Annotated in this window: 48 protein-coding genes (1 of these 48 only partly in view); 23 read left to right on the plus strand and 25 right to left on the minus strand. The window is 68.7% G+C overall.

The features are described 5' to 3' along the window. The 6 genes in view from JWQ81_RS01815 to JWQ81_RS01840 are tightly spaced (each overlapping or abutting the next) and all read right to left on the minus strand, a layout consistent with a single transcriptional unit that may run on beyond the window. Positions 1–202: the beginning of a polysaccharide pyruvyl transferase family protein gene (locus tag JWQ81_RS01815; RefSeq protein WP_297536972.1), read on the minus strand. Its footprint begins 863 nt before the window's first position; 202 of the gene's 1,065 nt are visible here — the first part of the coding sequence; it begins with the start codon at positions 200–202; its stop codon lies beyond the left edge, outside the window. Further along, the gene (locus JWQ81_RS01820) at positions 199–1,911 is read right to left on the minus strand and encodes a hypothetical protein (RefSeq protein ID WP_297536973.1); all 1,713 of its coding nucleotides are present in this window, start codon (positions 1,909–1,911) and stop codon (positions 199–201) included. Before JWQ81_RS01820 ends, JWQ81_RS01815 begins: the two co-directional genes overlap by 4 nt. Then, positions 1,908–3,167, minus strand: a complete 1,260-nt coding sequence (locus JWQ81_RS01825; protein WP_297536974.1) for a hypothetical protein — start codon at positions 3,165–3,167, stop codon at positions 1,908–1,910. The genes JWQ81_RS01820 and JWQ81_RS01825 overlap by 4 nt, the downstream gene beginning before the upstream one ends. Further along, positions 3,164–3,517, minus strand: a complete 354-nt coding sequence (locus JWQ81_RS01830; RefSeq protein WP_297536975.1) for a hypothetical protein — start codon at positions 3,515–3,517, stop codon at positions 3,164–3,166. The genes JWQ81_RS01825 and JWQ81_RS01830 overlap by 4 nt, the downstream gene beginning before the upstream one ends. Next, positions 3,514–5,532: a glycosyltransferase gene (locus tag JWQ81_RS01835; protein ID WP_297536976.1), complete on the minus strand. Its 2,019-nt coding sequence runs from the start codon at positions 5,530–5,532 to the stop codon at positions 3,514–3,516. The genes JWQ81_RS01830 and JWQ81_RS01835 overlap by 4 nt, the downstream gene beginning before the upstream one ends. Beyond that, the gene (locus JWQ81_RS01840) at positions 5,529–6,308 is read right to left on the minus strand and encodes a glycosyltransferase family 2 protein (protein WP_297536977.1); all 780 of its coding nucleotides are present in this window, start codon (positions 6,306–6,308) and stop codon (positions 5,529–5,531) included. Before JWQ81_RS01840 ends, JWQ81_RS01835 begins: the two co-directional genes overlap by 4 nt. A gap of 15 nt (positions 6,309–6,323) precedes the next feature. On the opposite strand from JWQ81_RS01840, the gene JWQ81_RS01845 reads away from it, so the two are divergent. Together JWQ81_RS01845 and JWQ81_RS01850 are read left to right on the plus strand one after the other, a co-directional pair. Beyond that, a complete protein-coding gene (locus JWQ81_RS01845; RefSeq protein ID WP_297536978.1) occupies positions 6,324–6,746 on the plus strand; it encodes a hypothetical protein in 423 nt (140 codons plus the stop codon). Between the two features lie 718 nt (positions 6,747–7,464). Continuing rightward, entirely contained in the window at positions 7,465–8,310 is an 846-nt protein-coding gene (locus tag JWQ81_RS01850) for an LLM class F420-dependent oxidoreductase (RefSeq protein ID WP_297536979.1), read from the plus strand. Here the strand turns inward: JWQ81_RS01850 and JWQ81_RS01855 are convergent. Beyond that, positions 8,303–9,049 carry a TetR/AcrR family transcriptional regulator gene (locus tag JWQ81_RS01855; RefSeq protein ID WP_297536980.1) on the minus strand — a complete coding sequence of 249 codons (747 nt, stop codon included), beginning with the start codon at positions 9,047–9,049 and terminating at the stop codon, positions 8,303–8,305. The two genes, JWQ81_RS01850 and JWQ81_RS01855, sit on opposite strands and share 8 nt — an antisense overlap. A 49-nt stretch (positions 9,050–9,098) precedes the next feature. Here JWQ81_RS01855 and JWQ81_RS01860 point away from each other — a divergent pair, with 49 nt between their 5' ends. Together JWQ81_RS01860 and JWQ81_RS01865 are read left to right on the plus strand one after the other, a co-directional pair. After that, entirely contained in the window at positions 9,099–12,161 is a 3,063-nt protein-coding gene (locus JWQ81_RS01860) for an AAA family ATPase (RefSeq protein WP_297536981.1), read from the plus strand. 85 nt (positions 12,162–12,246) lie between these two features. Then, positions 12,247–13,641 (plus strand): FAD-binding oxidoreductase, encoded by a 1,395-nt coding sequence (locus JWQ81_RS01865; RefSeq protein ID WP_297536982.1) that lies wholly within the window; start codon positions 12,247–12,249, stop codon positions 13,639–13,641. A 199-nt stretch (positions 13,642–13,840) separates the two neighbouring features. On the opposite strand, the gene JWQ81_RS01870 is transcribed toward JWQ81_RS01865, so the two are convergent. Both JWQ81_RS01870 and JWQ81_RS01875 read right to left on the minus strand, forming a co-directional pair. Continuing rightward, entirely contained in the window at positions 13,841–14,233 is a 393-nt protein-coding gene (locus tag JWQ81_RS01870; protein ID WP_297536983.1) for a hypothetical protein, read from the minus strand. Then, positions 14,230–14,385 carry a hypothetical protein gene (locus JWQ81_RS01875; protein WP_297536984.1) on the minus strand — a complete coding sequence of 52 codons (156 nt, stop codon included), beginning with the start codon at positions 14,383–14,385 and terminating at the stop codon, positions 14,230–14,232. Before JWQ81_RS01875 ends, JWQ81_RS01870 begins: the two co-directional genes overlap by 4 nt. A 365-nt stretch (positions 14,386–14,750) precedes the next feature. Here JWQ81_RS01875 and JWQ81_RS01880 point away from each other — a divergent pair, with 365 nt between their 5' ends. The 5 genes from JWQ81_RS01880 to JWQ81_RS01900 are packed head-to-tail and all read left to right on the plus strand — an operon-like array spanning position 14,751 to position 19,087. Further along, complete coding sequence (locus tag JWQ81_RS01880; protein WP_297536985.1) at positions 14,751–16,922, plus strand: ATP-binding protein; 2,172 nt, start codon at positions 14,751–14,753, stop codon at positions 16,920–16,922. Continuing rightward, positions 16,919–17,353 carry a roadblock/LC7 domain-containing protein gene (locus JWQ81_RS01885; protein WP_297536986.1) on the plus strand — a complete coding sequence of 145 codons (435 nt, stop codon included), beginning with the start codon at positions 16,919–16,921 and terminating at the stop codon, positions 17,351–17,353. The genes JWQ81_RS01880 and JWQ81_RS01885 overlap by 4 nt, the downstream gene beginning before the upstream one ends. Then, positions 17,350–17,727, plus strand: coding sequence for a DUF742 domain-containing protein (locus JWQ81_RS01890; RefSeq protein ID WP_297536987.1), 378 nt, complete (start codon positions 17,350–17,352; stop codon positions 17,725–17,727). The genes JWQ81_RS01885 and JWQ81_RS01890 overlap by 4 nt, the downstream gene beginning before the upstream one ends. Beyond that, the gene (locus JWQ81_RS01895; RefSeq protein WP_297536988.1) at positions 17,708–18,295 is read left to right on the plus strand and encodes an ATP/GTP-binding protein; all 588 of its coding nucleotides are present in this window, start codon (positions 17,708–17,710) and stop codon (positions 18,293–18,295) included. Before JWQ81_RS01890 ends, JWQ81_RS01895 begins: the two co-directional genes overlap by 20 nt. 18 nt (positions 18,296–18,313) lie before the next feature. Then, the gene (locus tag JWQ81_RS01900) at positions 18,314–19,087 is read left to right on the plus strand and encodes an MHYT domain-containing protein (RefSeq protein WP_297537023.1); all 774 of its coding nucleotides are present in this window, start codon (positions 18,314–18,316) and stop codon (positions 19,085–19,087) included. A 28-nt stretch (positions 19,088–19,115) separates the two neighbouring features. Here the strand turns inward: JWQ81_RS01900 and JWQ81_RS01905 are convergent, their stop codons facing one another. The 4 genes from JWQ81_RS01905 to JWQ81_RS01920 form a co-directional block, all read right to left on the minus strand. Then, a complete protein-coding gene (locus tag JWQ81_RS01905; protein ID WP_297536989.1) occupies positions 19,116–20,093 on the minus strand; it encodes a hypothetical protein in 978 nt (325 codons plus the stop codon). A gap of 553 nt (positions 20,094–20,646) precedes the next feature. Next, entirely contained in the window at positions 20,647–23,400 is a 2,754-nt protein-coding gene (locus JWQ81_RS01910; RefSeq protein WP_297536990.1) for an alkaline phosphatase family protein, read from the minus strand. A 4-nt stretch (positions 23,401–23,404) separates the two neighbouring features. Then, entirely contained in the window at positions 23,405–24,763 is a 1,359-nt protein-coding gene (locus JWQ81_RS01915; protein WP_297536991.1) for an ABC transporter permease, read from the minus strand. Next, positions 24,760–25,725 (minus strand): ABC transporter ATP-binding protein, encoded by a 966-nt coding sequence (locus tag JWQ81_RS01920; RefSeq protein WP_297536992.1) that lies wholly within the window; start codon positions 25,723–25,725, stop codon positions 24,760–24,762. The genes JWQ81_RS01915 and JWQ81_RS01920 overlap by 4 nt, the downstream gene beginning before the upstream one ends. 389 nt (positions 25,726–26,114) lie before the next feature. Here JWQ81_RS01920 and JWQ81_RS01925 point away from each other — a divergent pair, with 389 nt between their 5' ends. Then, positions 26,115–26,933 carry a ZIP family metal transporter gene (locus tag JWQ81_RS01925; protein ID WP_297536993.1) on the plus strand — a complete coding sequence of 273 codons (819 nt, stop codon included), beginning with the start codon at positions 26,115–26,117 and terminating at the stop codon, positions 26,931–26,933. A gap of 200 nt (positions 26,934–27,133) precedes the next feature. On the opposite strand, the gene JWQ81_RS01930 is transcribed toward JWQ81_RS01925, so the two are convergent. Genes JWQ81_RS01930 through JWQ81_RS01950 form a run of 5 tightly spaced genes read right to left on the minus strand, consistent with a single transcriptional unit; the run spans position 27,134 to position 31,278 of the window. Further along, on the minus strand, positions 27,134–27,886 hold the full coding sequence (locus tag JWQ81_RS01930; protein WP_297536994.1) for a GntR family transcriptional regulator: 753 nt from the start codon (positions 27,884–27,886) through the stop codon (positions 27,134–27,136). Between the two features lie 5 nt (positions 27,887–27,891). Next, positions 27,892–28,704: an ABC transporter ATP-binding protein gene (locus JWQ81_RS01935; protein WP_297536995.1), complete on the minus strand. Its 813-nt coding sequence runs from the start codon at positions 28,702–28,704 to the stop codon at positions 27,892–27,894. Between the two features lie 5 nt (positions 28,705–28,709). After that, positions 28,710–29,495: an ABC transporter permease gene (locus JWQ81_RS01940; protein WP_297536996.1), complete on the minus strand. Its 786-nt coding sequence runs from the start codon at positions 29,493–29,495 to the stop codon at positions 28,710–28,712. Further along, positions 29,492–30,289: an ABC transporter permease gene (locus JWQ81_RS01945; RefSeq protein ID WP_297536997.1), complete on the minus strand. Its 798-nt coding sequence runs from the start codon at positions 30,287–30,289 to the stop codon at positions 29,492–29,494. Before JWQ81_RS01945 ends, JWQ81_RS01940 begins: the two co-directional genes overlap by 4 nt. Further along, positions 30,286–31,278 (minus strand): ABC transporter substrate-binding protein, encoded by a 993-nt coding sequence (locus JWQ81_RS01950; RefSeq protein WP_297536998.1) that lies wholly within the window; start codon positions 31,276–31,278, stop codon positions 30,286–30,288. Before JWQ81_RS01950 ends, JWQ81_RS01945 begins: the two co-directional genes overlap by 4 nt. Before the next feature lie 141 nt (positions 31,279–31,419). On the opposite strand from JWQ81_RS01950, the gene JWQ81_RS01955 reads away from it, so the two are divergent. The 5 genes from JWQ81_RS01955 to JWQ81_RS01975 are packed head-to-tail and all read left to right on the plus strand — an operon-like array spanning position 31,420 to position 35,970. Continuing rightward, positions 31,420–32,124, plus strand: coding sequence for a 4-carboxy-4-hydroxy-2-oxoadipate aldolase/oxaloacetate decarboxylase (locus JWQ81_RS01955; protein ID WP_297536999.1), 705 nt, complete (start codon positions 31,420–31,422; stop codon positions 32,122–32,124). Next, on the plus strand, positions 32,121–33,188 hold the full coding sequence (locus tag JWQ81_RS01960; protein ID WP_297537000.1) for a 4-oxalomesaconate tautomerase: 1,068 nt from the start codon (positions 32,121–32,123) through the stop codon (positions 33,186–33,188). The genes JWQ81_RS01955 and JWQ81_RS01960 overlap by 4 nt, the downstream gene beginning before the upstream one ends. Then, positions 33,185–34,153, plus strand: coding sequence for a VOC family protein (locus JWQ81_RS01965; protein WP_297537001.1), 969 nt, complete (start codon positions 33,185–33,187; stop codon positions 34,151–34,153). The genes JWQ81_RS01960 and JWQ81_RS01965 overlap by 4 nt, the downstream gene beginning before the upstream one ends. Before the next feature lie 15 nt (positions 34,154–34,168). After that, positions 34,169–34,954 (plus strand): NAD(P)-dependent oxidoreductase, encoded by a 786-nt coding sequence (locus tag JWQ81_RS01970; protein ID WP_297537002.1) that lies wholly within the window; start codon positions 34,169–34,171, stop codon positions 34,952–34,954. After that, positions 34,951–35,970 (plus strand): amidohydrolase family protein, encoded by a 1,020-nt coding sequence (locus tag JWQ81_RS01975; RefSeq protein ID WP_297537003.1) that lies wholly within the window; start codon positions 34,951–34,953, stop codon positions 35,968–35,970. Before JWQ81_RS01970 ends, JWQ81_RS01975 begins: the two co-directional genes overlap by 4 nt. 12 nt (positions 35,971–35,982) lie before the next feature. Here the strand turns inward: JWQ81_RS01975 and JWQ81_RS01980 are convergent, their stop codons facing one another. Next, on the minus strand, positions 35,983–36,798 hold the full coding sequence (locus tag JWQ81_RS01980) for an SGNH/GDSL hydrolase family protein (protein ID WP_297537004.1): 816 nt from the start codon (positions 36,796–36,798) through the stop codon (positions 35,983–35,985). A gap of 370 nt (positions 36,799–37,168) precedes the next feature. On the opposite strand from JWQ81_RS01980, the gene JWQ81_RS01985 reads away from it, so the two are divergent. The 4 genes from JWQ81_RS01985 (at position 37,169) to JWQ81_RS02000 (ending at position 43,869) form a co-directional block, all read left to right on the plus strand. Then, positions 37,169–41,569 carry a glycoside hydrolase family 3 C-terminal domain-containing protein gene (locus JWQ81_RS01985; RefSeq protein WP_297537005.1) on the plus strand — a complete coding sequence of 1,467 codons (4,401 nt, stop codon included), beginning with the start codon at positions 37,169–37,171 and terminating at the stop codon, positions 41,567–41,569. 340 nt (positions 41,570–41,909) lie between these two features. Then, positions 41,910–43,040, plus strand: a complete 1,131-nt coding sequence (locus tag JWQ81_RS01990) for a C1 family peptidase (RefSeq protein ID WP_297537006.1) — start codon at positions 41,910–41,912, stop codon at positions 43,038–43,040. A gap of 10 nt (positions 43,041–43,050) precedes the next feature. Further along, a complete protein-coding gene (locus JWQ81_RS01995) occupies positions 43,051–43,473 on the plus strand; it encodes a hypothetical protein (RefSeq protein ID WP_297537007.1) in 423 nt (140 codons plus the stop codon). A 21-nt stretch (positions 43,474–43,494) separates the two neighbouring features. Further along, positions 43,495–43,869, plus strand: coding sequence for a protease inhibitor I42 family protein (locus tag JWQ81_RS02000; protein ID WP_297537008.1), 375 nt, complete (start codon positions 43,495–43,497; stop codon positions 43,867–43,869). 45 nt (positions 43,870–43,914) lie between these two features. On the opposite strand, the gene JWQ81_RS02005 is transcribed toward JWQ81_RS02000, so the two are convergent. Both JWQ81_RS02005 and JWQ81_RS02010 read right to left on the minus strand, forming a co-directional pair. Further along, positions 43,915–44,238, minus strand: coding sequence for an STAS domain-containing protein (locus JWQ81_RS02005; RefSeq protein WP_297537009.1), 324 nt, complete (start codon positions 44,236–44,238; stop codon positions 43,915–43,917). Between the two features lie 226 nt (positions 44,239–44,464). Next, entirely contained in the window at positions 44,465–45,421 is a 957-nt protein-coding gene (locus JWQ81_RS02010; RefSeq protein WP_297537010.1) for a hypothetical protein, read from the minus strand. A gap of 89 nt (positions 45,422–45,510) precedes the next feature. Here JWQ81_RS02010 and JWQ81_RS02015 point away from each other — a divergent pair, with 89 nt between their 5' ends. Beyond that, the gene (locus JWQ81_RS02015; RefSeq protein ID WP_297537011.1) at positions 45,511–46,008 is read left to right on the plus strand and encodes a MarR family transcriptional regulator; all 498 of its coding nucleotides are present in this window, start codon (positions 45,511–45,513) and stop codon (positions 46,006–46,008) included. Positions 46,009–46,021: 13 nt separating this feature from the next. On the opposite strand, the gene JWQ81_RS02020 is transcribed toward JWQ81_RS02015, so the two are convergent. Further along, complete coding sequence (locus JWQ81_RS02020; protein ID WP_297537012.1) at positions 46,022–46,213, minus strand: DUF1059 domain-containing protein; 192 nt, start codon at positions 46,211–46,213, stop codon at positions 46,022–46,024. A gap of 113 nt (positions 46,214–46,326) precedes the next feature. On the opposite strand from JWQ81_RS02020, the gene JWQ81_RS02025 reads away from it, so the two are divergent. Continuing rightward, the gene (locus JWQ81_RS02025; protein ID WP_297537013.1) at positions 46,327–47,031 is read left to right on the plus strand and encodes a LuxR C-terminal-related transcriptional regulator; all 705 of its coding nucleotides are present in this window, start codon (positions 46,327–46,329) and stop codon (positions 47,029–47,031) included. Between the two features lie 22 nt (positions 47,032–47,053). On the opposite strand, the gene JWQ81_RS02030 is transcribed toward JWQ81_RS02025, so the two are convergent. Beyond that, a complete protein-coding gene (locus JWQ81_RS02030) occupies positions 47,054–49,873 on the minus strand; it encodes a glycoside hydrolase family 2 TIM barrel-domain containing protein (protein WP_297537014.1) in 2,820 nt (939 codons plus the stop codon). A gap of 266 nt (positions 49,874–50,139) precedes the next feature. On the opposite strand from JWQ81_RS02030, the gene JWQ81_RS02035 reads away from it, so the two are divergent. Together JWQ81_RS02035 and JWQ81_RS02040 are read left to right on the plus strand one after the other, a co-directional pair. Then, positions 50,140–50,880 carry a hypothetical protein gene (locus JWQ81_RS02035; protein ID WP_297537015.1) on the plus strand — a complete coding sequence of 247 codons (741 nt, stop codon included), beginning with the start codon at positions 50,140–50,142 and terminating at the stop codon, positions 50,878–50,880. A 29-nt stretch (positions 50,881–50,909) separates the two neighbouring features. After that, positions 50,910–51,044: a solute carrier family 23 protein gene (locus tag JWQ81_RS02040; RefSeq protein ID WP_297537016.1), complete on the plus strand. Its 135-nt coding sequence runs from the start codon at positions 50,910–50,912 to the stop codon at positions 51,042–51,044. Between the two features lie 179 nt (positions 51,045–51,223). On the opposite strand, the gene JWQ81_RS02045 is transcribed toward JWQ81_RS02040, so the two are convergent. Together JWQ81_RS02045 and JWQ81_RS02050 are read right to left on the minus strand one after the other, a co-directional pair. After that, the gene (locus tag JWQ81_RS02045) at positions 51,224–51,787 is read right to left on the minus strand and encodes a dihydrofolate reductase family protein (RefSeq protein ID WP_297537017.1); all 564 of its coding nucleotides are present in this window, start codon (positions 51,785–51,787) and stop codon (positions 51,224–51,226) included. Between the two features lie 202 nt (positions 51,788–51,989). Next, on the minus strand, positions 51,990–52,301 hold a 312-nt coding region (locus tag JWQ81_RS02050; protein ID WP_297537018.1), incomplete at its 5' end, for a hypothetical protein.

The raw sequence follows: 52,301 nt of genomic DNA on the forward strand, positions 1-52,301 counted from the left end.
CGCCGACGAGCACCGCCCGGTCGCCGGCACCGCGGAAGCCGCCCCCGAGGACTCGCCGGGCGAACTGCTTCGGGTCGTGCGGAACGTGCCACGGCTCGACGGCGGGCAGCCGCGGGAGCAGCGCGTCGGCGATGGCGTCGTCACCGAGGTTTCCGTGGCCGGTCCAGCCGACGTAGACCAGGCGGGCGCGCGAATCGTTCATCGTGAACCTCCGGGTTGATGGACGAGCAGGACCGAGTCGCCGGCTCGCAGCTGCTCGCGGTACGCGCCGGACGAGACGAGCTCGGCACGCACGGATTCGGTCCACCCGGCGGGCAGTCCGAGCAGGGTCACGCCGTAGTCGTCCTGAGCCCGGGTGATCACCACGAAATCAGGGCCGACCCGGCTGATGCAGGGGCCGGCCGCCGGGCCGGGAATGCAGGTCCGCTCGAGCGAACCTTGTTTGACTTCACCGACTTCAGCCCAGTTCAGCGGCGCATACGCGGTCAGCGAGGCGATCCGCTGGCCGGGCCGGGCAATCCGGTAGGCCTCGGCGACGACCGTTTCGTCGGACTTCCGGAAGGCGACGTAACCGTCGTTGCCGCCGCGCGCACCGACCAGGAGCACGGCTGCCGCGGCGAGGACAGCAACCACCGCGACTGGGATGACACGGCGGCCGCGCGTCGAACGCAGCCACCGGTCGAGAGCGGCGCCGGCGAGCGTGCACAGCAGTGGAAGCGAGTACAGGTACGACCGCAGCAGCATCTCCCCGCCGTAGGACTGCAGGGCGACGAGTCCGGCGGGCACCACCGCCACCACGGCGAGCACGACCGGGCGGCGGCCCTGCGGCGTCCGTAGGCCCCACCAACCGGCGGTGGCGAGCACACCGACGAGCGCGGTCAGCCCGAACCGGAATCCGAGCACCGTCAGCCGTCCCGGGTCGCCCGCCACACGCTCCTGCACGTTCTGCTGCACGGAGCCGGACAGGTCGCCGATCCCACCGGTCAGTACCTGCAGGTGGCCGACCCAGTAGTCGCTGGCGCCGACCACCAGCCAGGTCAGTGGCGCGAGGATCGCGACGGCGAGCAGCCACGGCACCTTCAACCGCCGCGTCACGGTCAGCACCGCGAGGATCGCGGCGAACGCGAACGGCGTCACCTGGTGCGCCGGTGCGAGGGCGAGGATCAGCACCACGAGCCCGAACGACGCGGCGACGCGGCGTTTCGGGTCCGCGTCGCCGCACAGCCAGCGGAACGTCACGGCCAGCGCGCCCAGGTACAGCAGGAAAACGAGGCCTTGCGGAGAGAAGTAATCCTGCTCGACCCAGTTGACGCAGAGGAACGTCCACACGGCCAGCCACGGCGCGCGGCCGCGGCCCAGCACCGCCGTGGCGACGGCGTGCACCCCGACAGCCGCGAGCCCGGTCAGCACCGGCGGCGCCCAGGCGAGCAGCGCGGTGGTGCTGCCGATCCCGGAGAGCTTGGTCAGCCACGCTGCCACGCCGAAGAAGGCAGGCCAGGAGAATCGCGCGTCGAAGTTGTGCAGCACCGTGCCGTGCTGGCCGATGTACTCGGTCCATCCGGCGTGCAGCCAGGCGACCGGAAGCCGCGCGACGGGCTCGGTCAGCGAGGGCAGGCCGTACGTGCCCAGCACGGCAAGCACGATGGCGGTGAACAGCAGCCAGGTGCGCGGCTGCGGCGACCGCACCTCCACTACGAACGCGACGGTCAGCACCACCAGCGCCACCAGGACCGCGGGTGGCAAGGCCCCGATGAGCCCGAACGACCCGAGCGCACTGGGGTCGATCGGCTTCAGGAACAGCACGTCCAGTACCACGGCCACCACGCACAGCGCCGGGGTCAGCCAGCCACGATGGCTCGTCACGGGCTCGCCCGTGGGCACTTCGGCGGACTTGGACATCACCAGGCTCATCGGCTCACCCCGCGGAAACGCCGGATGAGCGAGGGCAGCACGGTCGCGCCGACGAGGACCTGCGCCAGCAGGAAGCCGAACGCCGGGCCGGGGAGGTGCAGTTCCGCCGGCGTCACCAGGACGCCCGCCACGACCAGTGCGGTGCAGGAGAGCTGGACCCGTGCCGCGCGGATCCCGTCGCCGTCCATCAGCCGGACCGCCACGCCCAGCGCGACGACCGTCCTGGCCGCGACGCCGGCGAGGAGAATACGCAAAGCCGCTGTCCCTTCGGTTTCGTAGCCCGAGCCGAACAGCCCGAGCAGCAGCGGGGCGGCCACGATGCCGGCCACCGCACCCGTTCCCACGAGCAGGGCGAGGCGTTTGCCGACCGCTCGCAGGATCGCGGGCCGTGCCCCCGGGTCGCCCGAGCCACGCAGGACCATCGAGTTCACGAACCCGTTGATCGCGTAGTCGGTCGCGGTGAGTCCGTTCCACACCACGAAGAACACCGCGCCGCTGGCGGCGCCGAAGCGAGCGGTGACCACGAGCGGGACGACGTTGTAGAGCACCGTGGTCCCCAGCGAAGCCAGGTAGGTCGGCCCCAGGAACGACACGACCGTGCGCCGATCGGGCAGGGTCTCCGGGCTGGGCTCAGCCTGCTTCCGGCGGGTCAGGACGGCGATGAGTGAGCCGGCCATCGCCGCGCAGACGACGGTCGGGGCCACCCAGGAGGTCAGCACGCCCAACGCGCCCAGCGCAGCCCCGAGTATCGGCAGCACCGCGACCCGGGCGAGGCCGAACGCGCCGTTGAACAGCGGTACCAACCAGACCCGCCCAAGCCCGGCGAGTACGTAGTCCTGGAGCTGGAACAGTGCCCAGCACACGCTCGCCACCACGAAAAGGAGCGCCAGCGCCCCGGGTGCGGCCTGTTTGCCCACCGGCAGCAGCACGAACACGAGCCCGCCCACCGCGGCGGTCAGCCCCACGAGCAGGTAACCGCGGCCGACCAGCCAGCCGGTTCGCCCGCCCGCGCCGGGGAGCCAGCGCAGCATCCCGAGGCCCACGTTGAGCTGCGCGATGCCCGCGATGAGCACGAACCCGGAGACGAAGTTGGCGGCGTGGCCGACGGTGGCCTGCGGGAGGGTGCCCGCGGCCACCACCCAGCACACCAACCCGGCCACGCCGGTGATCGCCGCGCTGAGCGACAGGGCCGTCCCCGCGCTGAGCGCCCGGCGGTCACCGCCGGTCGCCGGGCGCTCGGTCGTCGAACTGCTCATGCCGGTGCTCCCGTCGCGCGCCGCGGGGTCACCAGGTGGACGACGAGCAGCACCGCGCACGCGCCGAGGGCACACACCGACGCGAGTGCCGGCCGCCACGCGGTCAGGAGCATCAGCTGCGCGCCGAGAAGGTCGATCGCGACACTGGCGGCGATGACCAGCGCCCAGGTGAGCGACGACGTCCCCGGCCGGAAGAAGGCCACCACGGACCAGCCGGGAGCGAAGAAGAGGAACAGCAGCGTGACCACGACGCGCGGTGGTCCCTGCAGGTCGAGCAAGGCAAGCGCCGCGGTCACCACCGTCACGGCCAGCAGGACGGCGGTGACGGTGGTGGAGATCCGGGCCGTCACCTGATTCGCTCCCGCAGCAGCGCGAGGGGGCCGGAGAGGGTGCCGCGTACCTGCTCGAAGACCAGCCGGCGGGGGAAGCCCGGGGATGCCTCGTCGTCGTTGCCGGCCGGACGGCGGCCGAGCAGTACCGGGAGCCCTCGCGGCAGCGCGGCCGCCAGCTCGCGGAGGCCACCGCGCCGCCCGGCGTGCACCAGGTACATCGCGGCCAGGCCGGTGCCGTAGCCGCGCAGCTGGCGCAGGAGCTGTGCCTCCGTCGCCCGGTGTTCGTGCCGCACCAGGGCGTGCGGGGTGTAGACGATCCGCCCGCCCGACCGCACGAGCCGCAGGTACAGGTCGAGGTCCTCGCCGGAGTGTGTGCGCCGCCCCGGGCCGAGCCGTTCGTCGAACCCGCCCAGCGCCAGGAACGCGTCGCGGTGCCACGCCATGTTGTTCCCCGAGCCGAAGCGGCCGGGGGAGAGCAGGTTCCGCGCGTCCTCGGTGAAGACCTGCCGCCGGTAGCCCTTGCCGAAACCGCCGAACGCCTCGAACCACACCTGCGCCGGAGTGTCCAGGCACAGCGGCGCGACGAGGCCGGTCACGCAGGAGGTGCCCGGCTGGGCGAGTTCGGCGACCAGCTCGGCCGGCCAGCCCGCGTCGACGACCGTGTCATCGTCGGTGAAGGCGAGCACGTCGCCGGTCGCCTCGTGAGCGCCGAGGTTGCGGGCCCGGCTGGCGCCGGGCACCGGTTCGTGCAGGCAGCGCACGCGGTCGTCGGACGCGGCCAGCGCGAGGAGTTCTTCCCTCGGCCCGTTGGGAATGTTGTCCACGACAAGCACTTCGAGATCGGGATAGCCGGTGGCCAGCACGCTTGCCACGCACCGGCGTACGTCCGAGGGCTTGCCCGCGGTGGCGACCACGACGCTCACGCGTGGCTGCACCGAAGGCCGAGGCGGCCGGTCCCGCGCCTGTGCCGGCAGCAACCCGGCGAGTTCGCCGACCTTCTCGCCGCGGCGAGCCCCGCCGAGCACGACGCCGCCGGACCGGACGAGCACCTCCGCGTCGCCGTCCCAGGTCGCCTCGCCGTTCGCGATGTCTATTGTGTACGCCGGAACCGGGTCGGCCGCCGGATCCGGCTTGCGGGCCAGGCCGCGCAGGTACCCGGCGCCGGCCGCCGCGGCCGACACGAACACGCCGCCGGCGCCCGCGGGATTGCCCGCGCGTAGTTCGCGCAGCACCGCCTTCGGCAGCACTGAACGCAGGTACGACCGCTCCGTCGAAAGCGCGTCCTGGGCGCCGACGAGTCGGGAGACGGCCGCTTTGGACAGTCCCTCGGCCCAGCTGCGCTGCCGGACGTAGCGCCGTCGAGTGCGGTCCTCCGACACGCGGTGGCGGACGGTCGCGGCCGGCTGGAGGAGCACCTTGGCGCCCGGAACCCGTTGCCGCAGCCGGATGCAGAGTTCGGTCTCCTCGCAGCCCAGCGGCAGCGTCGCGGTCCGGCCGACGCTCTCGGCGAACCCGCCGAGGCGCTCGAGGTGGTCACGACGGAAGGACATCGCGCAGCCCATGATATTCCGGACTTCGGCGAGTTCGACGGGCTGGCCGGTGTAGGCGCACCCGACGATCCAGTGCAGCTCCGCCGGCAGCCACGGCGGCGCCGAACCGTCCGGCCACGCCGGGACCGCCCGGCCGCCGACCGCGCCGACGTCCGGATCGTCATACGGGGCAAGCAGTTCCGCGAGCCACCACGGGTCGGCCGCCGCGTCGTCGTCGAGGAACGCGACGATGTCCCCTTTTGCTGCAAGGAAACCCGTGTTTCGGGCGCCCGAGAGGCCGACCGTGCGGTCGTTGCCGATCACCCGGACGGAGTCTCTCGTCAACGCTTCGGTGGCCCGTTGCAGCAGTGCGGGGTTGTGGTCGACCACGAGGATCAGCTCGCCTGGGACCACTGTCTGCGCGGCCACCGACGCGACCGAGGCAACGAGGTCGTTCCACCGATCTTCGGTGTAGCAGCAGATCACCACCGAAACCTCGGTCATGACTCCACCACAGGGTCCGCAGTGGACAGTGCACGCTCGTGCTGCCGTCGCCCGATGCGCCACGAACGGCTGTATTCCCACAGAATGACACGCAGCACGCGCATCCCGTCGCGGAAGGTGTCGAGGTTGCTCGTGCCGAACATGCGGTCCCGTTCGAAGCTGGGGACTTCGCTGATCTTCAGCCCGGCCAACGCGATGCGGCAGTTGATCAGCGTCTCGACCTCGAACCCGTCACCCCACTGCCGGCCCGAATCGGTACCCAGCTCGGTCGGCGGCAGTCCCAGCGCCGGGATGATGTCGGACCAGAACGCGTTGTAGCCGTAGCAGAGATCGGTGAACCTGGTGCGCAGCAGCAGGTTCGTGAACCCGTTCAGCGCCGCGTTGCCGGTCTTGCGGAGCAGGGTGATGTCATCACTGCCGCCGCCGGAGGTGAACCGGCTGCCCTTCGCGAAGTCCGCGCCGGCGACGAGGGTCTTGGCGAAGAGCGGGATCTCCTCGGGTGCCGCGGAACCGTCGGCGTCGAACATGACGACGACGTCGCCGGTCACTCTTGCGAACCCGCACGCGAGCGCGTTTCCCTTGCCACCGCGGGTTTGCGTGACGACCTCGATGTCCGGAAGGCACCGTTTCGCGACTTCGACCGAATCGTCCACCGAGTTGCCGTCCACCAGGATCACCTGGTGGACCTCCGGCAGGCTCGGCAGCACCACCTCGAGGTTCCTCGCCTCGTTGAGCACGGGTATGACCAGGGAAATGCGGGGATCGGGGCTGCGCATGGCCACCTTTCACAGGTGTCGGAACCGCGTCGCCGGTTCACGACGGCGGTACTGGCAACGGCGGTACTGGCAAAGGAATGGTCGAAACGGGCGGCGGTGCTGGTCGAAACCTCCGGCGAACACGACAAAACGCCTGGTGTGTACGGGTATGACCGGCTGTCAGGCGAACGCGTCGCCGGAGGAGTTCTGGGCCCGATCGGCTACACTGGCGGCCGGACCGAAGGAGCGCAGCAGCGCGGTAAGGGGCGGGCACGGCGAATGACCGACGAGCACATCTGCGTGTGTGGACACAGCGAAGCGGCTCATCGCCATTTCCGGTCCGGCAGCGACTGCGGCAGCTGCGGTGCTGAACGATGCTCCCGGTTCAGGCCGGACAAGCACGCGAAATCCGGAAGCCGGGAGGATTCACTCCCGGAGCCGGAGCGCGGCCTGCGGTGAACCGGTCAGGCGCGGTGCGGTCTTCGCGCGCTTCTGTCGGCTGCGCTGGTTCCCTGGGGGCTACGCGTGGCCGGGGGGACAAGGTCTATGTGAAACATAAACAATCCGAACCGTCGTCGGGTGATCTGTTGTCAACTCTGTGTGAGGCCGAGAATCACAGGAAACCCGGACGTTTGTCAATGATTAACCTTCGCCTTACCGACGATGGTCTGGACCTGTCGACGAAGGTCTTGTCAGGACTGACGTAGATCATCCATACTTTGTTGTTGCCCGCAACGAATCAGCTGAACCTACTGGTCAGTCGCCGGATCGACCGTCCCGTCGGGCGGGATCCAGAGCGTGTCGGGTGCCGTCGCCGGCCCCTGGACGAGTGCTCCGATGGTTCCCGTCCCTCTCTCCTGTCGCGTGCAGCCTTAACCAGCGTTTGATGGTGCCGTAACGCGGTTGTTCCCGATTCGCCCCGACGCACGACGCGCTCTTCCGTCGTTTGCGTGTCCCGCCGCCAATCGCAACTCGACGGCGAGTTGCGATCGTTGCGGCCGCTCAGCACCGCAACTCGACGGCGAGTTGCGGTGGCAACGACCGGCACGTACGACCGAAAGGCCAGGAAAGAGCCTGAGCGCCGCGCTGCGGCAGGGTGACTTCGAGGTTACGGTGTCTCTGGCCGCGTGGACTCGGCTGATTGCAAACTGGAACACGTTCTAATACGCTCGGCCGGGTGAGATACGGGATCGTGCTGTTCACTAGCGACCGGGGGATCGCCCCGGCCGCCGCCGCCCGCGCGGCCGAAGCGGCGGGGTTCGGGTCGTTCTCGGTGCCCGAGCACACGCACATCCCGGTCAAACGCGAGTCGCCCCACCCTCGCACGGGCGATTCGTCGCTGCCGGACGACCGCTACCTGCGCACGCTCGATCCGTGGGTAGCGCTCGCCACGGCGGCATCTGTCACGAGCCGGATCCGCCTGTCCACCGCGGTCGCGCTGCCGGTCGAGAGTGACCCTATTACCCTCGCCAAGACGGTCGCCAGCCTCGACCACCTCTCCGGCGGCCGGGTGACGTTGGGCGCGGGCTTCGGCTGGAACGTCGACGAGCTGACCGACCATGGCATCCCCGGTGCCCGCCGCCGCACGGCTCTGCGCGAATACCTGGAGGCGATGCGTGCGTTGTGGACGGACGAGATCGCCGAGTACGACGGCGAATTCGTCCAGTTCGGCCCCAGCTGGGCGTGGCCGAAGCCGGTGCAGCCGCGGATACCGGTCCTGCTCGGTGCCGGCGGCACGGAGAAGAACTTCCGCTGGATCGCCCGCTCCGCCGACGGCTGGCTGACCACACCGTCCGATGTGGACATCGATGCCCAGGTGGCCCTGCTGCGCGACATCTGGCAGGACGAGGGGCGCACCGGCTCTCCGGAAGTGGCGGTCCTGGCGGGCCGCCCGGATCCGGAGAAGCTCGCCCACCTGGAGTCGATCGGCGTCACGGAAGCGATCTTCGGCCTCCCGGACCGCGACGCCGCCGACGTCGAAGCCTGGATCGCCCGGCTAGCCGGGAAACTCGGTCTCAGCTGAGCCGTTCTCGCGACTTTGGGGCGTGGCCGGTGAAGCAGATCGATGTTTCGTAGAGCGTGATCATGTCGTCGACGAAGGAGTCGATCGTGCTCGGGGCGTCGTCCAGGCGGGCGAGGGAGCCGTAGATCAGGGCGGTGACCAGGGCTTCGGCGGTGACCTCGAGGGGAGCGGCTGGGCGTGCCTGGCCGGCTTCGGTGATGCGGTGCAGGAACGTGGCGAAGCGGGCGATCGGTCGGTCCCGCATGTCGGCGTAGATCGCGGCGATGCGGGGATCGTCGCCGCGCTGGCGGTCGATCAGCCGGAGCAGAGCGCCGTGGGTGCGGGTGGCCTGGCTCGCCGCGCGGATCGTGTCGTGCAGAAAGGCCTGCGGCGAATCGGGGCGGCCGGGAACCTCCTGCACGGCGAAGAACGCGTCGCGCACCCGAGCGGCCAATGCGGCGAAGATCTCCTCTTCGGACGCGAAGTAGAAGTAGAAGGTGGCGCGGGAGACGTCGGCTTGGGCGGTGATCTCGGCGACCGTCGTGCGGTCGTAGCCCGAGCCGGACGAACACGGTCTCCGCGGCGTCGAGCAGTTCGTGGTGGCGGGGGTGCGCGGACCGCTCGCGAGCGACGCGGGCGGACCACGGCTTTTCGGAAGCGTATGTTCCGGCGCCGATTTGGCGTGACATAAGGGATCTTGTCGCGCCAGTTCGTTTGTTTCCGAGCAGCGCGGCTGTGCGGTGAACTCCTCGCCGCGCACCCGTTGCTTCGAATACGGGCTAATCTGCTTGCCCAGGAGGCCGAACGAGATGCTGCGAGTCTCGCTCCTGGGCGAGCAGGCCATCACCGACGACGCGACCGGCACAGTTCTGACCCGGTCGCCGCGCTCGGTCGCGCTCGTCGGGTTGCTGGTCACCCATGCCGGTGTGCCTCAGCCGCGCCAGCGCATCGCCGGGCTGTTCTGGCCGGACTCGACCGATGCCCAGGCCTTGACCAACCTGCGCCGCGAGCTGCACAACCTCCGCCACGCCATCGGGAAAGAGCCCGCCCTGGTCGTGACCTCGAAGGACCTGTGCTGGCAAGACACCGCCACGAGCCTCGTCGACGTCCGGGTCTTCGACCTCGAACGCGAGGCGGCACTACGAACCGGCGCTGACGATGGCGAAGCGGTCGTCCACGCCACCGCGGCGCTGGCCCACTACCGGGGCGAACTCCTGCCGGCGCTGCACGACGACTGGGTGCTCGAAGCGCGGTCCGAGCTCGAGACCCATCTCGTCGAGCTGTGCGACCTGATCTGCGAGGCGCGCGGGGGAGACCTCGCGCCGGCCGTGGCGGCCGCCCGTCGTCGGATCCAGCTTCGCCCGTTGGAGGAGTCCGGCTACCGCACTCTGATGGAGCTGCAGGCCGACCTCGGCGACCGTGCCGGGGCGGTCGGCACCTATCACCGGTGTGCGTCCACTCTGGAGCGCGAACTCGGCGTCGTACCGGATCGGCGGACCCGGGAGGTCCTGCAGCACCTGCTGGCGCACCCACCGTCCGGCTGGCCGGTCGACCCCGGCCGGTCCGGGCTCGCTGCCGCCGAGCTCGTCGGCCGCTCGCGGGAGCTCGGCATCCTGCGGAACCGCTGGCTGACGGCTGCCGCGGGCCAGGCGGGTCTTGTGGTTGTCAGAGGCGGCGCCGGCGTCGGGAAGACCCGGCTGGTCACTGAGATCGCCGCGTTGGCGCGGCGGCAGGGCGCGGTGGTGGCGGGCACCCAGTGCTTCGGCACCTCGGGCAGGCTGGCGCTCGCGCCGGTCGCGGACTGGTTGCGCAACCCGGCGGTCCAAGCGGCGTCCGCGGGGCTCGACCCGGTATGGCGCGCTGAAGTCGACAGGCTGGTGCCCTCGGGCAAGGACCGGGGCGAACCCGGCGCCCGCCCCCGCGTGATGGTCGACGCGTGGCAGCGGCTTCGCTTCCTCGAAGGCCTCGCCCGCGCACTGACCGGCAGCGGCCGCCCGACGCTGCTCGTCCTGGACAACCTGCATTGGTGCGACCAGGAGACGCTGGCCTTCCTCACCTTCTGCTTTGGGCTGAACCCCGCGGCCCCGCTTCTGGTCGCCGGAACCCTGCGCGACACCTACGAGGAAGAACCCGACGTCGCGGAATGGGTCGTCCGGATGCGGGCCACCGAGTGGGGTTCGGAGCTCGGTTTGAACCCACTGGATGTCGACGGAACCGCTCGCCTGGCCGAGGCGATCTCCGGGCACTGCCTGACCGAGCACGACCGGAACCTGCTGCAGGCCACTACCGGCGGTTTCCCGCTCTACATTGTGGAAGCCATGCGTGCCAACACCTCCCTGCCGGCCGGCGACCCCACGACGGTGCTGCGCGACCGGCTCGAGCAGCCCGGCCCTGCCGCGCGGGAGATCGCCGGTCTCGCCGCCGCGGCGGGCCGCGACTTCACCCTTGACCTGCTCGCCGAGGCGAGCGATCTCGATGCCGGCACGGTGGTGCGCGCCGTCGACGAACTGTGGCGGTGCCGGATCATCCGCGAATTCCGTGACGGCTACGACTTCTCCCACGACCTGCTCCGGGAAACGGCGTACCAGCAGGTCAGCCCGCCCAAACGCTGGTTGCTGCACCGGCGGCTGGCCCAGGGGCTCGAGCTGCTCCACGCCGACGACGCCGACACGGTCTCGGCTCAGCTGGCCGAGCAGTACGCCCGCGGAGGGCGGCCGGACCGGGCGGTGGCGAACTACCGGCGGGCCGCCGAGGTGGCGGCCGGCCGGTTCGCCCACGCCGAGGCGATCCGCCTGCTCAAGAAGGCCCTCGCGATCGTGCGCGCCCAACCGGTGGGGCGGGACTCCGCCCGGCAGGAGCTGGCTGTTCTCGAGGCGATGGCCGGTCCGCTCAACGCCCGGTACGGCTACGCGTCCCCCGAGCTGCAACAGGCGGTGGAGCGCTCGATCGGCCTCGCGGAAATGTTGGGGAACAAGGACTCGACGCTCACCTGGCTGGTGGCGCTCTGGTCGTCGCGCTTCGTCCAGGGCAAGACCGCGCACGCGCACGAGGCGGCCGTGCGCGCGCTGTCCCTCATCGGTCCCGGTTCGACGCCTGACCAGCGCGGGTCGGCGCATTTCGCGATGGCCGGCTCGGCGGTGAGCCTCGGGCGCCCGGCCGAGGCCCTACGCCACTTCGAACTCGCCGGGGAGCTGACCCACGACGCCAGGGCGTGGCCCATCGGCACGCGGCCCGATGTGCACGGCGTCGCTTGGCTCGCGCACGCGCACTGGCTGCTCGGCCATGATGACACCGCGTTGTCGAGCAGCCGCAGCGCCGTCGAGCTGGCCAGGGCGATCGGCCATCCGTACAGCCTCGCCGTGGCACTCGCCTACGCCGGGGTCACCCACCAGATGCGCTGGGATCTGCCTGAACTGCGCGACACGGTGAGCGAGCTGCGCGAACTGTGCGGCCGGTACGACTTCGCCTACTACCGCGAGTGGGTGCTGGTGCTGGACGGCTGGTCCCGCGGGGACGCGGCAGGCATCGACCTGGCGCGGCGGGGGATTGAAAACCTCAAGGCGGAGGGCTCGTTCGCGCGGATGCCGTACTGGCTGTCGCTGCTGGCCGACCTCTCCGCCCGCAACGACCGGCCGGCCGATGCGCGCGCGATACTCGACGCGGCGCTCGTCGCCGCGCGAACGCGGGACGACCTCTGGTGGTTGCCCGAGGTCATGCGGATGCGGGCTGTCTACGACGAGCCGGAAGCCGGGCTCGCGCGGCTGCGTTCCGCGGCTCTGCTGGCCTATACCCAGGAGAGCCTGGCGCTGCGGCAGCGCTGTGAGCACGATCTCGCCGAACTCGGCGTTCGGTTCGTTGCTCCTGAGCGCTGATTCGACGCCGAGCGGCGAACGCTGTGCGAACGGCGCGTTCCTAGGTTCTTCAGTGCCCGCACTTGCCTGCCTGGAGGACCGCAGCATGACCGCCACGACCACACCCTACGAAGAACTCGCCGCAGCCTTGCGCGGTGAATTGATCACCCCGGACGACGCCCAGTACGACCAGGCGCGTGCCGTCTACAACGCCATGATCGACAAACGGCCCGCGGCCATCGCCCGCTGCCGGGACACCGCGGACGTCGCGTCCTGTGTCCGGTTCGCCCGTGGCCGCGGCCTGGAGATCGCGGTGCGCGGCGGCGGGCACAATGCCGGCGGTCTCGGCGTGTGGGACGACGCGCTGGTCATCGACCTTTCCCTGCTCCGCAGCACCACTGTCGACCCCGACAACCACACGGTCCGCGTCGACGCGGGCTGCACCTGGGGTGACGTCGACCACGCGACCGTCGCGTTCGGCATGGCCACGCCGTCGGGCTTCCTCGCGTCCACCGGCGTGGGCGGGCTGACCCTCGGTGGTGGCATCGGCTACCTGTCCCGCAGGTTCGGTCTCACCGTCGACAACCTGCTCGCCGCCGACGTGGTCCTCGCCGACGGCTCGTTCGTCCAGACGAGCGCGACCTCGCACGCCGACCTGTTCTGGGCGCTGCGGGGCGGCGGTGGGAACTTCGGCGTCGTCACGTCGTTCACCTTCCGCTGCCACGAAATCGGCGAGCACGGCGTGATCATCGGCGGGCCGGTGCTGTACGACCTCGGGGACACCGCCGAAGTGATGCGCTGGTACCGCGAGCTGCTGCCGTCGCTGCCGGAAGAGCTGAACGGCTGGATCGGGCTGCTCACCATCCCGCCCGCGTCCCCGTTCCCCGAAGAACTCTGGGGCCGCAAGGCCTGCGGCATCGTCTGGTGTTACACCGGCGCGCACGCCAAGGCGGACGAGGTACTGGCATCGGTCCGGACCTTCGGCTCGCCGCTGCTGGTCGGCCTGCAGGAAATGCCGTTCTCCGCACTGCAGAGCGCTTTCGACGCGCTCTACCCGGCCGGGTTGCAGTGGTATTGGCGCGCGGACTTCTTCAACGAGATCTCGGACACCGCGATCGACATCCACCTCAAGTACGGCGCGCAGCTGCCGACCGGACACTCGACCATGCACCTGTACCCGATCGACGGCGCCACCGCGCGGGTGCCGGCCGACGCGACCGCCTTCGCCTACCGAGACGGCGGCTGGGCGGGTGTGATCGTCGGCGTCGACCCCGACCCGGCCAATTCCGAGGTCATCACCCAGTGGGCCCGGGACTACTGGGAGGACTTGCACCCGACGTCCGCGGGCGGCGCCTACGTCAACTTCATGATGGATGAAGGGCAGGAGCGGGTGAAGGCCTCCTACCGGGGCAACTACGACCGGCTCGCTCAGGTGAAGTCGCGCTACGACCCGGAGAACGTGTTCCACATCAACCAGAACATCCGGCCCACCGGGATGTAGAGCGAGTTGGGTGTGTCGCGCGGGATGTCCGTTTCGCAACTCGACGGCGACTTGCGGCGGCACGCTCACGCTCTGCTGCTGGTGCCCCACACTCGGCGAGGTGGCCGCGACGTCCGACTGACCGAGATCGCCGCGATGGTCGCGACCGCGCCCAGCGCGAGAGCGGCGCGGGGGCCGCCCAGTGCGATCACGACGGTGGTCAGGGGGCACCCACGGCGGTGCCGCCGAGGAGAAGAACGGCGAAGAGGGACATGACGCGGCCGGTCATGGCGGGGTCGGCGCGTTGGAGCGTCGCGAGTACGAAGGCGATGAAAGTCGACCAGGCGAGGCCGACCCCGGCGAGCCCGGCAAGGGCGATCGGGACTGTCTGAGCGAACGCGGTGATGGCCAGGGAGCCGGCCATCAGCCCGGCCGCACGGGTGAGAGCGTGCGCGCCGGGTTCACCGCGGGCGGCGGCCACGAGGGCGCCGAGCAGACTGCCCGCGGTCACTGCGGTGAAGGCGGCCCCGACGAGTGACGCGCCGCCGTGCAGCGAGATCCGGACGAAGACCGGAACCGACACCTGGACGGTGAAACCGAGCGTCGCGATCACTGGCCCGCTCGGCGGCGGCCGAAGCGCGCCGGCTGGACATGCCGGGCCTGCTGTCGGACGCGGACGCCTACCTGGCCCAGGCCGTCGCGGCGGCCCGCACCGGGGATCCGCTCACGCCGCGCGAGCACGAGATCGCGTGGTCCGGTGTCCACTGTGGACTGTATTCCCGTCGCAAATGATCCGCCCTGGTCGGAAATTCACGGACTCCGGGTGGATTTCCGTCCGGTCCTGGTGGTTGCCCTTCACTCTCCGCGAACTGAGAAATCCTTGCGGTATAAGGCTCACGCTCTGTTGCTGGTGCGTACGGGGGAAACAGCCGGTGTTCCTTGACAACACCACGGCCACTGGAGTTACGTCTCCGGTCATGAATTCATGAGGAAAGCAACCGGAAATCGTTCATCGGGCCCCGGGTACGAATCGAGCCACGCCACAGATGCCAGAAGACGCACCGCTCAGACGTCGTCCCGTCAGATACTGGAACCCTGGTAACTGGCGGTTGCGCACCAAGATCTCAGTAGTGCTGTTGCTGCCCGCGCTGCTCGCGCTTCTACTGGCGGGTGTACAGGCGCAGGCCGAACTCGCGAGGGCGAGCGGGCTCAGCGCGGTGCGGGACCAAACGCCTATCCTGCAAGGGATTTCCGAGCTCGGCGCGCTCGTCGACGACGAGATGATCCACGACGGCGGGCCGGCGGAGACCAGCGCGGTCGACGCGAAGGTCGCGTCGGTGCGCCACGACGCCGAATTCGGCAGGCTCGCCCCGCAGCCTGCGCGCACGCTGGACACCGAGCTGGGGAAACTGGCCGGGCTGCGGCGGGAAAACGGTTCCCCGGTCGCGAAAACCGCCGGTTACCACGACTTCGTCTTCGCGCTGAGCGAGGTGATCCCGGCGGTGGTCGGCCAGGCAGGCAATGTCGATCTCGACACCTCGGCGGGGGTTGCCAGGGACGTCGTGCAACTGCGGACCAGCCTCGCCGTACAGGAAACGCTGGCCGGAAAGCCGGACGCCCTACTGGCCGCGGCCGCCCAGCACGCTGCCGTCGAGGAAACCGTGCTCACCGCCCAGATCCGCCGTGCGCTGCCCGACGGTGCGGAGGCGACGAGGTTCGCCGCGGCGACCGATCCGGGCACCGGGGGCCCCGCGGTCAGGCGCGCCGCGCTCGGAAACGTGCTGGCGGAACACGTCAAGGCGCTCTCGGACCTGGTCGAAGGCCTGACCAACACAGCACGAGCCGGCGCGCTGCGGGACGCCGCACTCATCCTCGGTTCACTACTCGGTGCCCTCGCCGTCGCGCTCGCCGTGGCCCGGTCGTTGGCCACCCCCATCCGCCGGCTGCACGCCGCCGCGATCGACACCGCGCGCCGCAGCCTGCCGGAGACGATCGAGCGGATCCGTGGCGGTGAGGACGTGGACTGGCAGGCTGTCGAACCGCTTCCGGTCGACTCCGAGGAGGAGATCGGCCAGCTCGCGCGTGCCTTCGACGACATGCACCGGCAGGCGGTCCGGCTGGCCGTCGGCGAGCAGGCGGAGATGCGCATCCAGGTCAGCGAGATGTTCATGACGCTGTCCCGCCGGAGCCAGTCGCTGGTCGAGCTGCAGTTGTCGGTCATCGACGATCTCGAGGCCGACGAGCAGGATCCGCAGCGGCTGGACGAACTCTTCCAGGTCGACCACATCGCCACCCGACTGCGGCGCAACGGCGAAAACCTGCAGGTCCTCGCCGGTGGCCGCCCGGTGCGGCGGGACGTCGGCCCGATCGCGGCGGTCGAACTGCTGCGGGCGGCGACCTCGGAGGTCAAGGACTACCAGCGGATCACGCTCGGCAACGCGCCACGCGGGTCGGTGCAGTCCGAAGCCGCGGCCGACGTCGTGCACATCCTCGCCGAGCTGCTGGAGAACGCCATCCGTTCCTCGCCACCGGAGGGGCAGGTCGTACTCACCGCCGACCGGGGTTTCGACGGCGGCATCCTGATCGAGGTCGTCGACACCGGGCTCGGCATGAGCCGCGACGACATCGAGGTGGCGAACATCCGGCTGACCGCCGGTGCCACCGTGAGCCCGGAGACCACCCGCCGGATGGGCTTGTTCGTGGTGAGCAGGCTGGCCGCGCCGCACGGCATCACGGTCCGGCTCCGCCCGACGACCACCCGGACCGCCGGCGCCGGCATCACCGCCAGTGTGCACGTTCCCGGCGTGCTCGTGCTGGTCGACCTGCCGCCGCGGCCCGGCTCGGTGGCGGAACCGGCCAGGATCAACGGCAACGCCCGCCACGAGTTCGAGCCCCGGTGGCCGGCCGAAGACCCCGGTCCGGCACCACTCGCCGAGGCCGCGCCCATGCCCACCCCGATCTTCGACCAGATGCTTTCGCACTGGTTCGCCGAGAGCCCTGCCGCACCGGTGCCGAACGACCGGTGGGCGAGCCCGGCCGACGATGTCCGTCAGGCGGCGGAAGCCGCTGTCGGGACGCCGGCCGACCTGGAGTTCACCGATTCCGGGCTCCCGTCCCGGCAGCCCGGCGCGCAGCTTGCCCCGGGTTCGGTCGCCCCGCGCCGTCCGCAGCCGCCGGACACGTCGTTCCGTGATCCGGCGGCGGTGCGGAACAACCTTTCGCGGCACTACAGCGGTATGCGCGCGGCCAGGCACCGCGTGGTGGCCGAGCCGGCGTCAGAACCGAAGGCGGAGGATCGATGAACACTCAGCAGGAAGGAGCGGCTGTGGTCGACCAGTCACGGAACTGGCTGGTGTCGGCGTTCACCAACGACGTCCCCGGCGTCGCGCACGCCGCGCTCGTCTCGGTGGACGGACTGCTCGTGGCGGCGAACGAAACGCTGCCGCGGGACCGGGCGGACCAGCTGTCGGCGATCGCGTCCGGCCTGTCGAGCCTGGCGCTCGGAACCGCCGAACTGTTCACCGCGGGCCGCGTAGTGCAGTCGGTCATCGAGATGGAGCAGGGCTTTCTCATGCTCATGAACGTCGGCGACGGGTCGAATCTGGTGGTACTGGCCAACCCGGGCTGCGACATCGGGCTGGTGGGTTACGAGATGACGTTGCTGGTTGACCGGGTCGGGAAGATGGTCGACACCCCGGCCCGGCCCGCGGCTTCGCCTGGTACGAGCCAGTGAATGAAGCCCGGCGACGCGAAGGCGGGCGGCACGCGGCCTCACTGGCCCGGCCCTACGCGTGGACCGCGGGCCGCACCCGGCCGACAGTCGATCTGGCGGTGGAAGCACTCGTCGAGACGACTGCGGAGGGACGCTCGGCGCCGTACAGCCCCACTAACCCCTTGTCGGTCGTGACGCAGCTGTGCCTGCATCAGCGTTCGGTGGCGGAAGTCGCCGCGCACCTGGGTGTGCCGCTGGGGGTGGCCAGGGTGCTGATCGGCGATCTGCTCGGCGCCGGTCAGGTGTCCTTGCGGGACACGCTCACCGAAGACACGTCCTGGGACGAACGCAACGATCTGCTCGAAAGGGTCCTCAGTGGACTACGCGCGCTTTGAAGGACGGATCACCTCGGCCAAAATCGTCGTGGCCGGCGGGTTCGGTGCCGGCAAAACGACTTTCGTCGGTGCCGTGTCGGAAATTCTCCCGCTGCGGACCGAAGCGATGATGACGGCGGCGGCCGTCGGAGTTGATCGAGCCGACGCCGTGCCGGGGAAGGTCACGACCACCGTCGCCATGGATTTCGGCCGCGTCACCCTCGCCGACGACCTGGTGCTCTACGTGTTCGGTACGCCGGGCCAGCATCGCTTCTGGTTCATGTGGGACGACCTGGTCAGCGGCGCGGTCGCGGCGATCGTGCTCGTAGACACGCGCCGCCTGATGGACAGCTTCGCCGCCATCGACTTCTTCGAGTCGCGCGGCCTGCCGTTCCTGGTGGTCATCAACCAGTTCCAGGGCACCCGCCAGCACACTCCGGACCAGGTGCGCGAAGCACTCAAGATCCCGGCCGCGGTCCAGGTGATCACCTGCGACGCGCGGTCGCCGGAGTCGACGAAACGGACCCTCATCGCCGCGGCCGAGCACGCGCTGGCCGTACTGCGCACCCCGCGGCAACGGAAGGCTTGACAGGAGCCGAAAATGCAGATGGATCATGAAGAATTCGCCATGGGACACTGGCTTTTGGTGCTCGCCTACGTCACCTCGGTCGTGGGCTGCGCGCTCGGGCTCGCCTGCACGCTCCAGGCTCGCTACGCCCTCACCCCTCGAGCCCGGCTGACCTGGCTGGCGCTGGCAGCGGTATCCATCGGCGGGGTCGGGATCTGGGTCATGCACTTCATCGCGATGCTGGGCTTCACGACGCCGGGCATGCCGGTTCGTTACGACATCCTCCGCACCACGCTGTCCGCGATCCTCTCCGTCGCGGCGGTCTTCGTGGGCCTGCTGGTGTTCGGCGTCCGCAACCGGTTCTCGTGGGGACGGCTGTTACTCGGCGGCCTGATCACCGGGCTCGCGGTCAACGTCATGCACTACACCGGGATGTGGGCGGTACAGATCAAAGGGACCATCAGCTACGACCCCACGCTGGTGGCGCTCTCGGTGGTCATCGCGGTCGTCGCCGCGACCGCCGCGCTGTGGTGCACTGTCGCGGTGGACAAGCTCCTGCCGCGGCTCGCGGCGGGACTGGTGATGGGCGCGGCGGTCACCGGTATGCACTACACCGGAATGGCGGCGGTACGGGTGCACCTGGACATGGCGGCGCCGGACCCGTCCGGGGTGGAGGTGTTCTCGTTCCTGTTCCCGGTCTTCGTGCTGGCGGCCCTGGCGATGGCGGTGCCGGTCTGTGCTGTCCTGCTGGCGTCGTCGAGCACCGAAGCCCGCCACCTGACCCCCGTCCAGCGGATCTCCGAACCCGGGTGACCTCGCGCGTCGTCGGCCCGCTGCCACCTCACCGAGGGACGACCTGCTCAGGGCCCGTGCCGCGCAGGCGATTGATCCCTTCGCGGATGTCGCGTGCATCGGTGTTGTCGGGATGGCGGGCCGCGGCTGCGGCCAGCGCGGACAATCGCTGCTTCGTCCGCTCCGACCGGAGCTCGGCGACGACTTTGATCGCCGCCCCGCCGAGGCGGGCGGCCTGGTCGAGGTTCCCCGCCAGGGCATGTCCGGTGGCGAGCCAAATCTGGGTCAGGGTCCGGCTCCGCGTCATCGCCGGCCCATAACCGTTCACGGCGACGACCAGCGCGTCGATCCCTGCACCGCTGTACCGGGGGTCGACGTTCTGGGCCAGCTCGGTGCGCACGGTCCCGATCATCGCCGCGAGGTCGGTCTCGCCGAAAAAGGCCGCCCACGCCGGTGGCGCGGCGACCGGCGCGGCAGCGAACTCGTCCCGGCCGGCTTCGAGAAGCGCGAGTGCCGCGGGTGCGTCGCCGCGCATCGCCTGCGCCCATGCGAGGTTGACCGACAGAGTTGCGCGCGCGAGCATGGAGTTCGTGCGGCGAGCCGCGGCCTGCCCGTGTTCGAACTGGGTGACCGCTTCGTCGACGGCGTCATAGTGCAGATACAGCCGGCCGACCCGGTAGCAGACGTTGGCCACCAGCTCGTCGTTGCCGGCGGCGGTCGCGAGCTCCAAGGCCCGTCCGAACGCCGCGAGCGCAGCACCCGGCCTGCCCTCGTCGAAACTCGTCCAGCCGGCCAGGTTGAGCAGATCGGCGACTGCGGTGCACAGCCGGGGCACGGTCGACTCCTGCACGACTCCCAGCAGCATCAGCTCCGCGTAGGGCACGAGGGTTTGGACCGCGTCGCGGCAGGACCCGCCGCCGTGCCGATAGTCCAGGGCACGGAACTCCCGGGTGGCGGCTTCGAGCCGGCCGATATCGCCGGCGCCGATGCGGATCCCGCGAGGGTGCTCAGGTGGTGGTTCGTTCATGGTGAACCGCTGACGCGCCAGTCTTCCCGGGGTCTCCGGGCCGTCCGGATACGCGTGTTCACCAACCGTTTGACTGTTCTCGACAGCACGTCCCGATGATTACCACCACGCATCATCTCGACGTGAATGCGCACACCCACGGTGTCCTCCCGAACTGGCTCAGCGGACAGTGCGCCGACGGGGTCCGGGACGGGACACGCTATGACCCTGAGCTTAGCGGCTCACACAGATCGTTACTCCACCATTCGGTCGAAGTGAAAAACCGTTATGCTGCACCGAATATCGGCGTGAGATAACAGCTGAGACCGATGCGCGTGCTGATTCCGGCGAATACGGTGACCAGCATCGTGTTCCCGCTTCCGGCAATTCACGTGGCACTTGCGGGCGACGTCGGCACCGGATCGGCGGCCCCCTCCGGGGGGCCAATGACGAAGGCCATCCCGCGGTGCCCCTCGCAGTGCGTCGAACGCACTGCGAGGGACACCATCAAGATGGCCTCAAGGGGTTTCCGGTGCTTGTGTAGTTGCTGCTCCGGTCGTATGGCGACCCGGCGTCAGCCGTCGGATCCCACCGACGGGAGGTAACCGCCCGGGACCTGGTCCGGCGAGAAGATCTTGTTCTCACCGGGGTAGGGCTGTGTCCACCCGTGCGTCTGGTACCACGTGAAGTGGTTCATCTGCGCGGGGTTGGCATAGTCGGCCGTGGCGTTCGGTCCGGTCAGGTGCTGCTGAGTGCTCCACTGCTGCCACGCGGCCGCTACTGCCTGCTTGTCCGCGGGCACCGTGGTCGACGGCGCGGACGCGGCGAACTGTGGCGCGACAGTGTCCGGACCGCAGGCCGGCTGGGTCTTGAGGCCCGCGGTCAGCGAAGTCTGGTTCGGTACGGCGTTGAACGGCGTGTAGTCGGGCTTCTTGGTGAACGCCGCCGCCATCGGGGTGGCCGCGCTGTCCTTCTGGTTCATCGGCTGGATCCCGAGGATCTGCTCGATGGTGCGGATCATCGTGATCTGCGAGTAGTAGTGGCTGTCGACGGTGGCGTGCTGGGCGTAGGGGCTGATGATCTGGATCGGGGCGCGGTGGCCGTCGACGTGGTCGAGACCGGCCTGGGAGTCGTCCTCGGCGATGAAGATCGCCGAGTCCTTCCAGTACGGGCTGTGCGTGATCGTGTCGACGATCTTGCCGACCGCGAGGTCGTTGTCGGCGACCTGGGCGGCCGGGCTCGGCGGGCCACCGGTGTGGTCGCTGGACAGCCAGAACATGTTCAGGTTGGCCGGTCCGGTCTTGGCGAAGTCGTTCTTCCAGATCTGGTACCGGTACTGGTCCGGGATGCTGGTGTCGAACTTCGGGAAGGCGGGCACCGTGACGGCGTTCAACGACGGGATCGGCGACGAGGTGGTCGTCGGGAGCGCGCTGGGCTCCCCGGTCGCCGCCATGTTCTTGGCATCGCAGTAGAAGCCCTGCCAACTCGCACCGGGCGGCGTGGTCTCGAACTGGTTGAACTCGCCGAAGTTCCGCACCGTCTTTCCGGCGGCCTCGGCGCCGGTCCAGATGAAGCCTGAACTCTGGTGGCCGAGAGCGTCGTCCTCGGTGTCGTAGCTGCGCAGGTACTCACCGGCCGAGGATTCGGTGTACTCCGGGTTGTCGGCCTGCATCAGCCAGTTGTGTCCCTCGGCGGAGTTCGTGCCGATGTCGTAGGTGTTGTCGTAGAGCCCGAACTGCTGGGTCAACGCGTGCTGGTTCGGGGTCACACTCTGGCCGAACTGGGCCAGCGCCGGATCGCCGTTGCCGGCCGGGATGTCACCGAAGAGCTGGTCGTAGGTCCGGTTCTCCTTGACGATCAGGAAGACGTGCTTGATCGTCGACGGGTCGCCGAGGCGCTGCGGGACCGGCACCGGCTTGATGTTTCCCGTGCCGTTGGACACCTGGACCGAGTTGGGGGTCCAGCCGTTCTGCTTGAAGACCTTGGCCGTGTCGGCCTTGATGACCCGGTCTTCCGGCAGCTGGAACTTCTCGACGCTTCCCGTCGTGTCATGGGTGCCGTGACCGGCGGCGGTCGTCGGCCGGCGGGCGTCGATGCCGCGCGTGTTGGAGATCAGCACGTCCTTGCCGACCGTGGTGACCGCCGTCGGGAAGTAGTCCGTCGGCAGCAGGCCGACGTAGCTCGCAGGCTCCTTCGGCTTGGTGTAGCGGTAGACGGCGAGCGCGTTGGCGCGCCCGAGCGTCACCAGCAGGTGACCGTCGTCGGTGACGGTGATCCCGTTGGGCTCGTAGCCGACGGTGGCCTCGGGCCACGGCTGGGTGGCAATGGTCTGGACGACCTTGTTGTTCGACGTGTCGATGACGGACACGTTGTTGCTGCTGGTGTTGGCGACGAACACCGTGCCGTTCTTGGCGTACATCGCCGTCGGGTGCAGCCCGACGTCGATGCTCTTCACCGCGGCGGCCGGGTTCGCCAGGTCGATGACGCTCACCGTGCCGGTGGTCGTGGCTCCGGTGACCGGGTCGGCCGGTACCTGGGTGTTGTAGGAGTTGATCGTGGTCTCGCCGGGCCTCGGCGCGCGCCCGCCCTCGTTGCTGACGTAGATCCTGGTACCGACCCTGACCATGTCACGCGGGGCGTTGCCCACGGTCCAGCTCTGCTGGATGTCCCCGGTCGCCGCGTTGATGGCGATCACGCGGTTCTGGCCGTTGACGGCGGCGTACACGTTCTTGCCGTCGGCCGAGAACAGTGCCTGCGCGGGCAGGCCATGCTTGGGCCCGTCCGCCGGGATCGAGACGAAGGTCGGGTTGGCGACGGTGCCGTCGGGGTTGACCGTGAACCGGCGGTAGCCGTCGGTCTGAGCCATCCACAGCGTCTTGCCGTCGGGGGAGTACGACGGTCCTTCCTGACCCACGTCGTTGCCGGGGATGCGCAGGTTCGCCGTCGCGGAGTTCCCGATGAGCTGCTGCACCTTCCAGCTCTTCAGATCCACGATGGTGAGCGCGATCCCGCCGTCGGTGGTCAGCGCGGCGAGGTGGGTGCCGTCCGGGCTGACCGCCGACGCCATGATCTTGCCGTTGTTGACGACGAGGCGATCACCGATCGGGTCGATGTACTGGTCGCTGGCGATGACCTGGCCCTGATCGGTGACCTGGCCGACCTGGTCGGTGCCGAACTGGCGCGTCGAGGCGGATGCGACGCCGGTGCCGGCGACGACGGCGACGATGGCGGTGCCGGCCGTGATGAGGCGTACCCGGCGGCCGATACGTCTGTGGAGAAGGCGGGTGCGGCCCTTCTCGACGCGCCGGCGGTTGCGCGTTACCTGCATTGGGTTATCCCTTCGGGGTGGTGGCAAGCAGTTCGACGTTCCCGTCGAACTGCCAGAGGGGGTTGGGTTGGTCCCCGATCGGGGTCCGCACCTGGAAGTAGCCGTTCACTTCCTTCGGTCCGTCGCCATCGGCGACGTACCGCCCATCAGAGGTGATGTCGAGTTGGTAGATGGCCGAACCGGTGGCCTCGACGTCGGGGAGATGCCAGGAGACGACGCAACGCCAGTCGTTGCCCGGCCCCTGGGCGTCGACCAGGCCGCCGCCCTTGGTGCACGCCGTCGTGGCGGCCAGTTGCGCCTCGGTGACGTCGGGGCGGTGGAGCTCCTGGGCCTGCACGCGGTAGAGGTGGGCGAACGCCGTGGCGACCGACTGCTGCACCTTGTCCTGCTCGATCCCGGAACCGGTGGCCGGCGTCGATGCGGCGATGATCCCTGTCGTGACAGCGACAAGGCCGACCAACGGCAGGGCTCCGGCGATGAGCGCGCGTCGCCCCGAGCTGTCGTGGGTGAGGTTGGTGAAGTCGCGTCGCAGGAAAAGCAGGTAGGCCAACGTGGTCGCGACAACAGCCCACACCAGGCTGATCCCGATGCTGATCAGCAGGGGGCCGGTCTGGGCCGGACTGGTGAACAGGCCGTTCCAGGCGATGAAGGCGTAGCTGGGCAGGGCGAGGCGTACGGCGACGGGTAGCGGCAGCATCTGGGCAAGCTGCATCGCGAGGGCGACAAGGGCGGGGAGGAGGAGACCCATCGGGGACCGTCCCAATGCGACGGACCCGAGCAGTCCGATCGCCGCGAGGGCCAGCGTCGGGGCGAGTACACAGACCCAGGCGAGCAGGACCGTCCCGGCGGTGTCCGCCGCTGTCAGCAGGTGGCCGTCGAGTCCGATCAAGGGCCGGCTGCCGACCGCCACGACCCCGCCGGCCGCGCTGGAACAGGAGAGCCCCGCCACGAGCACCAGGATGACGGTGAAGCTGGCCAATGCCTTTGTCACGAAGATCCGTCGATACGAGCGGACCGCGACCAGCAGGTGGCGCCAGGTACCGAGCCGGTCCTCGGAAGCGAACACGTCGCCCGCGATCACCGAGGTCAGCAGCGGGAGCGCGTAGGTGCCGGCGAAGCCGAGCATCACCAGCGATCCGGCCCACCCCGTGGCGTTCATCGAGCGGCCGAAGACGGTGTCGACGGGGAGCGAGCTTTGCTGGCTCACCACGGCGACGAAGAGCGCCGGAGCGATCCAGCAGGCAAGGAGGAGCACCCGTACCCGCCATTGGGCGAGCAGCTTGACCAACTCGAAGCGGTAGGCGCGCGCCGCCGGGGCACGGCGGGCAGCCGCGGTGTGCGCGTCGGTCATGGTCGCGGTCATCGGCTGCTTTCCTGCTGTTCGGTGAGGGCCTGCCGTTCGGTGAGGGCGAGGAACGCGGCCTCGAGCGGCGACACCACGGGGGCGAGCTCGCGCACCGCGATCCCCGCGTGGACGAGCCGCACCACCAGTTCGTCGAGGACGGGCACCTGCGCGCGCACCACGAGTACCTCAGTGTCCGCCCGGGTCCCGGCGTCAGCGCTGTCGACGATGCGAAGCCCAGACGTGTCGAGGGCCAGCTGCCGGGCTGCCTCCGGGTCGGAGGTCCGTAGCCGGTAGTCGAGTTTGCGGTTCTCGGCGGACAGCTTGCTCAGCGGACCGGAGAAGACGACGCGTCCGGTGGCGAGGATGGTGACCTCGGAGCACAGCGCCTCGAGGTCGTCCATGCGGTGGCTCGAGAGCACCACGGTGGTTCCGTCCGTCGCGAGCCGGTTGAGGACACGGTGTACGTGCTTCTTGCCGGCCGGGTCGAGTCCGTTGGAAGGCTCGTCGAGCACCAGCAGCCGGGGCTTGGTGAGCAGTGCGGCGGCGAGCCCGAGCCGTTGACGCATGCCGAGGGAAAAGCCCCGGACCCGGTCGTCGGCGACGTCGGTGAGCCCGACCTGGTCGAGCATGTCGTCGATCCCCGCCGGTCGCTCGTCGCTCCGGTGGAGGGCAGCCAGCGCTGCGAGGTTCTGCCTGGCGGTGAGCGAGGGGTAGAGGCCGGGGCCGTCCACGAAACCCGAGACACCGTCGGGTGCGTCCAGAGCCCGCCGGATCGGCGTACCCAGGATGTCCAGGCTGCCGTCGTCGGCGACGGCCAGTCCCAGCAGCAGACCGAGCAGTGTCGTCTTCCCTGCGCCGTTCGGGCCGACAAGCCCGTGGATCTGCCCCTGCGCGATGTCCAGGTCGATGCAGTCGAGCGCGACGACATCGCCGAACCTCTTGGTGATCCCGCGAGCCCGGACCGCGATGGGTGTGTCCATAGCGCGCTAGCCCTCATTTCGTCACGTGCGTGAGGAACCTAGGGCCGGCACATGACGTCGGCAGGCGTGCTTGGTGAACGGTCAGGGAACGGGAACCGACCGGCGTTCGCCACGCCGGTGAAATGCCCCGGTTAAACCCGATTCTTGCGTCGAATTAACCGTCCCTTTGCTTAATGGGTTTCGGGCGACGACGTTGCGGGGCGAATCTCGGAACCACCGGGGGATTCCCCGGTCGCAAGCCGGAATTTCGGCCCGATCGGGGTACCTCGGTGGCTGAAAGTAAGCGCTCGGCAAAAACTTAGCCTTACCTATTTGAGGCAAGCCTTACCTCGATTACGGTCGCTGGGGCGAGCCCCGCCCACTGCGCCGACAGTCAGGAAGCCAGCACCATGTCCGCCACCCAGATCACCCTGCTCGGCGCGATCGCCGGATTCACCATCTATCTCGGGCTCCCCCTCGGCCGCCTCCAAGCACCGATGCCCCGGGTGAAAGCGCTGCTCAACGCCACCGCGACCGGGATCCTGATCTTCCTGCTCTGGGACGTCCTCGCGCACGCCTGGGCACCCATCGACACCTCACTCGGCGCGCATCACATCGGCAGCGCCCTGGGCAACGGCGCCGTCCTCGCGGTCAGCCTCGGAATCGGTCTGCTCGGGCTGGTCTACTTCGACCAGGCGGCGAACGGCCGCCGGAAACCGGTCGCCCACGGTCCCGGCACCGCAGCGGTCGACGAACTCAGGGTCGCGACCGTGCGGGGTTCGGCTGGCCGGCTGGCGATGATGATCGCGATCGGGATCGGACTGCACAACTTCGCCGAAGGGCTCGCGATCGGCAGCGCCGCCGCCGGTGGCGAACTCAGCCTCGCCGTCCTGCTCGTGATCGGTTTCGGGCTCCACAACGCCACCGAGGGGTTCGGGATCGTCGCGCCACTGACCGGGCACCGTCCGTCCTGGGGCTACCTCGCCCTGCTCGGGCTCATCGGCGGCGGTCCGACGTTCGTCGGCACACTGGTGGGACAGCGCTTCGTCAACGACACGCTCTCGATCGCCTTCCTTGGGCTCGCCGCCGGATCGATCCTCTACGTCGTGGTCGAACTGCTCGCCGTCGCCCGCAAAGTCTCCTTCAAGACCATCACCACCTGGGGACTGTTCCTCGGGCTCGTCCTCGGTTTCGTGACCGACGCCGTTGTCACCGCGGCCGGCGCCTGAGCCCGTTGCCCGTCCGCGCAGCTCGTCCTGGCGCAGGATGTTCCTGATATTTGGTGGTTCTCCTGCTCTATCCGTGGGTCGGTGACGGTTGAGGGGCTGATTGGAGTCGCTGGTTGCGCTTTACTGCAGCGGAGACCGGGGCGCGTGGGCTGCTCGTGGAGCGGGTCCTCTGAAACCGAGATCGACTTCCCAAGCAGGCTCTACCGCCGGCCCGCCGGGGTGGACGCGACGGTGTTCAGCATCTCCAGCACGCTGTCGAGGTGTACGCGCATGGCCTGTTCGGCGCGATCGGGGTCACGCGCGCAGACCGCGTCGATGATCGCCCGGTGTTCGGGCAGCGACACCGACGGGCGGCCCGGTACCAGGGAGAGCCGGAACTGGTGGCGGACCAGCTGCCCGTGCAGCTGGTCGATGATCTTCGTCGCGGTCTCGTGGCTGGCGATGCGGCGGATGCTGCCGTGCAGCTGGGCGTTGAGGTCGGAATAGCCGAGCATGTCCATCTGCGCGACGGCGGCGCCCATCGCGTCGCCCAACTCCTTGAGCTCGGTGATCTCGTCGTCGGTGATCCGCTGGGCCGCCCGAGCCGCGACCAGGCCTTCGACGGCGCGGCGGATCTCGGTGATCTCGATGGCCTCTTCGGCGGAGATTTCCCGGACCCGGGCGCCGCGGTTGGGCTGAAGTTCGACCAGGCCTTCGGTGGCCAGCCGGGTGAGGGCGTTGCGCAGCACGAACCTGGTGGTGCCGTACAGCTGGGTCAGGTCGGTTTCGATGAGGCGTTGGCGCGGCGCGTACTCGCCGCGCAGGATCGCCGCGCGCAGCTCGTCGAACACCTCGCTCATCGGTGCGCCGATCGGCTGCCCCGGTTTGGCGCCGCAGGTACGCGAACCCTCATCTGGCTGGTACTCCTCATCCGTGTCGTCGCTGGTCGCACCATGGTAGGCAGCCGCCGCCACGTTCGTCAGCCGGCTCCAACGGTCTCGGGCCGGTCGCCTTTCTTGGCCAGCTGGACCAGTTGGTAGACCCGGGTCCTGATGTCGGCGAACTCCTGGGACGAGCGGGTCCGCAGTTGGTCGCGCTGGTCGGGTAGGTCGACCCGGATGTCTTCGAGCACGACGGTGGGCCGGTTGGACAGTACGAGGACGCGTTGGCCGAGGTAGACCGACTCGTCGATGTCGTGGGTGACGAAGAGGACGGTGACGCCGAGCTCACGCCACAGCGCGCGGACCAGGTCCTCGAGCTCGGCCCGGGTCTGGGCGTCGACGGCGGCGAACGGTTCATCCATCAGCAGCACGGTCGGCTCGTAGGCCACCGCGCGGGCGATGGCGACCCGCTGCTGCATGCCGCCGGAGAGCTGCCACGGATGGGCGTCAGCGTTTTCGGCCAGGCCGACCGCCTCCAGCGCCGCGTCGACCTTGGTGGACCGCTCTGCTCGGCCTAGTCCCTTTTCCTTCAACGGAAGTTCGACGTTCTTACGTACGGTCAGCCACGGGAACAGGCTGCGCCCGTACTCCTGGAACACCACGGCCATGCCGGGCGGCGGTCCGGTCACCGAGGTGCCGTCGAGGGTGATCGTGCCGCCCGAGACGTCGAGCAGGCCCGCAATGCATCGCAGCAAGGTGGTCTTGCCCGCGCCGGACGGGCCGACGATGCAGACGAACTCGCCACGGTCGACCCGGAAAGTAAGGTCCCGTACGGCTTCGACGCCGCGACCGTGCCCGGCGTAGGTCTTGGCCAGTCCGGCGACGTCGAGGGCGACGGTGCTCTGCTCCATGATGGTCACACTTCCCGTTCTGCCTGGCGCAACCCGCGATACCAGGCCATGGTTCTGAGTTCGACGAGTCGGAAGAGCCCGGACAGCGCGACCCCGATCAGCCCGAGCAGGATGATGCCGGTCCACATCTGCGGGATGGCGAAGCCGCGCTGGAACTGCACGATCGCCGCGCCGAGGCCGCGGTTGGCGCCGAAAAGCTCGCTGATGACCATGAGGATCACGCCGAGCGAGAGCGCCTGCCGGGCGCCGGTGATGATGAGCGGGCTCGCGCCACGCAGCACCACATGGCGCAGCGTCGACAGGCGGCCGAAGCGGTACGAACGGGCGGTGTCGCGCAGGACCTCGTCGACGGAGCGGACGCCTTCGACGGTGTTGAGCAAGACCGGCCATAGGCAACCCAGCGCGATCGTGACGACCTTCGTGGTCCAGTTCGTGTAACCGGCGAACAACGCGATCACCGGGATGAGCACCGGTGGTGGCAGCGCCCGGAAGAACTCCAGCGTCGGCTCGCACAGCGCGCGCAGGGTGCGGGACAAGCCGATTGCGGTGCCCGCGGCGATCCCGAGAACAACGGCGATCAGGTAGCCGGCCGCGAGGCGGGCCAAGCTGGGCAGCACGTCGTGCAGGATCGGGTCCGCGGTCCAGGTCTGCGGGAAAACCTGGACGATCGTGGACAGCGGCGGCCAGAAGTAGTTGGTGCTGCCGGCCGAAAGCAGCCACCACACCACGACGAGCCCGACGGGCAAGCCGAGGGCGAACACGATGCGCCGCAGCAGGTCGAGTGGTTTCACACGTCCCTCCGCACCGCGGTGTGCCAGCGCAGGACCCGGCGTTCGACGGCCCGCGCGGACGCGTTGACCGCGACGCCGATGATCCCGACGACGATCACCAGCGCGTAGGTGTCGGCCACCGCTCCCGAGCTCTGGGCGACACCGATCGAACGGCCGAGTCCCGGCACGCCGATGATCAGCTCCGCGGTGATCTGAAGGATCAGCGCCACGGCCGCGGCGAGTCGGAAACCCGTGACGACGTAAGGCAATGCGGTGGGCCAGATGACCGTGCGCACGATCGTCCAGCGCGAGAAGCGGTAGGACCGAGCCGTGTCACGCACGACCGGATCGACGTCGGCGACCCCGTAGAGCACCTGGACCAGCACCTGCCAGAACGCGGCGTACACGACCAGCACCAGCGCGGATTCCAGTTGGCTGCCGTAGATCAGCACGACCAGCGGGATCAGTGCGACCGAGGGAATGGGGCGCAGGAACTCGATCGTGGAAGCGGTGAGCGCCCGCAGCAGGGGCACGCCGCCGATCAGCACCCCCAGCACGACGCCGGCGACCATCGCGATGGCGAGGCCCAGCGCCCAGCCCCGCAACGTCTGGCCCAGCGCCACCCAGAAGTCGCCGGTGGTGAGCTGTCGGCCGAGGCTGCGCGCCATCGTGCTGAAGGGCGGCAGGAATCGGCGGTCGACGATGTCCAAGCGGGGCAACGCTTCCATGGCGGCGACCACCATCGCGAGCCCCAGCAGGCCGAGCGCGGGCCCGCGTCGGCGCTCGGCCCGTGGCGCACGGCCGATGGTCGTCATCGCGGAAGCAGGGCGTCGAGGTTGAGCGGCTTGGTGATCAATCCGTCCTTGCCTGCCAGGTCGCCCAGCAGCTGCACGGAGCCCCGGTCGACGGTGCCGGGCCACTTCGGCAGCACCAGGTTCTTCTGCACCGCCGGGTCGATCTTGGTGTAGGCGCTGAGGATGGCGCGGGCCTCGTCCGGGTGGGCCGTCGCATATTCCAGGGACTGTTTCATCGCCGCGGTGAAGCCGGTGACCACTTTGGCGTTCTGGGCGGCGAACTGTTGCGACGCGAAGTACATGCCGACAGTCAGGCCGGGGGCGGTGCCCGCAAAGTTGGAGACGACCTGCCGGTCGCCCTGCCCGGTGGCGATGGTCAGGAACGGCTCGACGACCTGCCCGGCGTCCACGTCGCCCTTGGCCACGGCCGCGGCGATGTCCGGGAACGGCAGCTCGACGTAGCTGATGCCGGCCGGGTCGCCACCGGCCTTCCGCACCACGTTGTCGATCGTCGTGGTGTTGATGTTCTTCAAGGTGTTGACGGCGACCTTCTTGCCGGACAGGTCCTTCGCGGTCTTGATCGGGCTGGTCGCCTTCACGATGACGGCGCCGAAGTCCCTGCCGTCCACTCCGGTGGACGCGACGCCGGGGGAGACCACCTTCAACGGCAGCCCCTGTGAGTTGGCCAGCAGCAGCGACGTGGTGTTGCTGAACCCGAACTGGTACTGGCCGCTGACCACGGCGGGCACGATCGCCGCCCCGCCCTGGGCGGTCTCCAGGGTGATGTCGAGTCCTTCCGTGTGGAAGAACCCCTTCTTGACGCCCAGGTAGATCGGCGCTACGTCGACGATCGGGATGACCCCGATCTTGACCTTCGTAATTCCTCCCGACGATGCGGGAGTGGTGCCCGATCCACCCCCGCAGCCGGCGGCCGCCAGCGCGGCGATGGCGACGGCGGCAACGAGCCAACGGCGGCGAATGGGGACCGGGACTGCGGTGTGCCGGGGCATGGGTCCTCCTGTGGGTGGAGCACCGGGGCGCTCGCGAGGTCGAGGAGACGAACGGTACACATATTGTCAACAATTATGAAGACAATCTTGACGACGAACTTGTGAGCGCGTAGATATTGACCTCGACGGACAGGAGCGCACATGCCAGCGCACTACGTGGTTCGGTCGGTCGATCGGGCCGACCCCGAGGTCATCGCCGCACTGCGAGCGGCGGGCGTCGCCGCGACGCACGAGGCGGCGGGCCGCACCGGGCTGCTCGGCCCGGCGGTGCAGCCGCGTCAACACGGGAGGGCGATTGCCGGATCGGCGATCACCGTGTCCTGTCACCCCGGCGACAACCTCATGATCCACGCCGCTGTCGAGGTGTGCCTGCCCGGCGACGTGCTCGTCGTCACCACGACGTCGCCGTCCACCGACGGCATGTTCGGCGACCTGCTGGCCACCTCGCTCATCGCCCGCGGCGTGGTCGGCCTGGTGATCGACGCCGGGGTCCGCGACATCGCGGCGTTGCATGTGCTCGGCTTCCCGGTCTGGTCGCGGGCCGTGCACGCGCAGGGCACGGTGAAAGCCAGCCCCGGCTCGGTGAACGTGCCGGTGATCGCCGCAGGGCAGCTCGTCCGGCCTGGCGACATCGTCGTTGCCGACGACGACGGCGTGCTGGCGCTGCCTGCGTCGACCGGCCGCGCCGTGGTCGACGCGGCGGCGCAGCGACTGGACAGCGAGCAGGCCAAGCGGGAAAAGCTGGCCGACGGCACCCTGGGCGTCGACCTGTACGACCTGCGCCCGCTGCTCGCGGACCTGGGTGTGCGTTACGTGGACCGGCTACCGCAGGACGGTGAGGCGTGACCGACGAAACCGGTGGGATCAGGTGCATGCAGCTGCGCGGCGGGAGTTCGAAAGGCGCCTACTTCCGGTACGGGGACCTGCCCGCCGACCCGGATGAGCGCAACGACCTGCTGCTGCGGATCATGGGCTCGCCGGACGACCGCCAGATCGACGGCATCGGCGGCGGGCACCCGCTCACCAGCAAGGTCGCGGTGATCACGCCGTCCACCGAGGACGGCACCGACGTCGACTACCTGTTCCTGCAGATCGTGCCGGACCGCGCCCTCGTCACCGACGCCCAGACCTGTGGAAACCTGCTTGCCGGGGTCGGCCCGTTCGCCATCGAACGCGGCATGGTCGCCGTCACCGGGGACACGACCACCGTGCGGATCCGGATCGTCAATCCCACGGTCAGCGTCGTCGAGGCCCAGGTGCAGACCCCTGACGGGCGAGTGCGCTATGACGGCGACACCGTCATGGCGGGCACGCCGTTTCCCGCGGCGCCGATCCACCTCGCGTTCCCGGGTGGCTCGAACCCGGTCTTCCCGACCGGCCGGCTCGTCGACGAGTTCGACGGCGTGCGGGCAACCTGTGGCGACGCGGGCATGCCGGTGGTGGTGCTGCGCGCTGCCGATCTCGGCATCGACGGCACCGAGGACCCCGTTGCGCTGGAGGGCGACCAGGCGTTGCGGTCCACTGTGGAGGGTGTCCGGCTTGCGGCAGGAAAGGCGATGGGCCTTGGCGATGTGCGGGAGACGACCGTCCCGAAGGTCACCATCGTGTCGCCGCCACGCCATGGCGGCACCGTCACCACCCGGACGTTCATCCCGCATCGGGTGCACGCCGCGATCGGGGTACTGGGCGCGGTTTCCGTCGCGGTGGCCGTGCGCACGCCGGGCACGGTCGCGGATCCCGCCGTCGGCCGGACCGTCCACATCGAACACCCGACCGGCACGTTCGACGTCACCGTCGACCTCGATCCCGAGGGCGCGGCGACCCGCGTGCGCCGCAGCACGGTCGTGCGCACTGCCCGCAAGTTGTCCGACGGCCTGGTGTGGCCCCGCAGTGGAAAGGCAGCCGGATGAGTCAACTCTCGCACGATCCGGACCGACGCCGCGACATCGCCCACGTCGGGCCGATCGAGCTGTACACGCCGGTACTGGACGCATCGCGCGACTTCTTCGTCGACGTGATGGGGCTGCGCGAGGTGCACCGTGACAGCGACTCCTCCTACCTGCACACCTGGGACGACTACCAGTCCTGGACGATACGGCTGATCCAGCGCGACCAAGCCGGTATCGGCCGTACCTACCTGCGTGCCGCCAGCCCGGCCGCCGTCGACCGGATCATGACCACAGTGGACGCAGCCGGTATCGGCCGCGGTGTCGTCACCGACGCGCACAACCTCGGCGAGGTCCACCTCTTCACCGACCCCGACGGGCACGAACTGGGTCTGTACTGGGAGGTCGACCGGTACCAGGCCGACGACACCGATCGCCCGGCACTGAAGAATCAAGCGGCTCGCTATCCCGGCAGGGGAGCGAACCTGCGCCGTCTGGACCACGTCAACTACCTCGCCGCCGACGTCCCCGCCACCGCCGCGTTCCTGCGCGACGTGCTCGGCGCGCGCTGCACCGAACAGATCGTCAAGGACGACGGCAGCCCACAGGCGATCTGGTACTCGCTGGGCAACAAGACCTACGACCTCGTCTACACCGAGGACTGGACAGGCCGCCGCGGCCGCCTGCACCACGTCGCGTTCGCGACCGACACCCGCGAGGAGATCCTCCGCGCCGCGGACGTCTGCCTCGACGCGGGCGTGCACATCGAGACGGGGCCGCACAAACACGCCATCCAGCAGACCTTCTTCCTCTACGTGTGGGAGCCCGGCGGCAACCGGATCGAGATCTGCAATGCCGGGGCCCGGCTCATCCTCGCGCCGGACTGGAACACGATCAGCTGGACCCGCGAGGAACGTGCCAAGGGCCAGGCGTGGGGCCTGCAGACGATCGAGACCTTCCACACCCACGGCACACCGATCGTCGATTGAGTGAAGGAGTCCGCCGTGTCCCCCTCTGTGCGCATCGCCGTGCTCGGCTTCGGCGAGGCGGGTGGCGAGCTGGCCCGCGACCTCGTGGCGGCTGGTGCCGACGTCCGTGGCTTCGACCCTCTCGTCGCCGCACCTCACGGCGTCGAGTCCCGCCGCGACGACGCCGACGCGGTGCGCGACGCCGACCTCGTGCTCAGTGTCAACAGCTCCCATGACGCCATTCCCGCGCTGGACAACGCTTTGTCCGCGCTGTCGGCCGGAACCCTGTGGGCCGACCTCAACACCGCAGCGCCGTCGGTGAAAGCGACCTTGGTCGAGCGGCTGACCGGCCGGTCGGTCCCGGTGGTCGACGTCGCGCTGATGAGGCCGGTGCCTGGCAACGGGTTGCGCACGCCGATGCTCGTCTCGGGCGAGGGCGCCGACCGTTACGCCGAGATCCTGGTGCCCTTCGGCGCCGACGTTACCGTCCAGCCGGGTCCGGCCGGTGCGGCGATCTCCCGGAAGCTGTTGCGCAGCGTGTTCTACAAGGGACTTGCCGCCGCGGTCGTCGAGGCCGTCGCCGCGGCCGAGGCGGCCGGTTGCGCGCCCTGGTTGCGGGACGACATCAGCGCCGAGTTGGCCGGTTTCGATGAGCGCACGATCGATCGCCTCATCGACGGTACGCGCCGGCACTCCCGACGCCGCGCGGACGAAATGGCCGCGGCTTGCGAGCAGCTGAAGGAACTCGGTGTCCCGGCCCGGGTCGCCGCCGCCGCCCGCGACCTGCTCATCGAGCTGCGAGACCAGGAGGCGCCGGCGTGATCATCGACTGCCACGGCCACTACACGACCGCACCCGCCGCCCACACCGCCTGGCGGGAATCCCAGCAGGTGGCGTTCGGGGCCGGACGGCCGACGCCGGCGTATCCCTCCATTTCGGACGAACAGCTGCGCGATTCCCTTGAGGACAGCCAGCTGCGACTGATGCGGGAACGCGGCGTCGACCTCACCATCTTGTCTCCCCGCGCATCCGCCATGGGCCATCACTTCGGCGACGAAAGCGTCAGCGCCGCATGGGCCCGCGCCTGCAACGACCTCATCGCCCGCGTCGTGTCCCTCTACCCGGACCACTTCATCGGTGTCGGCCAGCTACCGCAGTCCCCGGGCGTCCCGATCGCCAACGCCGTCGCCGAACTGCGCCGCGGTGTCGAAGAACTGGGATTCGTCGGGTGCAACCTCAACCCGGATCCGAGCGGTGGGCATTGGACGTCCGCGCCGCTAACCGACCGGAGCTGGTATCCGCTCTACGAGGCGATGGTCGAACTCGACGTTCCCGCCATGGTGCACGTCTCCGCGGTCACCAACCCGAACTTCCACGCCACCGGGTCGCACTACCTCAACGCCGACACCACCGCGTTCATGCAGCTGCTGGAGGCTGACCTGTTCCGGGACTTCCCCGAGCTGCGGCTGGTCATCCCGCACGGCGGCGGAGCGGTGCCGTACCACTGGGGCCGGTTCCGCGGACTCGCCGACATGCTCGACCGCCCACCGCTGAGCGAAGCGTTGCTGTGCAACGTCTTCTTCGACACCTGCGTCTACCACCAGCCCGGCATCAACCTGCTCTTCGACGTCATCGACCTCGACAACATCCTGTTCGGCTCGGAGATGATCGGGGCCGTCCGCGGCATCGATCCGCAGACCGGCCAGTACTTCGACGACACTCGCCGCTACGTCGACGCGCTCGGCCTGAGCCCAGCCGACCAGCAGAAGGTCTACGAGACCAACGCCCGTCGCGTCTACCCACGGTTGGACGCGGTACTGAACGCCCGCGCTCTCTGATCATGGGCGGCACTACTTCCTCGTGGACGGCTTCCAGCTGAGCAGCCGAAGGTTCACCGCGTTCGCCATGGCCTGCATGCCGATCGCGTTCGGGTGGAGGAGATCACCCGAGTCGTAGGCGGCGGTCAGGGCGTGTGGATTGGCCAGGTCGGCCATGGCCTGGTCGAAGTCGACGACGCCGTCGAAGGCACCACCGGTGCGGATCCAGGTGTTCACGGCTTGGCGAATGGCCTCACTGGTGGTGTTCTCGCGGTCGGGCATGATGGTTCCGCCGATGAGCCGGACCCCGGCCCGGTGCGCCTGCGTGATCAGCTGCTGGTAGCCGGTGATCAGGTCCTGGGCGGTCAGCGTGCCGCCGGCGGTGTTGACCTTGGCGTGCAGGTCGTTGACGCCTTCGAGCAGGAGCACGGTCCGCACGCCGGGTTGGCCGAGCGCGTCGTGCGTGAACCGCTTGAGGGCGCTGACGCCCTGCCAGATGTTGGGCACGTCGGTGAGCGCCCGGTTGCCGCCGATGCCGGCGTCGACGACACCCATCGGTGTGCCTGCGGCGGACAGCCGTCGGGCCAGATCGTCCGGCCAGCGCTGGTCGGCGCCGATCGGAGTGTTGAAGCCGTCGGTGATGGAGTCGCCGAACGCGACTACGGTGCCACGTGCCGCGGTCGGCACGAGGTCCATGCCGGACAGGTAGTACCAGGAAGTTGTGGTGGGGTAGTGCGCGTTGCCGTCGTCACGTGAGTAGTTGCCGGCCACGGAGACGTAGCTGGTGTCGAAGGCCTGCGAGTGAAAGTTCGCAGAGCTGGTCGCGTCTGGCAGGTAGACGCTGGCCAACAGGTTTCGCCGGCGCCGACCGTCATCGGAACCGGGTCGCTGACCGCCTCCGCGCCGACGGCGATAGTAGGTGGCGATCCCCGTCGTCTCTCTCGTGCGACTGCTGGCTTGTTTCCGTTCGGCAACTCTTCGGCGACCCAGGCGCCGGTCAACTGGGTGGACCCATTCATCGGATCCCTGACGTAAGTGCGCCCAGTGACTGTTGTGCTGACTTTAGGCCTAATACCGGGACAGGTTTCACGACAACCCTTGACTTCTGCCCTAACTCGACGGAACTCTGTGATCAACGTGCTTTGCTCTGAGTCTGAGGTCTCCCGGGTTCGCGATGTGGCGGCCCAGGCTCACCCTGGGTCCCCGACGGAGGTTCCTCATGGCCCACGCGCATTCGGCTCGCCGTCGTCGCACCGCTCTGGTTGTTGCCGCGCTCAGTGGGCTCTCGTTCGTGGTGGCGGCCGGTCCGCCGGCTACCGCGGCCGCGGCGCCCGGCACGCCGATCTACCGCGACACGCACTACAGCTTCGCCGAACGCTCGGCGGATCTGGTGTCGCGCATGACGTTGCCGGAGAAGGTGGAGCAGCTGCACACCAACAACGCGCCGGCCATTTCGCGCCTGGGAGTGCAGCAGTACACCTACTGGAGCGAGGGCCAGCACGGGCTGAATCGGCTCGGAGGCGACGCCGGTGGAGGTGGCCAGGGCGACGTCGACAACGTGCACGCGACGAGCTTCCCGGTGAACTTCGCCGCGTCGATGTCGTGGGACCCGAGCCTGACCTACGCCGAGACGACGGCCGTTTCCGACGAGGCACGCGGGTTCCTGGACAAGTCACTGTTCGGTACCGGGCAGAACAACATCGGCCCGGACGTGAACGAATACGGTGACCTGACCTACTGGGCGCCGACGGTCAACCTCGACCGCGATCCGCGCTGGGGCCGCACCGACGAGGCGTTCGGCGAGGACCCGTACCTGGTCTCGCAGATGGCCGGCGCGTTCGTAAACGGCTACCAGGGCAACAAGATGGACGGTACGCCGTCGACTCCGTACCTGAAGGTCGCCGCCACGATCAAGCACTACGCCCTGAACAACGTCGAGAACAACCGGCTGTCGGGCGACTCGGCAACGACCGAGGCCGACCTGCACCAGTACTACCTCAAGCAGTTCCAGTCGTTGATCGAGGACGATCACGCCAGCGGGCTGATGACCTCCTACAACGCGATCGACGGAACTCCCGGCGCGGTCAACACCTACACCGTGAACCAGTTGGCGCAGCGTACGTTCGGGTTCAGCGGCTACACGACGTCGGACTGCGACGCGATCGAGACGGCGTGGAAGCCGCCGCCGGGCGGGCACCTGTGGGCGGCGCCGGGCTGGCAGGCATCCGTTGTCAACGCGCAGGTCGTCTGGACGAACACCACGACCGGCGCGAAAGTCCCGGCGGCCGCCGGTGCGGAGGCGTACGGGCTGCGTGCCGGGACCCAGCTGAACTGCACGGGTGACCAGGCGACGCTCACCAACATCCAGGCCGCCATCGACGCGGGCATCCTGTCCGAAGGTGTGCTCGACACCGACCTCGTCAAGCTGTTCACCATGCGGATGGCCACGGGTGAATTCGACCCGGCGGGCCAGGTCGGCTACACGAAGATCGACAAGTCCGTCATCGAAAGCCCGGCCCACCAGGCACTCGCGACGAAGGTCGCGGACAACTCCATGGTGCTGCTGAAGAACGCTCCCGTGGCGGGCGGCACCACGCCGCTCCTGCCGCTCGACCCGGCGAAGACCTCGAAGGTCGTCGTCCTCGGCGACCTGGCGAACACGGTGACGCTCGGCGGCTACAGCGGCGAGCCGACGCACACGGTGAACACCGTCGAGGGCATCAAAGCCGCGCTGCCTGGTGCGTCGGTGGTGTTCGATGCGGCGGGCACGTCGACTACGGCTACCGGGCCGGCGGTACTGAGCGACGTCACGAAGGCGGCCATCTCCTCCGCCGATCTGGTCCTGGTCTTCGCCGGCACGGACCACTCGACGGCGCACGAAGGCACTGACCGTTCGACGCTCGCCCTGCCCGGCAATTACGGTTCGCTGATCGACCAGGTCAGCGCACTCGGCAACCCGCGCACGGCGCTTGCGTTGCAGACGCTCGGCCCGGTCGAACTCGGCGCGGTGCAGTCGAAGGTCCCGGCCATCGTGTTCAGCGGCTACAACGGGCAGAGCCAGGGCACCGCGCTCGCCGACGTGCTCTTCGGCAAGCAGAATCCGGATGGGCACCTGGACTTCACCTGGTACCAGAACGACGCGCAGCTGCCGCCGATGCAGAACTACGGGCTGAACGCGGCCAGCACGGGGGGAATCGGGCGTACGTACCAGTACTTCACCGGCGCTCCCAGCTATCCGTTCGGATACGGACTGAGCTACAGCGCGTTCAGCGTTTCGAACGTGGCGGTCGATCGCCGGTCGGTGTCGGCGGACGGCACGGTGAAGGTGAGCCTCGATGTGAAAAACACGGGGCAGCGTAAGGGAACCACCGTCCCGCAGCTGTACGTGGCCGATCCGGGTGCGGGCACCGGTGACGTGCCCCAACAGCAGCTTGCCGGGTTCCAGAAGACCCGGGAGCTGAACCCGGGGGAGTCGCAGCACGTCGTACTACCGGTGAAAATCAGCGACCTCGCGCTGTGGGACACGGCGCATTCGCGCGAGACGGTCACCGCCGGCACCTACCAGTTCCGTGTGGGCACCGACGCCGCGGCGATCGTCGCCCACCAGGACGTGCAGGTGAGCGGTACACCGGCCCCGCGCGTGCGGTACGTGACGGTCCAGCCCGAGAGCGTCGTGTACCACCCCGGACAGAGCATCGACCTGACCGGCGCGAACCACTGGCTGGCCGACGACACCAACCCGGCCGAGCAGCCCGACCGCGACCTGAGCATCAAGGCGGACAAGGTGGTCGAGGCGGTCAACGCCGATCAGTCGTTTGTAGACCTCAAGAACGCGCACGTCACGTACCGCAGCAGCAATCCGGCTGTCGTGAGTGTGGACAACAAGGGTGTGGTCCACGCGATCAAGGACGGCGTCGCGACGATCACCGCCACCGTGAACGGGGTCTCCGGTTCGGCCCCGATAGTCGTCCAGGGGACGCTCACGAGCACCGCGCCGTTGATCTTGGCGTCGGGCGGCAAGGGCACGGCCACCACTACGTTCACCAACGGCGATGCGCGCGAGGTGCGCGGGCTCGCCGTGAAGATCGCAGTGCCCGGCGGCTGGACGGCCACGCCGACGACGCCGACCAATTGCAACCGCGTGCCACCGGGTTCGTCGATCACGGTGAAGTGGACGCTCGAGGCAGGGCCGGGCGTCGGTCCCGGCACCGCTGGAATCGGCTTCACGGCGACGTCCAGCGCCGGGACGTTCACCTCGTCCGCGGCAGTCAAGGTGCCTTACGGTTCAGTGGCGGCGGCGTACGACAACACGGGCATCAGTAACGACAACGCGCCGCCGGCCGGGGCGTTCGACGGCAAGGGACTGAACTACTCCGCGCAGGCGCTCGCCGCGGCCGGGTTCGCGCCGGGGAAGGCGGCCACCGCGGGCGGGATCGACTTCTCCTGGCCACAGCCGAATGTCGGAGACAACATCATCGCGGGCGGGCAGGTACTGCCGGTGAGCGGTTCGGGCCGGGTGCTCGGCTTCCTCGGCTCCAGCGCCTTCGGCAATGCCTCGGGTCCGGGCACCATCGTGTACACGGACGGCACTACGCAGGGCTACACACTGTCCTTTGCTGACTGGTGGTCGGGCAGCGCGTCACCCGGTACGTCCGTCGCGGTCACCACGCCGTACGTCAATACCGGGGCGACCAGTGCGCGGCAGGACCAGCCCGCGCACGTGTACCTCGCCTGGGCGGCACTGGATCCGGCCAAGACGGTGCGGTACGTGATCCTGCCCGACGCCGCGCAGAACCAGGCAACGGGCAACCCGGCGATGCACGTGTTCGCCGCGGGTATCGGACAGGGGACCGATGCCTCCGCGATCGTCGGCGTCGACTTCGGCAACCCGGACGCCCCACACGGGGCGAGGGTGCAGGATGGCGGCGACGGGCGGACCATCGCCACCACCGCCGGCGGACTGCCCGCGCGCACCACGACGGGTGCCAGTTCGCCGTTCGTGTACGTCGATCTCGACGACGGCGTGGTTCCCGGTGGCACCTACCAGGCCACCGCGGACGTCAGCTACTTCGACCACGGCACGAGTAGCTGGAACATCCAGTACGACTCGTTCGCGGATGTGCCGAACAACGCCTACCGCGGTTCGGCGCAGGTCACCAACACCGGCACCGACACCTGGAAGACCGCGGAGATCCCGCTGCCGGACGCCTCGTTCGCCAACCGGGAAAACAACCACTCCGACCTGAGACTGAACATCGGCACCGGCGGCCAGGCGATCGGCCGGATCGCCTTCACCGTCAGCGGCAGCGGTGTCGTGCCGATTCACCTCGTCGCGGGGCAGCCGACTGTTCCCACGGTGACGCAACAGCCCGCGGATGTGAGCGTGTCGCCTGCCTCGGATGCCACCTTCATCGCCTACGCGGTCGGCGACCCGTCGCCACAGGTGCACTGGCAGAGCATGTCTCCCGGCGGGGAGTGGACGGATATCCCGGCGGCGACGTCGACCACGCTGACCGTGACGAAACCACCGACCTCCGCCGACGGCACCCGGTACCGCGCGGTGTTCGTGAACCTGGCCGGCTCGACGACCAGCGATGCGGTCACCTTGCACGTCCAATAGGAATCGCCTGTTCCCTGCCGGCCGTGCCGCCCGCCCGCCCGCGGGCGGCTCGGCAGGGTGACTGGGCGACAGGTGAAGCAGCGCAGGCCGGTGAGGCAGTGCAAGCCGGTGAGGCAGTGGCCCGCGGCCTGGATCCGACGGGGATGGTCGGCGTGTGACGCGCCCGAGAACATTTTTCACGACAGGGGAACAGTCGAGAATTTTTGACGGTAAATGATCAAAAGTGCGCCACAAAAGTGCTCTTCGGCAAAGGGATGAAGGGTCCTGGTGGGTTTTCGGTGGACGGGGTAGAACGGTTGATGCGCGGCTGCAATGTGACAACCCAAGATTTGGAGTCATCATGGCCGATCCCAGCACGAACCGCACTCCGGTGGACCTCGATCGGGTCCGCACTGAACTCGCCTCCACGGGTCATCCGTGGATCATGGGTGAGACCACCATGACCATTCTCGACGAAACTCAGCGCGGAATTCGACTCGGTGTCCCGCTTCCGCCGGAAAATGAGCGCCGGCAACTGGAATCGCACGCGAAGACGATCGCCGCGAGCCAGGCCGCGCGGACCACCGCGGTAGCCGGGACCGGCGTGGGCGCGCAGTTCGACGGGCGCGACGTCGGTGGCGCGAATTACGTCACACCAGTCAAGGATCAGGGTGACTGCGGTTCGTGTGTCGCTTTCGGAACTGTGGGCGCGATGGAGACCGTCGCCGCTTACACTCGCGGACAGCCGGGCCTTCAGCTCGATCTTTCCGAAGCGCATTTGTTCTACACTCACGGCGCGAACGACAATGCCACTTGCGACACTGGCTGGATGCCCGACCGTGCGCTGAAAGCGTGCCATGACGTCGGCATCACGTATGAGAATTATTTCCCGTATAGCCCGCGGAATCGTGCCGGTGCTGTTCTCAGCGCCGATTGGCCCAACCGCCTGGCGACCATCCCGTCCTACGGCTCGCTGACCGGCAACCCGGCCGCAATGAAGGAGCAGATCAGCGCACGCGGCGCGATCGTCGCCTGTCTCCTCGTCTACCAGGACTTCTTCTCCTACCACAGCGGCGTCTACCGCCACGTGACCGGCGAGCTCGCCGGCGGCCACTGCGTCACCCTCGTCGGCTACGACGACAACCAGGGGTGCTGGATCGCGAAGAACAGCTGGAGTACCGGTTGGGGAGACAGTGGATTCTTCCGGATCGCGTACGGCGAGTGCGCCATCGAGACCTGGCAGGTCGAGCAAGTCGGCGCTGTCAACCTGCGCTCGTGGACCGGCTCGACGCCGGTGCTCGGCCTGTGGAGCAACGACTCCGACCGCAATACCTGGGCGTACCTGCAGAACCTCGGCTGGCTGCACCTGGCTGCCGACGACGAGGCGATCAACAAGGCGATGCTCATCGAGTTGGTCGCCGCGAAGCAGGGCGGCCGTCCGGTCAACGCGTTCAACAACAACGGCACGATCATCGAAACCTACGTCTTCTAGGAGCGCCACGATGGCCATATCGACCACTCCGACCGGCGTGCCGGCCCCGGCGGCGCCGTCCGCCGGTGCCAGCCCCGACACCGCACCGCAACCGCTCACCCCGGACCAGCTGACCTCGACGAGCGCCACCATCACGGCCCCGTCGGCCGCGGAGCCGGTGCTCAGCCCTCCCGGCACGCCGCAGGCTGTGTCCGCCGGCAGCGCTGCCGCCGCCGCGTGGCAGTCGAACAAGAAGGTCCTCGCGCTCTGGACCAACAACTCCGACCGCAACAGCTTCGCCTTCGTCGAAGCGATCGGCTGGAAACGGCTGGCGACCAACAGTGACAGCGTGCACGAAGCGCTGCTGATGCTCGCCACCTCAGGCCGGCTGGCGGGCTCGGTCACCTACCCGGAGGCCGGCGACGGCCTCATCCACGAGATCTATCTCTGGTAAGTCCGGCGGTGTGACCACGCCGTGAACGCGCTCGTGGCTCCACCGGGCCGCGAGCGCGCCGACCTATCTACCGAGCGGGAGACCCGGATGCAGGTGGTCACGATCGAAGACGACAACGGCACCCTGGCACTGACGCTGGGTGACGAGTTCGAAGTCCGTCTGCCCGAGAACGCCGGCACCGGCTACGTGTGGCACCTGGACCTGCTCGACCCGCCGTTGCGCGTCGTCGAGGAGGCGGTGAAGCCGGCACTGGGACAGGCCGGAGCCACCGGTGAACACTGGTTCCGGCTGCACGCCGAACGGTCAGGGGACACGACCGTCGAGGCGAAGTTGGTGCGGCCGTGGGCCACCGACAGCGTGGCACGCCGGTTCCGGTTGGCCGTGCGGGTGCGTTAGGCCGTGTCCCGCGGATACCGCGACCATAGATCTGCGGGACACGGCCTAGCCCACGTCCCGCCAGGGGTCGAAGCTGCGTAGCAGCACGCGCACCTGGGCGGGGTCGGTGATCTCAGTCTCGACGCCGTTGGGCAGCGCGATGATGAGGTGAGTGTCCCGCGCGACGCACATCGCGGCCGTCGCGGCCAGGACCGCCGACCCGCCGCCGTCCACCGCCGTGGTCATCGTCAGGTCGACGACCACGCGGCGTGCGTCCTGCTCGAACGCGACCTCGATCAAGCGGTGGTAAGCCGGGGCAACGCCGCCGTCGAGCACGCCGTCCACGGTCAGAATAACTTCTCCGTCAAGAAAGACGCTTCGCAGGCTCATCCTGGCCTCCAACCACCAAGTGGCACCGGCTCTGCCGGGATTTCAGGATACGACAAGTCCGATGGCCGCTGCGAATGGCACGGGACATCGGAACAGTCACGCTTCGGCAACAGGTAATGACACACTGCGGTCGAAACGCCCGCAACCGGACGAGCGGGGTGAGGCAGGGCCCGATCGTTCTTGTTCGGGGCATCGCGGGCATCTCATTTCACCTCAGCCGGGAAGATCACCGCTCCAAGGTGTCCGCTAGGTGCGCGGTCATTGTGGTGTCGTCCAGCCGGGACCCGTCCCACGTGGTGATGAGCCGGCTGATCTTCTGGTGTTCGTCCAGTTCGAAGGCGACGATCCCGTGATTGACCCCGTTGCCCTCGTTGATCCACTCGTAACCACCGCCCTGATGGCTCCCGACCGTGTGACGGATCGCAGAGCCCGCGCCATACGGCAAGGTACGGAACGCTCGCGTGACGTAGGCGCCGATCGCCTGCGCGCCGGCCAACCGGGTGCGCAGTGCGAGATCCTCGAACGTGGCGTCGGGGGTGAACAGGCCCGCGGTGTCACCGGCGCCGAGTGCCGCATGGAGGCTGGCGGCCACCTGGCGCAGCACGGGGGAGGATTGCTCGCCGACAACTTCCTCCCCGTACGTCAGGGGAAACTGAGTTTGCGTCACCCGGAGCTGATTGGTCGCCTCGATGCCGAAGTGGCGGCCGTCCCAGTAATCGACCTGGCGGGCGACTCGGCCGTCGCGGAAGTCGACCGCGGCGATGAGGCGGATCTCGTGGCCGAACAGTTCCGGTGAGTCGGTGAAGACCACGATCGCGCTGCGCTCGTCGCCGATAATCTTGGTGGGATAGGACCGCGCCGTGACCGGCCAGGTCGGCATGTACTGGGCGAAGACGGCGCGCAGTGCCTCCCATGTCGGCATGTACCAGCCCAGCGTGGCGTCGGTGTAGAACATCGGGTTCCGCGAGAAGTGCGCCATCGTGCCGTCGACGGACCTGCTCGTCTTGTCACGAAACAAGCTCGTGACCAGCCGCGTGACCCGGGGCGTCGCGTGGCTGTCGTCCAGCGCCGGGTTCGGCACGCTCGTTTTGGCGGCCGCCGCGGCCGCCAGGGGCGCGGTCAGTGTCGTGGCCGCGATCGCGCCCATGCCGCCCAATACGCTTCGCCGAGCGAATCGCCGCATCTTCGTCTCCCAAACTTGAAGCTTCAACTATGGAAGACGAGCGTAACCGCTTTGACTTGAAGCTTCAAGGCGTTTCGTAGAATGGGCCGATGAACAGCGAACCCCGGTGGCTGGACGCGGAGGAAACGCAGGCGTGGGTCGCGTTGGTAGGCGTGCTCATCAAGGTGCCGGCCGCGTTGGACAGCGAACTACGGCGCCGGACCGGCCTGGCGCACTTCGAGTACCTCGCGATGAGCGCGCTGTCCGAGGCCGCGGCCAGGACGCTGCCGATGAGCGAGCTGGCTGTGCTGTCCAACGCCTCCCTGTCCCGGCTGTCCCACGTCATCGCCAAGCTGGAGCAACGGGGCTGGGTCACCCGCGCCTCGTGTCCCGGCAATCGGCGCGTCACCAATGTGACGCTCACCGATGCCGGGTACGCGCTGGTCGTGGAGACGGCACCGACCCATCTGGAGCTCGCCCGCAGCTTCGTGCTGGACGCCCTCACGGAGAGCCAGGTGCGGCAGCTCGCCACGATCGCGGGACGGATTCTTCGGCAGGTCGATCCGGATGCCGCGTATCCGCCACGCGGCACCGGCATCCGTGCCTGACCTGCGGAGGACCTCAGGCGTGGGCGGGTGCCTCGTCCTTGAGTGCGGACCGCAGCATGGTGCGCAGTTCCGCATCGTTGGCGTGCCCGTGCACTGACGCCACGTGTTCAGCGGCGGCCCGTACCACTTCGTCCTCCTCGCCCGCGATGGTCAACGTGCAGTTGGACTCGCTGGGCTGGTCGCGGCAGTCGATCACTTTGCGCATGACGATGGCTCCTGTCTCTCGGCTGTGGGGTTGACTCTCTTCCCGAATGGGGTGACCGTAAATACGCATTTCACGCATCTGAGCAGGTCACAGGAGGTGTCGCCATCGTTACTGTGCAGCGTTTCGCGCAAGCGGTCCGGCTCGTCAGTCAACTCGGCGATCTCGACGACCCGGCGCTGTTCCCGGTCGTGGCACTACCCGGGCTCGCTGGGCTGGTGGGCTGCGATGTGGTGACCTACAAAGAGATCAGCAATTCGACGTGGTCGGTGTTGCGCTGCGGATTCCCGTCCGGAACGCTGGATCCCGCCGCCGGTGAGGTGTTCGCGCGGGAGCAAGACGCGGTGCCGGTGAAGGTGTTCCGACCGGTAGATCAGCGGTATTTCCACGATCCCGGCCGCTACCCGAAGTTCTTCGGCAGGATCCCGATCGAATACCAGCTGGCGATGACCTTGTCCGACGCGCGGACCGTCGTTGCCGGGTTCGCGTTCAACCGCTGGACAACGGATTTCACCGAGTCGGATCGCGAATTGGTCGCCGTGCTGCGCGAGCCACTACTCAGCTGCCTGCTGCACTGCCGAGCCCGCCGGCTTGCCCAGCTCGCACTGTCCATCCCCGATCACGACGACGGCCTGGCCAGTCTCACCGACCGCGAGACCGACGTCCTCGAACTCGTGGCGGCAGGCCGCACCAACCAGGCCATCGGGCACGCCCTCGGGGTCAGCCCGCGGACCATCGCCAAACACCTCGAACACACCTACCACAAACTCGACGTGACCAACCGTGCGGCGGCGGTCGCCCGCCTGACCGCGCGGCCTTGAACTGTGCCGGACGATTCGAGGCCTAGCCGGCGAAGGTCTTCGTCGGTGGTTGAGTGGACAACGCTGCCTGGTTGAAGGTGACGGCGACTCCGTGTCCACGCAGCCGGGAGGCGCGTTGGTCGATCTTCCAGCCGTCGATCCGCACGCCGATGTCCTTGGCGCGAACGGTTTGGCCGTCGCTCAGCCGTACCCGGGCGGTGCTCGACTCGCCGGGGGCCAGGTTCAGGTAGTTGTCGCTGAACGTCGCGGGCAGGATGCGGTCGCCGGTGTGGGTGTCATATACCTGCAAATGCAGCATCAGCGCCATGGTGTCGCCGACGTTCTCGACCTCCACCGTCAGTTCAAGGTCGTCACGCCCGCGCTGCGCGGTGGCATCGACGGAGACAGCGGCCGGAGCTGCGTCGTCCAGGCTCGCGAATCCCTTGGCCCTGGAAGGGTTCTCGACCCAGTAGAAGCTGCGGACGAGTTCGGCCCCGTGCGAGTCCGTGAGTGAGAGGCGGGCGAAGGCGACGTCGGCAGGCGCAGTATTCAGCTCTGGGGCGAGGTTGCCGATCACGGTGTGGTTGGACGCTTCCGCCCCGCGGACGGGCCAGGAGGTACCGGCGAATACCGTCCCGTTCAGGTCGTACAGCGTGACGGTCACGGTGCCTTGCACCGCAGCCCGGGTGTGGTTGGCCACCACTACGTCAAGGGTGTCGCTGTTGAGGATCACGTTGACCCGCCGGCACGCGTGCTGAACCGCGTAGAACGCCGAATGCGCCTCGAGATCGTGGCTGTACATCTGCCAGACGAAACTCGGCTGCGCGGGATTGGTCATCCACATGATGACGCCGGTGCGGGGGTAGGGCCTGCCCGGTGCGACGCCGGCCATGCTCGCGGCGTGCGACTCGAAGATCGACTTGATGCACTCATAGTTCATCAGCTGGGACTTGCGGGCGAAGTCCGCGAGGTTCAGCACTTCGCCGTACCGGTTCGAGGTGAGCTCGAGGTAGCCCGCGCCGCCGCCGTTGCCCCCGTTGCCGTTGACGTCCCGGTCGGCCCAGAAGTCGTCCGGATGCTCCCACGACGTCTCGGGGAGCATCTTCTTGATGAACTCCAGCGTCGGGATCGAGTACGAGCCGACCTCGTTGTGGAACGGGGGCCAGTGCGTGCCGTCGTTGGTGGCGAAATGGGTGCCGGGGGTGACCCAGTGGTAGGGCCCGCCCGAGGTGTACCCGTTGATGGGGTCCTTGCCGGTGTCACCGGCCGAGCTGGTCAGCACGGCGCGTTGGGGGTCCAGCTCGGCGACCAGCGCGTCCAGGCCGTCGATGATCGGCTGGGGTGGCGGGCCTTCGTTGCCGCCGCACCAGAGCAGGATCGACGGGTGGTTGCGGAACCGCACGATGCAGTCGCGGATGTTGTCCAGATCGCGGACGACGTTCGCTGGCCCGGGGCCTTCGGTCGAGGAGAAGAAGTCCTGCCAGACGAGAATGCCGTTCTCGTCGCAGGCCTCGAAGAAGTCCTCGGTGCTGCTTTGGCCGTTCCAGTTCCGGATCAGGTTGAGGTTGGCGTCTCGATGCATCCGCACCTGCTCGCGGAGCCGTTGCCGCGGACTGCGCTTGAGCGCCTCGTCCAAGCCCCAGTTGCCGCCCATCACCAGGATGGGCTGGTTGTTGACGGTGATCGACAGGCAGTTGACCGAGGCGCCGGACGGTGACTCGAACGGCTTCGTGTACTCGATCCGCCGGACGCCGAAGTCCACCGCCCGCTCGTCGCAGACCTGCCCGCCGGCCTCGACGCCGATCGTGAGCCGATAGCGGTAGGGGTCGCCGTACCCGTTGGGCCACCACAGCTTTGGCCGGTCCAGCCGCAGGCAGGCGGTGTCCTGCGGAGTCAGCGTGATGGAGGACGTTCCGGCCGGCACGGTAACGGATTTTTCGAACACGTGGCCGTCGAGAGATCCTTTCACCACAACGGTTCTGGCCGTCTCGAACGCGCTGTCGAGGGTGAGGACGGTCGTGACCTCGGCCGTGCGCAGGTCAGCCGACAGCGTCGGATCGACGCGCACGTCGGCGAGCCGGACCGGGCCGGTCGTGGACCAGGTGACCGGCTGCCAGATGCCGAGATCCCGATCGGGAATGGTGGGCAGCCAGTCCCAGCCGGCCGTGCAGAAGAACGTCGGCCCATTCTTCAGGGTGATCCCGGTCGGCCCACCGTTGCGGCCGCCGCGCGTGACGCCGCTGGTGTAGCTCGGCTTCAGCGGGCCTTCGGCGTAGTCCAGCTTGCCGATCAGCACCGCGAGGTAAGCCGTGCCGCCCGCCTTGGCGGCGATGTCCGTGACATCGAAAACGCCGCGTTTGAACGCGCCCTCGATGGTGCCCACCTCGGTGCCGTTGAGCCAGATGGTCGCGAGGTAGTTGATGCCGCCGAACTCCAGCCAGAACCGCTGGCCCGGGATCAGCCGAGGCACGGGGAATGCGACCCGGTACCAGTAGCCGGTGTCCTTCAGGGTGTCCGGGATCGTGTCGGTCACGATGTGGCCGTACAGCGGATCGGGGTATTCGCCGTCGGCGATCATGCTCGTGAGCGGCGTGCCCGGCACGACGGCGGGCTTCCCACCGGGCATGGGTTGTGGGCTGGCCAACCCGTTCCCGGACAGTGTGTTCCCGTAGGCCGTCCCGTCAGCCGCCGTGTAGGTCCAGCCGTTGGTGATCTCGTGGCCGTCGGTGTGGAGAGGATGGGCGCCTGCGGTTTCGCCCGGCGCGGCGTCGGCGGTGCCTGAGAGCCCGAGTGCGCCGAGAGTGGCGCCACCGGCGATGGCGATCCCGCTTGACAGGAAACGCCTGCGGTTCAACTGGGTCACGTCGCTCCCATGCCTCATCTGACATCGTTGTCAGCGTGAATGTGAAATCCATGATCGGCAGCCGCTGATCCCTTTGTCAAGCAACCTTGGAAGGGATCAGAACTTCACCAATGGCGGTCGCCCGACGGGCAGCGGGCTGAGATGATCCAGTCGTGAGGGCGGGCCAACTCAGGAATGACGTTTCAGCGCCGCGGCCGTGGTCGGTGGCGTCGAGGTGGGGAAACCCGGAGCATGATTCCGGTGACGGTGGCGATCTTCGCTCGCGGGTGACCACGGGCCGCGCGGTGCTGGGTCTCGCGACGCTGGTCGCCGTCGGCCTCTACACCGGCACCCGGGGACCGGGACAGGTGCTGGTCGAAGAGGGCTGGGAGAAGTCGTCGAAGAACGTGGTCTTCGCGATGTGCGCCGTGCCGATATTCATGATCGGGACGTGGGTGCTGACCTCGAGTGGTCGCCGCCGGGGCTTTACACCGTTTCCGACCATCGGCCGGATCCTGCTGATGGTTGCCACGACGCTCGGCCCGATGACGCCCATCATCCTGACCGTGACGGCCGCCGAGCCGGTCCAGACCACGGCCATCTACGTGGAGCTGGGCGTGGCGTGGCTCGCCGGGATCGCCTTCCTCATCTGGCGGCGCGCCGGCTGTTTCGGCTACGTGTTGGGTGTCGTGCTTGCGCCTGTCCTCGCGCTGGCGGTACTTTTCGCCGCCATCGGCTGGCTCGTGTTCTACATCTGCTGTGTCGCGTTCTGGGCGAGCCGCACCAGCTGCTGGGTCGGACTGTTCCACCCGCTGCTCGCGCCCGCGCTGTCCGCGATCTTGGCCGTCTACTTCACCATCGACGCGGTCATCACCCTCAACACCGGGGGAGTGCCGACGAACCTGTGGCTGGCGCTGACCTTCGGCGGGGCGATCAGCACGCTCCTACTCGCGATCATCGAGCACGAGATGCTGCGCCGAAGGGACGGATACAGCTGGCGCGGCGGACCGGAGCCGATCACTCGGTGACCCGGCACAGCCACCTACGACATCGTGGAATGTCCACACTGGCCTATCCGGACAACATCGGCTTGCTGCGCGTCACCAAGGTCGGGTCGCGCTACGTGACGCTCGCGACGGGGATCATTCTGCTGGTCCGGGGTGGGCTGCAGCCCTTCGGCCGGTTGCTGTAGGCGGTGCCGCTGCCGGTGCTCGCCGCCGGCACCGTGCTGCTCATCGTCATGAAGGCCGCGCTCTCCCTCCGTGCCACGGACAAGGCGAAAGCCGAGCTCCGCAACCTCCCATCCGGCTAGCTCGCTCTCGCGCTGGGCGGGGAGCCGGCAGCTGGCCAGACCCTAAACCGGACGAGCGTTCAGCGCCTCGTTTCGTACCTGGTCAGGAGCGCGCCGCCGGGAAACGTCCGCGTCTCCACCAGGTTCAGGTTCACCCAGCTGTCCAGCGCGGTGAAGAACGGCGTGCCGCCGCCCACCAGGACCGGCACGGTGACCAGCGTGTACTCGTCGATCAGCCCGGCTCGCATGGCCGCCCCGGCGAGTGTTGCGCCGCCGATGTCCATCGGGCCGTCGTCCTCGGCCTTGAGCCGGGTGATCTCGGTGACCGCGTCGCCGGTGACCAGGCGGGTGTTCCAGTCGACCTTGTCGATCGTCGAGGAGAACACGACCTTCGGCATGCCCCGCCAGAGGCGCGCGAACTCGATCTCCGCCGGGGTAGCGTCGGGCTGCTGGTCGCCGGTCGGCCAGTGGGAGCTCATCGTCTCCCACAGCTTGCGCCCGTACAGCGACAGGCTGCTTGCCCGCATCCCGTCATGCCAGCACTGGAACAGCTCGTCGCTCGGCCTGCCCCAGCCGATGTCGTCGCCGGCCGCGGCGATGTAGCCGTCCAGGGTCACGTTCATGCCGTAGATCAGCTTCCGCATGGCGCCGGCCTTCCGTGAGTCGGTTCCCGGTGTACAGAACGGCGCGACGAGGGGACTCATCGGTGCGGGATCCGGGTTCGCAGGTAGTCCTCATGGTCGGGGCTCAGTCAACCACGTGTCCGACGCGGTGGTGAGCGGTGCGATGAGGTCGATGTGGGGCGACAGTTCAGCTCGACGCGAGTGTGCGCTTGGTGATCCCCGGTCAGCGGCGGCCGGTGGTCAGGGTGACGAGGAACTGGCCGCCGCCCGCTTCGATGGTGGCGGTCACCGGCAGCCCTGGTAGGAGTCGGGAGAACCGGTCCACCAGCCAATCCGCGGCCTCTTGGGCGTCCTGCTTGGTCGGGCAGCGGGCCACCATCTCGCGGCCCCCCTTGCGTTCCAGCCTGGCGGCAACGGTGATCAGCGGCGCGGGTTCGACCACGTACAGGCGGTCCGGCCAGGCGATGACCACCTTGACCGCGCCCTTGCGGGTGTTGCATCCGCGGTGCGCGAGCCGCTCGGCGACCTTGGCCTT

This window comes from Amycolatopsis sp. (assembly GCF_025464955.1).
In the GTDB taxonomy this organism is placed as follows: Bacteria; Actinomycetota; Actinomycetes; order Mycobacteriales; family Pseudonocardiaceae; genus Amycolatopsis.

Bases quoted from the DNA above. Each gene is read 5' to 3' on its own strand.
- JWQ81_RS01820 (WP_297536973.1), bottom strand. From the start codon at position 1,911: ATGAGCCTGGTGATGTCCAAGTCCGCCGAAGTGCCCACGGGCGAGCCC.
- JWQ81_RS01825 (WP_297536974.1), bottom strand. From the start codon at position 3,167: ATGAGCAGTTCGACGACCGAGCGCCCGGCGACCGGCGGTGACCGCCGG.
- JWQ81_RS01835 (WP_297536976.1), bottom strand. From the start codon at position 5,532: ATGACCGAGGTTTCGGTGGTGATCTGCTGCTACACCGAAGATCGGTGG.
- JWQ81_RS01840 (WP_297536977.1), bottom strand. From the start codon at position 6,308: ATGCGCAGCCCCGATCCCCGCATTTCCCTGGTCATACCCGTGCTCAAC.
- JWQ81_RS01860 (WP_297536981.1), top strand. From the start codon at position 9,099: ATGCTGCGAGTCTCGCTCCTGGGCGAGCAGGCCATCACCGACGACGCG.
- JWQ81_RS01865 (WP_297536982.1), top strand. From the start codon at position 12,247: ATGACCGCCACGACCACACCCTACGAAGAACTCGCCGCAGCCTTGCGC.
- JWQ81_RS01885 (WP_297536986.1), top strand. From the start codon at position 16,919: ATGAACACTCAGCAGGAAGGAGCGGCTGTGGTCGACCAGTCACGGAAC.
- JWQ81_RS01900 (WP_297537023.1), top strand. From the start codon at position 18,314: ATGGATCATGAAGAATTCGCCATGGGACACTGGCTTTTGGTGCTCGCC.
- JWQ81_RS01905 (WP_297536989.1), bottom strand. From the start codon at position 20,093: ATGAACGAACCACCACCTGAGCACCCTCGCGGGATCCGCATCGGCGCC.
- JWQ81_RS01910 (WP_297536990.1), bottom strand. From the start codon at position 23,400: ATGCAGGTAACGCGCAACCGCCGGCGCGTCGAGAAGGGCCGCACCCGC.
- JWQ81_RS01915 (WP_297536991.1), bottom strand. From the start codon at position 24,763: ATGACCGCGACCATGACCGACGCGCACACCGCGGCTGCCCGCCGTGCC.
- JWQ81_RS01920 (WP_297536992.1), bottom strand. From the start codon at position 25,725: ATGGACACACCCATCGCGGTCCGGGCTCGCGGGATCACCAAGAGGTTC.
- JWQ81_RS01925 (WP_297536993.1), top strand. From the start codon at position 26,115: ATGTCCGCCACCCAGATCACCCTGCTCGGCGCGATCGCCGGATTCACC.
- JWQ81_RS01935 (WP_297536995.1), bottom strand. From the start codon at position 28,704: ATGGAGCAGAGCACCGTCGCCCTCGACGTCGCCGGACTGGCCAAGACC.
- JWQ81_RS01945 (WP_297536997.1), bottom strand. From the start codon at position 30,289: ATGACGACCATCGGCCGTGCGCCACGGGCCGAGCGCCGACGCGGGCCC.
- JWQ81_RS01950 (WP_297536998.1), bottom strand. From the start codon at position 31,278: ATGCCCCGGCACACCGCAGTCCCGGTCCCCATTCGCCGCCGTTGGCTC.
- JWQ81_RS01955 (WP_297536999.1), top strand. From the start codon at position 31,420: ATGCCAGCGCACTACGTGGTTCGGTCGGTCGATCGGGCCGACCCCGAG.
- JWQ81_RS01965 (WP_297537001.1), top strand. From the start codon at position 33,185: ATGAGTCAACTCTCGCACGATCCGGACCGACGCCGCGACATCGCCCAC.
- JWQ81_RS01985 (WP_297537005.1), top strand. From the start codon at position 37,169: ATGGCCCACGCGCATTCGGCTCGCCGTCGTCGCACCGCTCTGGTTGTT.
- JWQ81_RS01990 (WP_297537006.1), top strand. From the start codon at position 41,910: ATGGCCGATCCCAGCACGAACCGCACTCCGGTGGACCTCGATCGGGTC.
- JWQ81_RS01995 (WP_297537007.1), top strand. From the start codon at position 43,051: ATGGCCATATCGACCACTCCGACCGGCGTGCCGGCCCCGGCGGCGCCG.
- JWQ81_RS02005 (WP_297537009.1), bottom strand. From the start codon at position 44,238: ATGAGCCTGCGAAGCGTCTTTCTTGACGGAGAAGTTATTCTGACCGTG.
- JWQ81_RS02010 (WP_297537010.1), bottom strand. From the start codon at position 45,421: ATGCGGCGATTCGCTCGGCGAAGCGTATTGGGCGGCATGGGCGCGATC.
- JWQ81_RS02015 (WP_297537011.1), top strand. From the start codon at position 45,511: ATGAACAGCGAACCCCGGTGGCTGGACGCGGAGGAAACGCAGGCGTGG.
- JWQ81_RS02020 (WP_297537012.1), bottom strand. From the start codon at position 46,213: ATGCGCAAAGTGATCGACTGCCGCGACCAGCCCAGCGAGTCCAACTGC.
- JWQ81_RS02040 (WP_297537016.1), top strand. From the start codon at position 50,910: ATGTCCACACTGGCCTATCCGGACAACATCGGCTTGCTGCGCGTCACC.
- JWQ81_RS02045 (WP_297537017.1), bottom strand. From the start codon at position 51,787: ATGCGGAAGCTGATCTACGGCATGAACGTGACCCTGGACGGCTACATC.